Source organism: Brevibacterium sp. 239c (assembly GCF_900169365.1).
Lineage (GTDB): Bacteria > Actinomycetota > Actinomycetes > Actinomycetales > Brevibacteriaceae > Brevibacterium.
Window position 1 is genome coordinate 1 of record NZ_FXZH01000026.1, and the last position, 52,426, is coordinate 52,426.

The 52,426-nt window shown below is 62.2% G+C and carries 44 protein-coding genes and 1 rRNA gene; 34 read left to right on the top strand and 11 right to left on the bottom strand.

What is annotated here, in order from left to right:
* Positions 1 to 4 precede the first annotated feature (4 nt).
* Positions 5 to 123: ribosomal RNA gene (rrf, locus tag BSP239C_RS18130) — 5S ribosomal RNA — on the top strand.
* Positions 124 to 454: 331 nt separating this feature from the next.
* Positions 455 to 2,251 carry a BCCT family transporter gene (locus tag BSP239C_RS18135; RefSeq protein WP_101574754.1) on the top strand — a complete coding sequence of 599 codons (1,797 nt, stop codon included), beginning with the start codon at positions 455 to 457 and terminating at the stop codon, positions 2,249 to 2,251.
* 185 nt (positions 2,252 to 2,436) lie between these two features.
* Here the strand turns inward: BSP239C_RS18135 and BSP239C_RS18140 are convergent, their stop codons facing one another.
* From BSP239C_RS18140 to BSP239C_RS18155, 4 genes are all read right to left on the bottom strand, one after another.
* Positions 2,437 to 2,850 (bottom strand): PaaI family thioesterase, encoded by a 414-nt coding sequence (locus BSP239C_RS18140; RefSeq protein ID WP_219618927.1) that lies wholly within the window; start codon positions 2,848 to 2,850, stop codon positions 2,437 to 2,439.
* A 232-nt stretch (positions 2,851 to 3,082) separates the two neighbouring features.
* On the bottom strand, positions 3,083 to 4,645 hold the full coding sequence (locus tag BSP239C_RS18145) for a GMC family oxidoreductase (protein ID WP_101574756.1): 1,563 nt from the start codon (positions 4,643 to 4,645) through the stop codon (positions 3,083 to 3,085).
* Positions 4,646 to 4,658: 13 nt separating this feature from the next.
* Entirely contained in the window at positions 4,659 to 6,137 is a 1,479-nt protein-coding gene (locus BSP239C_RS18150; protein ID WP_101574757.1) for an aldehyde dehydrogenase family protein, read from the bottom strand.
* Between the two features lie 1,015 nt (positions 6,138 to 7,152).
* Complete coding sequence (locus BSP239C_RS18155; protein WP_101574758.1) at positions 7,153 to 7,932, bottom strand: hypothetical protein; 780 nt, start codon at positions 7,930 to 7,932, stop codon at positions 7,153 to 7,155.
* Between the two features lie 249 nt (positions 7,933 to 8,181).
* Here BSP239C_RS18155 and BSP239C_RS18160 point away from each other — a divergent pair, with 249 nt between their 5' ends.
* The 24 genes from BSP239C_RS18160 (at position 8,182) to BSP239C_RS18275 (ending at position 33,099) form a co-directional block, all read left to right on the top strand.
* Positions 8,182 to 9,198, top strand: coding sequence for a M48 family metallopeptidase (locus BSP239C_RS18160; protein ID WP_101574759.1), 1,017 nt, complete (start codon positions 8,182 to 8,184; stop codon positions 9,196 to 9,198).
* Positions 9,195 to 10,208: an HAD-IIA family hydrolase gene (locus tag BSP239C_RS18165; protein ID WP_101574760.1), complete on the top strand. Its 1,014-nt coding sequence runs from the start codon at positions 9,195 to 9,197 to the stop codon at positions 10,206 to 10,208. Before BSP239C_RS18160 ends, BSP239C_RS18165 begins: the two co-directional genes overlap by 4 nt.
* Positions 10,201 to 10,428: a hypothetical protein gene (locus tag BSP239C_RS18170; protein WP_101574761.1), complete on the top strand. Its 228-nt coding sequence runs from the start codon at positions 10,201 to 10,203 to the stop codon at positions 10,426 to 10,428. Before BSP239C_RS18165 ends, BSP239C_RS18170 begins: the two co-directional genes overlap by 8 nt.
* Positions 10,425 to 11,228 (top strand): TlyA family RNA methyltransferase, encoded by an 804-nt coding sequence (locus BSP239C_RS18175; protein ID WP_101574762.1) that lies wholly within the window; start codon positions 10,425 to 10,427, stop codon positions 11,226 to 11,228. The genes BSP239C_RS18170 and BSP239C_RS18175 overlap by 4 nt, the downstream gene beginning before the upstream one ends.
* Positions 11,225 to 12,166 (top strand): NAD kinase, encoded by a 942-nt coding sequence (locus tag BSP239C_RS18180; protein ID WP_180959096.1) that lies wholly within the window; start codon positions 11,225 to 11,227, stop codon positions 12,164 to 12,166. Before BSP239C_RS18175 ends, BSP239C_RS18180 begins: the two co-directional genes overlap by 4 nt.
* Positions 12,167 to 13,870 carry a DNA repair protein RecN gene (gene recN, locus BSP239C_RS18185; protein WP_101574763.1) on the top strand — a complete coding sequence of 568 codons (1,704 nt, stop codon included), beginning with the start codon at positions 12,167 to 12,169 and terminating at the stop codon, positions 13,868 to 13,870. It begins immediately after the preceding gene.
* A 15-nt stretch (positions 13,871 to 13,885) separates the two neighbouring features.
* A complete protein-coding gene (steA, locus tag BSP239C_RS18190; protein WP_101574764.1) occupies positions 13,886 to 15,124 on the top strand; it encodes a putative cytokinetic ring protein SteA in 1,239 nt (412 codons plus the stop codon).
* Complete coding sequence (locus tag BSP239C_RS18195) at positions 15,117 to 16,067, top strand: copper transporter (protein ID WP_101574765.1); 951 nt, start codon at positions 15,117 to 15,119, stop codon at positions 16,065 to 16,067. The genes steA and BSP239C_RS18195 overlap by 8 nt, the downstream gene beginning before the upstream one ends.
* A 1-nt stretch (position 16,068) precedes the next feature.
* On the top strand, positions 16,069 to 16,938 hold the full coding sequence (locus BSP239C_RS18200; protein WP_101574766.1) for a hypothetical protein: 870 nt from the start codon (positions 16,069 to 16,071) through the stop codon (positions 16,936 to 16,938).
* Positions 16,935 to 18,734: a murein biosynthesis integral membrane protein MurJ gene (murJ, locus tag BSP239C_RS18205; RefSeq protein WP_101574767.1), complete on the top strand. Its 1,800-nt coding sequence runs from the start codon at positions 16,935 to 16,937 to the stop codon at positions 18,732 to 18,734. Before BSP239C_RS18200 ends, murJ begins: the two co-directional genes overlap by 4 nt.
* Entirely contained in the window at positions 18,731 to 19,891 is a 1,161-nt protein-coding gene (locus BSP239C_RS18210) for a glycosyltransferase family 4 protein (protein WP_101574768.1), read from the top strand. Before murJ ends, BSP239C_RS18210 begins: the two co-directional genes overlap by 4 nt.
* 33 nt (positions 19,892 to 19,924) lie before the next feature.
* A complete protein-coding gene (locus BSP239C_RS18215; protein WP_101574769.1) occupies positions 19,925 to 21,061 on the top strand; it encodes a glycosyltransferase in 1,137 nt (378 codons plus the stop codon).
* Between the two features lie 8 nt (positions 21,062 to 21,069).
* Positions 21,070 to 22,752: a CTP synthase gene (locus BSP239C_RS18220; RefSeq protein ID WP_374701049.1), complete on the top strand. Its 1,683-nt coding sequence runs from the start codon at positions 21,070 to 21,072 to the stop codon at positions 22,750 to 22,752.
* Positions 22,753 to 22,763: 11 nt separating this feature from the next.
* Positions 22,764 to 23,480, top strand: a complete 717-nt coding sequence (locus tag BSP239C_RS18225; protein WP_257930277.1) for an NUDIX hydrolase — start codon at positions 22,764 to 22,766, stop codon at positions 23,478 to 23,480.
* 10 nt (positions 23,481 to 23,490) lie between these two features.
* Positions 23,491 to 24,438 (top strand): site-specific tyrosine recombinase XerD, encoded by a 948-nt coding sequence (gene xerD, locus BSP239C_RS18230; RefSeq protein WP_101574771.1) that lies wholly within the window; start codon positions 23,491 to 23,493, stop codon positions 24,436 to 24,438.
* Positions 24,439 to 24,477: 39 nt separating this feature from the next.
* The gene (locus BSP239C_RS18235; protein ID WP_101574772.1) at positions 24,478 to 25,347 is read left to right on the top strand and encodes a ParA family protein; all 870 of its coding nucleotides are present in this window, start codon (positions 24,478 to 24,480) and stop codon (positions 25,345 to 25,347) included.
* A 59-nt stretch (positions 25,348 to 25,406) separates the two neighbouring features.
* Positions 25,407 to 26,264 (top strand): ScpA family protein, encoded by an 858-nt coding sequence (locus tag BSP239C_RS18240; RefSeq protein WP_257930280.1) that lies wholly within the window; start codon positions 25,407 to 25,409, stop codon positions 26,262 to 26,264.
* The gene (gene scpB / locus BSP239C_RS18245; protein WP_101574773.1) at positions 26,261 to 26,893 is read left to right on the top strand and encodes an SMC-Scp complex subunit ScpB; all 633 of its coding nucleotides are present in this window, start codon (positions 26,261 to 26,263) and stop codon (positions 26,891 to 26,893) included. The genes BSP239C_RS18240 and scpB overlap by 4 nt, the downstream gene beginning before the upstream one ends.
* A 114-nt stretch (positions 26,894 to 27,007) precedes the next feature.
* On the top strand, positions 27,008 to 27,772 hold the full coding sequence (locus tag BSP239C_RS18250) for a pseudouridine synthase (protein ID WP_257930278.1): 765 nt from the start codon (positions 27,008 to 27,010) through the stop codon (positions 27,770 to 27,772).
* Positions 27,769 to 28,869, top strand: coding sequence for a prephenate dehydrogenase (locus BSP239C_RS18255; protein ID WP_101574774.1), 1,101 nt, complete (start codon positions 27,769 to 27,771; stop codon positions 28,867 to 28,869). The genes BSP239C_RS18250 and BSP239C_RS18255 overlap by 4 nt, the downstream gene beginning before the upstream one ends.
* Complete coding sequence (cmk, locus tag BSP239C_RS18260; RefSeq protein ID WP_101574775.1) at positions 28,866 to 29,525, top strand: (d)CMP kinase; 660 nt, start codon at positions 28,866 to 28,868, stop codon at positions 29,523 to 29,525. Before BSP239C_RS18255 ends, cmk begins: the two co-directional genes overlap by 4 nt.
* Positions 29,522 to 31,033 (top strand): ribosome biogenesis GTPase Der, encoded by a 1,512-nt coding sequence (der, locus tag BSP239C_RS18265; protein ID WP_101574776.1) that lies wholly within the window; start codon positions 29,522 to 29,524, stop codon positions 31,031 to 31,033. The genes cmk and der overlap by 4 nt, the downstream gene beginning before the upstream one ends.
* Positions 31,034 to 32,323: an AI-2E family transporter gene (locus tag BSP239C_RS18270; RefSeq protein WP_101574777.1), complete on the top strand. Its 1,290-nt coding sequence runs from the start codon at positions 31,034 to 31,036 to the stop codon at positions 32,321 to 32,323.
* A gap of 155 nt (positions 32,324 to 32,478) precedes the next feature.
* Positions 32,479 to 33,099: an L-threonylcarbamoyladenylate synthase gene (locus BSP239C_RS18275; RefSeq protein ID WP_101574778.1), complete on the top strand. Its 621-nt coding sequence runs from the start codon at positions 32,479 to 32,481 to the stop codon at positions 33,097 to 33,099.
* A gap of 216 nt (positions 33,100 to 33,315) precedes the next feature.
* Here the strand turns inward: BSP239C_RS18275 and BSP239C_RS18280 are convergent, their stop codons facing one another.
* The 5 genes from BSP239C_RS18280 to BSP239C_RS18300 all read right to left on the bottom strand — a co-directional run bounded on the left by BSP239C_RS18280 (position 33,316) and on the right by BSP239C_RS18300 (position 38,091).
* On the bottom strand, positions 33,316 to 34,020 hold the full coding sequence (locus BSP239C_RS18280; protein WP_101574779.1) for an ABC transporter ATP-binding protein: 705 nt from the start codon (positions 34,018 to 34,020) through the stop codon (positions 33,316 to 33,318).
* Positions 34,020 to 34,793: an ABC transporter ATP-binding protein gene (locus BSP239C_RS18285; RefSeq protein ID WP_101574780.1), complete on the bottom strand. Its 774-nt coding sequence runs from the start codon at positions 34,791 to 34,793 to the stop codon at positions 34,020 to 34,022. The genes BSP239C_RS18280 and BSP239C_RS18285 overlap by 1 nt, the downstream gene beginning before the upstream one ends.
* The gene (locus tag BSP239C_RS18290; RefSeq protein WP_101574781.1) at positions 34,790 to 35,905 is read right to left on the bottom strand and encodes a branched-chain amino acid ABC transporter permease; all 1,116 of its coding nucleotides are present in this window, start codon (positions 35,903 to 35,905) and stop codon (positions 34,790 to 34,792) included. Before BSP239C_RS18290 ends, BSP239C_RS18285 begins: the two co-directional genes overlap by 4 nt.
* Positions 35,902 to 36,768: a branched-chain amino acid ABC transporter permease gene (locus tag BSP239C_RS18295; protein WP_101574782.1), complete on the bottom strand. Its 867-nt coding sequence runs from the start codon at positions 36,766 to 36,768 to the stop codon at positions 35,902 to 35,904. Before BSP239C_RS18295 ends, BSP239C_RS18290 begins: the two co-directional genes overlap by 4 nt.
* A gap of 99 nt (positions 36,769 to 36,867) precedes the next feature.
* Positions 36,868 to 38,091: an ABC transporter substrate-binding protein gene (locus BSP239C_RS18300; protein WP_101574783.1), complete on the bottom strand. Its 1,224-nt coding sequence runs from the start codon at positions 38,089 to 38,091 to the stop codon at positions 36,868 to 36,870.
* Between the two features lie 485 nt (positions 38,092 to 38,576).
* Here BSP239C_RS18300 and BSP239C_RS18305 point away from each other — a divergent pair, with 485 nt between their 5' ends.
* Positions 38,577 to 39,320, top strand: a complete 744-nt coding sequence (locus BSP239C_RS18305; RefSeq protein WP_101574784.1) for an SDR family oxidoreductase — start codon at positions 38,577 to 38,579, stop codon at positions 39,318 to 39,320.
* Positions 39,321 to 39,395: 75 nt separating this feature from the next.
* Positions 39,396 to 40,595 (top strand): acetyl-CoA C-acyltransferase, encoded by a 1,200-nt coding sequence (locus tag BSP239C_RS18310; protein ID WP_101574785.1) that lies wholly within the window; start codon positions 39,396 to 39,398, stop codon positions 40,593 to 40,595.
* 40 nt (positions 40,596 to 40,635) lie between these two features.
* On the opposite strand, the gene BSP239C_RS18315 is transcribed toward BSP239C_RS18310, so the two are convergent.
* On the bottom strand, positions 40,636 to 43,302 hold the full coding sequence (locus BSP239C_RS18315; RefSeq protein WP_257930279.1) for an HNH endonuclease signature motif containing protein: 2,667 nt from the start codon (positions 43,300 to 43,302) through the stop codon (positions 40,636 to 40,638).
* 282 nt (positions 43,303 to 43,584) lie between these two features.
* Here BSP239C_RS18315 and BSP239C_RS18325 point away from each other — a divergent pair, with 282 nt between their 5' ends.
* From BSP239C_RS18325 to BSP239C_RS18340, 4 genes are all read left to right on the top strand, one after another.
* Positions 43,585 to 44,901, top strand: a complete 1,317-nt coding sequence (locus BSP239C_RS18325; protein ID WP_101574786.1) for an MATE family efflux transporter — start codon at positions 43,585 to 43,587, stop codon at positions 44,899 to 44,901.
* Positions 44,898 to 45,593, top strand: a complete 696-nt coding sequence (locus tag BSP239C_RS18330; protein WP_180959099.1) for an N-acetyltransferase — start codon at positions 44,898 to 44,900, stop codon at positions 45,591 to 45,593. Before BSP239C_RS18325 ends, BSP239C_RS18330 begins: the two co-directional genes overlap by 4 nt.
* A gap of 245 nt (positions 45,594 to 45,838) precedes the next feature.
* Positions 45,839 to 47,053, top strand: a complete 1,215-nt coding sequence (locus BSP239C_RS18335; protein ID WP_101574788.1) for an amidohydrolase family protein — start codon at positions 45,839 to 45,841, stop codon at positions 47,051 to 47,053.
* A 138-nt stretch (positions 47,054 to 47,191) separates the two neighbouring features.
* Positions 47,192 to 47,692: a DedA family protein gene (locus BSP239C_RS18340; RefSeq protein ID WP_101574789.1), complete on the top strand. Its 501-nt coding sequence runs from the start codon at positions 47,192 to 47,194 to the stop codon at positions 47,690 to 47,692.
* Positions 47,693 to 47,722: 30 nt separating this feature from the next.
* On the opposite strand, the gene BSP239C_RS18345 is transcribed toward BSP239C_RS18340, so the two are convergent.
* Positions 47,723 to 49,123: a sugar porter family MFS transporter gene (locus BSP239C_RS18345; protein ID WP_257930281.1), complete on the bottom strand. Its 1,401-nt coding sequence runs from the start codon at positions 49,121 to 49,123 to the stop codon at positions 47,723 to 47,725.
* A gap of 282 nt (positions 49,124 to 49,405) precedes the next feature.
* Between BSP239C_RS18345 and BSP239C_RS18350 the strand changes: the two genes are divergently transcribed.
* Positions 49,406 to 50,836, top strand: a complete 1,431-nt coding sequence (locus BSP239C_RS18350; protein ID WP_101574790.1) for a sodium:proton antiporter — start codon at positions 49,406 to 49,408, stop codon at positions 50,834 to 50,836.
* Positions 50,833 to 52,101, top strand: a complete 1,269-nt coding sequence (locus BSP239C_RS18355) for an MFS transporter (RefSeq protein ID WP_101574791.1) — start codon at positions 50,833 to 50,835, stop codon at positions 52,099 to 52,101. Before BSP239C_RS18350 ends, BSP239C_RS18355 begins: the two co-directional genes overlap by 4 nt.
* Positions 52,102 to 52,426: the final 325 nt, after the last annotated feature.

Consider the following 52,426-nt stretch of genomic DNA (forward strand, 5'->3'; position numbering starts at 1 on the left):
GTTTTGCGGTGGTGATAGTGGTGGGGAAACGCCCGGTTAACCGTTCCGATCCCGGTAGCTAAGCCCATTCGCGCTGATGGTACTGCAACTTGGTGGTTGTGGGAGAGTAAGTGACTGCCGCAATATTCTTAAGGGGAGGCCATCCTGTCGTTGACGGGGTGGCCTTCCTGCTTTGGTTGGGGGTTATTCCACTTTGGTGGGGTGGCCCCTTTCTTGTATTCATGGCCTTGTGTGTTTTCATGTGGGTGGGGTTGTGTTGGGGGTTGTCGCGTGTGTTGCGGGATGACCTCCTTTTCATATTCACGTTGATGTGGCGCAGATCTTCATTGCATCGGGCAAGTGGGTGGTGCGCAGCCCATCGAGCAACAATGCAGAACCTTTCCGACCGTGATCGCACCCACATCGTCACTGGTTGGGTAGTGTGGTGGTGACTTAACATAGGAAGGTACCGCTCATGCTCAACCGTCTGCACGATTCCCTCAGACTCCGGACGAACCCGGCGATCTTCTTTTCATCAGCCGCGGTCATTATCCTGTTCGTACTCGCGACCATCTTCTTCACCGACGCTCTCGACACTGGTGTCTCTGCAGCTTCGGACTGGTTGCTGACGAACCTCGGTTGGTTCTACATCCTCGGCGTCACCGTCTTCCTGGTCTTCCTCATCTACATTGCCGCATCGCGCTATGGCCGGGCCAAGCTCGGCCCAGACAACGAAGAACCGGAGCACTCGAACGGTGCCTGGTTCGCCATGTTGTTCGCCGCCGGCATCGGATCGATTCTCATGTTCTGGGGCGTCGCGGAGCCCGTCAGCCACTTCGGTGACCCGCCTCGAGGCTCCTTGGGAATTGAACCCGGCACCGTGGAAGCCGCCACGGACGCGATGAACTTCACCTACTACCACTTCACCCTGCACACCTGGACGATCTTCACCTTGCCGGCGCTGTGCTTTGCCTACTTCATCCATAAGAGGAACCTGCCACCACGCGTGAGCTCGATCTTCCAGCCGATTCTCGGGGAGAAGATCCACGGTCCCATCGGCAAGTTCATCGATGTCGTTGCCATCATCGGCACTGTCTTCGGCATTGCGGTATCCATCGGTCTCGGCACCCTGCAGATCAACGGCGGTCTGGCGGAGATCATCGGCATCCCGGAGAACGCACTCTGGCAGCTGATCATCATCGGTGTTGTCTGCGGTCTGGCGACTATTTCTGTATCCATGGGCCTGGACAAAGGCATCAAGGTCCTGTCGAACATCAACATTGTGATGGCTGTTCTGCTGCTGATCTTCATCATCGTTCTGGGACCGACGCTGTTCATGGCCCGCGGCATCTTCGAGTCGTTGGGCACCTACATCCAGACCCTTCCCGAGTTGGCGCTGTGGAATGATACGTTCGCCGATACCGGGTGGCAGAACACGTGGACGGTCTTCTACTGGGCTTGGACGATTACCTGGTCGCCCTTCGTCGGAATCTTCATCGCCCGCATCTCCCGCGGTCGCACGATCCGACAGTTCGTCATCGGTGTCCTCGCTGTTCCCTCGGCCTTCTCCATCCTCTGGTTCGGTGTCTTCGGCTACGCATCCTTCGACATCGAGTTCAACAAGGGTGGAGGCCTCGTCGATCGAGTCGTCGGCGAGGGGGACATCCCAGGAGCCCTCTTCGCGTTCCTCGAGCACTATCCGCTCTCAGGCCCTGTGTCCGTGATCGCCATCATCCTTGTGATCATCTTCTTCGTCACCTCGGTGGACTCTGCCGCGTTGGTGGTGGACACCATGAACAATGGCCACGAAGACTTCAACCCCTTGGGGCAGCGCATATTCTGGGCGGTCTCCGTCGCAGTCGTCACCGCCGCCCTGCTCGTCTTCTCAGGCTCGGGCGGGCTCGAAGCATTGCAGTCGACGATCATCCTCGTCGGATTGCCGTTCTTCATCATCGCGTACTTCCAGATCTACGCTCTCATGCGCGCGTTGCGCGAAGACGCAGGTGAACTTCCACGAGTGCGAATGCGCAAATGGAAGAAGGTTCTCCCACCCGAGGAAGTCGAGCGCAGAGCCGACGATGATGACGTCTTCGGTCACGAGTACGACGATGAGGAAGAGGTCGTCACCGCGCCCGAAGCGGTTGAGCCGGCACCCGAGTTCCGCGACCCCTACATCACCGATGAGAGCAAGCAGAAACGGCGTCATGGCACTCTCGCCAGCAGGACCGGCAGTGCCAAGAAGGAACCGCAGGCTCCGAGGTCATCCGAATGATGCGGTGATTCCCACCTAGGACAGGCGAATTGACTGGCCATACCCGCATGTCGGGTATGGTCAGTCCCTTATCAGGTCATCGGCCTGAGCTTCGCGGCCTGGGTTTCGCGGCCTGGGTTTCGTGGCCGATGGCCGGTTACCGTGAGCCAGCTGCCTTGCCGTGAGCCGGCAGGGCAGTCGGTCTCCTATTTCCGCATTGCTGAAATGGTGCCGGATCCGACTGAGCACACATATTCCTGCCCGTCTTTGATCGCACTGATTTCGACCTGGGTGACTGCCGATCGCGACGTGGCGGCTTGGACTGATGCTCGCGCGATGAGCTTCTCGCCTGCGGCTGGTCGCAGATAGGTCAGGTTGACCCCAGCCGTGAGTACTGCCGGGCCGAGCATCTGCCCACCGGCGAAGGTCAGGGCATTGTCGGCCAGATAGCATTGGACGCCGCCGTGGACGTAGCCATGCTGCTGAAGATGGTGCGGCGTCAGATCAAGTTCGAGGGTGACACCCTCGTCGTCGTATTGGCACAGCGTCGTGCCCATCATTGTGCTGAACGGCTGAGAAGCCAGAACGGACTGTGCATCCTCGAGTGAAGGGCTGGTCATCATCGACTCCGATTCATCTGTGGCTCATGTGAGGTCTTCGTCAGGTTACTATGTGGCAATTGCCGGGACTGCACATCGTCGCAGACACAGTCCCAGCCAGTACGCCATCAGCCCTGAGTCCTGAGACGTGAAGAGGAGGGCCCCGCTTGTCAGCGGAACCCTCCTCGATGGCCCTATCACCTTGCGTCAGAACACAGATCAGTGTCGACCGATCAGTGTCAGGTGACGGTGATCAGGATCCTGATTTGATCATTTCGGCGCACTTCTCGCCCATCATCATCACCGTGATGTTGGGGTTGACCGTCGTGATCTCCGGCATTGCGGAGGCATCGACGACGCGCAGTCGATTGACGCCCTTGACCCGCAGCTGGGGATCCAATGGAGACGACTGGTCATCGGCTGCACCCATCCGCGCCGTGCCCACCGGGTGGTAGACGGTGTTGTGGGTGCGGGTGATGTAGTCCTCGATCTGCTCATCGGTCTGGACATCCTTGCCGGGGAAGAGCTCCTCACCGGCCCACTCGGACATGGCGTCCTGTGACACGATGGCACGGGCCTTGCGGATGCCGGCGATCATGACACGCATATCGTGGCCCTCAGGGTCGGTGAAGTACCGAGGATCGACGTGGGGCTTGTCCCGGAAATCACGCGAACGCAGACGCACGGTGCCGCGTGAGCGGGCATGCGTGACGTTGGGTGTCAGACAGAAGGTGTTCTCCGATGTCGGGTAGCCCTGACGCAGTGTATGCATATCGAACGGTACGGAACCGTAGTGCATCATCAGGTCGGGGCGGTCCAAGCCGTCTTCGGTGGGGGTGAAGATTCCGGCCTCCCACCACTGGGTGGAGTCGTCGACCATCGGCTTCTTCGCATCCCAGGCGATGACGCCTTCGGGGTGGTCCTGCAGGTGTTCACCGACACCCGGCGAATCCACGCGAACATCGACACCCACCTCGGCGAGGTGGTCCTTGGGACCGATGCCCGAGAGCATCAGCAGCTGCGGGGTGTTGATCGCACCGGAGGAGACGATGACCTCGCGCTTGGCCTCAATGCGCTTGGTGTGGCCGAAGGCGTTGTTGACGACGTGGACGCCGGTGCAGTTCTCCTCATCATCGAACTCGAGGACCTTGGCCTGAGTGTCGGTGAGGATCGTGAGGTTCTCACGGTCGAGGATCGGGTGCAGGTAGGACACCGAGGAGGACGAACGGGTGCCGTCGGCCTTCCGGTTGACCTGGAAGAAGTTGGCACCGTTGATGACGGTTTCGCCTTCGTTGAACTGGACGCGGGGGATACCCTCCTGCTCACAGGCATCGAGCAGGGCAACACCGCAGGGGTCGTTCGGCGGCACATTCATCAGGTGCACGGGGCCGTCGTGACCGTGGTGGTCACCGGGAAGCTCGTTGTTCTCCAGCTTCTTGTACAGGCCGAAGGTGTCCTTCGAACCCCAACCGGTGGCGCCGAACTTGGTCTCCCAGTCATCGAGATCCTCACGCGGGGCCCAGAAGGCGATGCACGAGTTGTGCGAGGAGCAGCCGCCGAGGACCTTCGCCCTGGCATGCCTCATATGAGAGTTGCCGTGCTCCTGCTTCTCGATGGGGTAGTCCCAGTCGAAGCCTGATTCGAGCAGTTCCATCCACCGATTGAGGCTGAGGACGACGTCTTCGCCGACATCGGTCGGGCCCGCTTCCAGCAGTCCGACGCTGACCTCGGGATCCTCGCTGAGGCGCGCGGCCACTGCAGCGCCCGCGGAGCCTCCGCCCACGACGACATAGTCAAAGCTATGAGTAGTTTCCACGTTCTGACTCTCCTTATTTGCTGTGATCGGGGAACCAGCCGGTCACGGCAGGTTCGAGGTTCTGGTAGATGTGCTTGGCTTCCTGGTATTCGGCCAGACCTGTCGGTCCCAGCTCGCGTCCGGAGCCTGACTGCTTGTATCCGCCCCACTCGGCCTGTGGCAGGTAGGGGTGGAAGTCGTTGATCCAGATGGTTCCGTGGCGCAGACGCTGGGCGACCAGCTGAGTCTTGCCCGCATCCTGGCTCCAGACGGCGCCGGCGAGACCGTAGTAGGTGTCGTTGGCGATCTCAACGGCCTCGTCGACCGTGGAGAAGGTCTCGACGGTGACGACAGGGCCGAATGCTTCGTCGGAGACCACGGACATTCCACGCTTGACCTGATCGAGGATCGTGGGCAGGTAGTAGTAGCCCTTTTCCAGTTCGCCTTCGCCCCATGTGCCGCCGCAGCGCACGCGAGCACCTTCGGCGACGCCCTTGTCGACATAGGCGGTGACCTTGTCGCGGTGGGCTGCGGAGATGAGCGGTCCGGTTTCGGCGTTGTCATCGAAGGGTCCGCCGAGGCGGATCTGCTGAGCACGCTCGACGAGGCGGTCGACGAACTTCTCGGCGATCGACTCTTCGACGATCAGTCGGGCACCGGCGGAGCAGACCTGACCGGAGTGGACGAATGCGGCGTTGAGCGCATTGTCGACAGCGGCCTCGAAGTCGGCATCGGCGAAGACGACGTTCGGGTTCTTCCCGCCAAGTTCCAGGGCGATCTTCTTCACAGTTGCCGCCGCGTTGGCAGCCAGCAGACGTCCCGTGACCAGGCCGCCGGTGAAGGAGACCATGTCGATGTCCTCATGGGTCGACAGCGGTGCTCCAGCATCTGCACCGGCGCCGAGGATCAGGTTGCCCACACCGGCAGGCAGGCCCAGCTCTTCAAGCACCTGCATCGTCAGGATTGCCGTGTGAGGTGTGAGCTCGGCGGGCTTGAGGATGAACGTGTTGCCGGCTGCCAAGGCGGGTGCGATCTTCCATGCGGCCTGCAGCAGCGGGTAGTTCCACGGTGTGATGAGGGCGCAGACGCCGACTGGTTCGTGGACGATGCGGCTGGCGACGGTGTCGGTGCCGGCATCGACGACGCGGCCTGCGTCGTTGGCGGCAAGCTTGCCGAAGTAGTCGAAGCAGTTGGCGATGTCTTCCATGTCGATCTCGGACTCGACATAGCGTTTGCCTGTGTCGAGCGACTCGGCACGAGCGAACTCGGCATTGCGCTCACGCAGGACCGACGCGAATTTGAGGAGCATGTCGCCTCGTTCGCTGGCGGGCACGCTTGACCAGACGCCCGAGTCATAGGCCCGACGTGCGGCAGCGATCGCGAGCTCGGTGTCGGCTGGGCTGGCTTCGTCCACCTCGGCGACGAAGCTGCCGTCGGCAGGATTGTGGATCTCTCTGATCCCACCGTTCTGGGCCGAAACCCACTGTCCATCGATGAAAAGCGTGTTGGGCACGTTGTCTCCTGTTCCTTGATGGTGAAAGTCGCTGAAATTGAGTTTGAGGTTCTTAGGTGCACCACTGTGGGCGGGGAGTCAATGCTGTGCGCATGCCTCCTCTTTCCGCTGGTGGTGACGCTTCCGGAAGCCACGATATGCGAACAAGGGTGTCCTATGCTCAATCGAATGAATCGGATCACAGAATGGGGGCCTCATGGTACGCATATGCGGGGCTGCGCGGTGTTGGATTCCGGTATCTGTCTCCGCAATGGCGGTCCTGGAACTGTTGGCACCTTTGGTGCTGTGCCGAGCCGTCTTCTTCGGTTCTGGCTCAGAAGCCGCGGTGACAATGAGCACAATTGCAGGGAGGGCGATTGCGCAATTGAAAGAGCCGACAATCCCACTGCAATGGCTGAAGTTACGGCTGGGAACGCTGTGTGTGCGCAGGTAAATTGTAATTGCTGATGTAGTTGTGCGTGTCAATAATGCCATTGATGCGGGCGTGGACAAGGAATTGACTCTCATGCTCGAATCCTCCACGCCAGGCTTCATTAATCCCCTACTGACCGCGATGAGATGATCGTACGTCGCCGCAGACCACTGCTGGCGGGACGTTTCGCCGTGATTCTAACAGAGGCGTTGAGCGAGCCCTTGAACGATTGCTCGGCCCGGATTTCAAATAGGGGAGCGTTCCTTCTAACCATTCGACCAGTGGTCACATGACCGCTGGAGGTTACGGAAGACCCTCAAGCAATTCGGCCTTAACTGCCCGCCTGCGGAGAAAGAGAACTTACCGCGGCCGCTGCCGCTCTTCACCCACCGTCAATACGTGTCCCCACGCACAGGACTCAACCGTTTCGAGTGCACTAGAATGGTGCGGAATCATTGAAAAGACTTTATAGGGAGAATCGTGGCCCCAGGGGATTCGCGAGACAGCCAGCAGAACCGCCGCTCAGACGGCGGGCGCCGCTCAGATCGCGACAGCAATCACAATCGTCGACAGGACTCCACCCAGTCCCGGGACGAGCGCGGGTCACGTAACTCCGATCGTCGCGACGACCGCCGTGGCGGTTACCAGGGTAGTCGCGGTAACGATGGTGAGCGTCGTGGTGGTTATCAGGGTAACCGGAGCGAGGGCGGCGAACGTCGTAGCTTCGGGGGAGACCGTCGTGACGATCGTCGCGGTGGCTACCAAGGTAATCGCAGCAACGACGGTGAACGTCGCGATGACCGTCGTGGCGGGTACCAAGGTAACCGGAATAACGATGGTGAGCGTCGTGGTGGTTATCAGGGTAACCGGAGTGAAGGCGGCGAACGTCGTAGCTTCGGTGGAGACCGTCGTGATGATCGTCGCGGTGGCTACCAAGGTAGTCGCAGCAACGACGGTGAACGTCGTGGCGGGTACCAAGGTAACCGGAATAACGATGGTGAGCGTCGTGGTGGTTATCAGGGTAACCGGAGTGAAGGCGGCGAACGTCGTAGCTTCGGTGGAGACCGTCGTGACGATCGTCGCGGTGGATACCAAGGTAATCGCAGCAACGACGGCGAACGTCGCGATGATCGCCGTGGTGGTTACCAGGGCAATCGCGGTAACGATGGTGAGCGTCGTGGTGGTTACCAGGGTAACCGGAGCGAGGGCGGCGAACGTCGTAGCTTCGGTGGAGACCGTCGTGACGATCGCCGTGGCGGTTACCAGGGCAATCGCAGCAACGACGGTGAACGTCGCGGTGGCTATCAGGGCAACCGGAGCGAAGGCGGCGAACGCCGTAGCTTCGGGGGAGACCGTCGTGATGACCGTCGTGGTGGATACCAAGGCAACCGGCGCGATGATCGTGGAGGAAGCCGACGTCGTGACGACGGCGGGGGCGACCGCGGAGGCTTCGGTCGGAACAACAACGACCGCAGGGCCACACGATCAACGGATACCGGCGAATACGCACGCGAGCAGCGTGCCCGTCGGCCGCGCATCCAAGAACCGCCGATTCCCGAAGAGGTCACCGGTAAGGAACTCGACAAAGAGCTTCTTGGTCAGCTGCGTTCCCTTGATAAGGAGAACGCCGCAATGGTTGCCAAACACCTCGTCTCTGCAGGAGGGTTCCTGGACGTCGATCCGGAACGCGCCTACGAACACGCGAAGGCAGCCATGGCCCGTGCGGGTCGCGTCGGCCTGGTCCGAGAAGCCCTCGGCATTGCCGCATATCACGTGGAAAAGTACGACGAGGCAGTTCGCGAACTGCGCACTCACCGACGCATCTCCGGTTCCAACGAGAACATTGCGCTCATCGCCGATGCAGAACGCGGTCGTGAAAAGCCTCAGAAAGCCATCGAACTGTTCGAGTCGGCCGCCGAGCTCGAACTCGACAACGATGCTCGCACCGAACTCGTCATTGTTGCTGCCGGAGCCAAGTCGGACCTCGGTGATCTCAAGGGCGCACGTGCTCTGATCGAGGCAGAAGATTTCACCCAGAAGCCAAGCGGTGGACTAGTGCGACTCATGGCCGCATACTCCGACGTGCTGCGCCTGCACGGCGAAACCGAGATGGCCGATAAGTACGAAGAGCTATCACGTCGCACGGCCAAGGCCACGGGAACACTCTTCGGGGACGAGGAACCAGACCCCAACCTCGGCGTGGAAATCGAGACCGTCGAAGAGATCTCCGATGAGGAACTCATCGAGCCAGGCGATAAAGCTGCGGACGACGCAACACCTGAGTCAGACGCTGCAGCCGAAGGCCAGTCAGCTGACGAGTCAGCCGCTAAGGCAGCAGATGCCGAGGCCGTCGACGCCAGCACAGACAGCCCTGCTGCAGACGAATCCTCTGCAGACGACGCTGAAGCCGTTCAGGTTCCGGCGAAGTCGAAGACGCATGTCTCGGAGAAGGAACTGAAGAAGGTCAAGGTTTCCGAAGAGGAGATCGAAGCCGAACTCGACGAACTGCTGGAGGACGCTGAAGCGGGCGACGCTTCCAGCGCGGAGACTTCAGAAGCCCCAGAGGAATCAGACACGAGCCTCAACGCAGCTGATAACGCGGATCCAGAGGAGCCGGGCGTCTCGTACCGGCTGAGCGGTAATCAGTGACGCCAGTCGCGAACGCAACATCACCAGTCGGTCGACGTGCGCCCGAGGAATCGGGCGCACCGATCGACTGTGTGCTGTTCGACCTCGACGGCGTCGTCTACCACGGGCCTGACCCGATCTCCGGCGCAGTGGAGGGCATCAACTACCTTCACGAGCAGTCCATCCCCGTCAACTATGTGACGAACAACGCCACCCGCACCGCCGAGGTGGTGGCCGAACACATCTCCACGCTGGGAATCAGCACGACACCTACCGAGGTGACCACCTCAGCGCAGGTGCTGGCCGGTCAGCTGGCGGCAAAGTTCGGAACCGGTGCATCCATCTATTTGGTGGGCGCCACCGGCTTAGCCACAGCGCTGGAAGCCGAAGGTCTCAGCGTCACTCGCAGCATTGACGACGCCCCCGTCGCCATCGCCCAGGGCCTCGACCCGGACATCACCTACCAAACGATCGTGGCCGCCTGCGAAGCCATCACGGCAGGCATCGAATGGTGGGCGAGCAACCCCGACTACTCGATGGTCGGGACCCGGAGCCGAGTCCCCGGCAACGGCGCTTTCATCGACATGCTCTCCCAACTCACAGGTGCACAGCCGACCATCGTCGGCAAACCCTCTCCTCACATGATGGAGTTCGCCGCACACCGGATCGGTGCCACCCGCCCACTCATGGTCGGAGACCGCCTCGACACGGATATCGAGGGTGGCAACTCGGCCGGATTCGAAACCGCTCTCGTCCTCACCGGCGTCCACGACATCCATGACGCTCTGCGAGCACGTCCCGGTCTGCGCCCCACCTACATCCTGCCCAGCCTGCGCGGCCTTCCGAAGCTCATCAGGAACAGTGCGCACAGCTCGTCGGCGTGCCGAATCGTCGATGGCCAGCTGCGCCTGGACGAATCTGGCAAGGTCGGGTCCGCCGACGTCGAGGACGCTCTCCGATTAGCATGGGAGGCGATGGACCGCGGCGAGGACGTGGCTCCAGGGAATCTGCCACGGAGGATCCATGACTGAACCGATGCACGAACCACAGCAGGCTGAAGCGTCCAGCCAGGCTGCCGCACCCAGCAGACCTGCAGCGCCGGCACCGACACCGGCCTCAGTCAACGGTGATGTGCCGGTTGAAAACTGGCGTCGCGACCTGGAGCAGATCGGTGACGCCCCTAGCAGCGAACGCCACGGACTTCTGTCCACACTGCTCGACGACCTCGATGCACAGGTGAGTTCATTGTGAGCAGACTCGACCGCGCACTGGTCGAACGGGAGCTGATCGCCACACGGTCCCGTGCGGCACGAGAGATCGCTGCCGGACGCGTCAGCATCAACGGCAGAACAGCCGCGAAACCCTCACAGGACGTGACCGAGGCAGACGACATCACTGTCACGGAACCCGACCCTTGGGTGGCACGCAGCGCGCACAAACTCCTCGGCGCCCTCGACTCCTTCTCCATCGCTGACTTCTCAGGCAGGACCGCGCTCGATGCCGGAGCCTCCACCGGCGGGTTCACCCAAGTCCTCCTGCAACGAGGCGCCAAAGAGGTCTGGGCCGTCGACGTCGGCCACGAGCAATTCGATGCCGGACTCCGCCAGGACCCACGAGTCGAAGTCCGCGAGGGCCTCAACCTGCGTGAACTGGAGAGCTCGGACGTGCCGCAGGTCGAAGTGGTCGTCGCCGACGTTTCATTCATCTCCCTGCGCCTGCTGTTGGCACCTCTTCTGGCTGCCACACTGCCTGGCGGCGAACTGCTGCTCATGGTCAAACCCCAGTTCGAACTCGCCCGCGGGGCACTGGACAAACACGGCGTCGTGACCACCGTGAGCAAGCGGCGTCGAGCCCTTGACTCCGTCCTCGCCGGCATCGCCGAACATGACGCCCGCGTCGTCGATATCGCGGCCTCCGTGCTTCCCGGTCCCAGTGGAAACCGTGAGTACTTCCTGCGTGTTCGACCAGGCAAAACACGAACCGAGTCCGATAGGCTCAGCGAGGCGGACATCGCAACCCATCTGGACCAGATCATGAGAGGAGAGCCGTGAGCCGACACATCATGGTGCTGCTGCATCCCCAGCGCGAGGAATCAGCAGTGGCAGCAGTGAGCGTGTGGAAGGCGCTCCTCGACGACGGAATCATCCCAGTCGTCTTAGACGAAGAGGTCCTCGACTTCGCCGCACGCAGTTCCCACGCCGGCGTGCAGCAGGACCTCCTCAGCCGCTGCGAGGTCATCGATCCGGCCGAGCTCGCGATCTGGAAGACCAAATGTGAACTCGTCATCGTCCTCGGCGGCGACGGCACGATCCTGCGCGCGGCCGAACGTTTCCACGGTTCCGGTGTCCCGCTCATGGGCGTCAACTTAGGCCATGTGGGCTTCCTCGCCGAGAGCGAACGTGAAGATCTCGCCGAGGCGGTCCATCGGGCCTCCCAGCGTGACTATCTGGTCGAGGAACGTCTGGCCCTCGACGTCACCGTCTGGCACGAAGGGGAGGCGATCTACAACGCCTGGGCCCTCAACGAAGCCACCATCGAGAAGACGTCGAAGGCACGCATGATCGACGTCGTCCTCGGCGTCGACGCCCGACCCGTATCGTCTTTCGGCTGCGATGGAGTCATCCTGGCGACTCCGACCGGTTCGACCGCGTACGCATTCTCCGCCGGTGGTCCCATCGTCTGGCCCGAGGTCGAGGCACTGCTGCTGATCCCGATCTCAGCCCACGCTCTGTTCACCGAACCGCTCGTCGTCAACCCCGACTCCCGCCTCGGCGTCGAAATCTCTCCGAGCAATCCCGACTTCTCCGCAGTCCTGTGGTGCGATGGGCGCAGAGCCTTGGAACTGCCCGCCGGGGCACGGATCGAAGCCAAGCGTTCACAATCACCGATCAAACTGGCCCGACTTCACACCGGTCCCTTCACCGATCGATTGGTGGCGAAGTTCCGACTGCCCGTCTCCGGTTGGCGGGGACCGATCGAGGAGGCGTAGATGATTTCCGAACTCAGGATCTCCCACCTCGGCGTGATCGCCGAAGCAGAGGTCGAACTCTCCACCGGCTTCACCGTCGTGACCGGTGAGACCGGTGCCGGTAAGACGATGTTCGTGTCTGCCCTGAGCCTGCTCATGGGCCGCAAGGTGGGTGCAGGCGTGGTTCGCAAAGGTGCGGAGAAGGCCGAAGTCGAAGGCATCTTCTCCTCCGTCACCGACTCCGTGCGCTCCCGCATCGAAGAAGCCGGCGGCAGCGCCGAGGACGAAGCGATCATCTCCCGCACCGTGGCGCAGAAGGGCCGCGCCCGCGCCACCGCCGGGGGACGCACCGTCCCGATCTCCGTGCTGACCGAGATCTCCGATGAGCTCATCACCCTGCACGGACAGTCCGAACAGCTGCGACTCAAAGGCCCCGCCCAACAGCGGCAGCTCCTTGACGCAGCCGGAGGACCCGAACTCGAGGCCGTGGCCGAAAAATACCACGCAGCATTTGAGAACTGGCGCGAGACGCAGACTCGAGTGGCCCGGATCAAGGACAGCACCGCGGCCCGCCGGGAACGCATCCTGTGGCTCAACGGCTGCCTGGAGGCCATCGACAAGATCCGCCCGGTCCCAGGCGAAGACGAAGCCCTGACCGCCCAGGCTGCGAAACTCGGTGCTGCTGCCGAGATCACCCAGGCCGTCGGCAGCGCCCATGACCTGCTGCTGGGCAGCGAACTTGACGATGCCGGCGCCGCCGTCGACCACGTGCACCAGGCGATCAGTGCACTGACCGACGTGGAATCCGCGGATCCGGAGCTGGCCCGCATCAAGGCCGCCCTCAACGACGCGGTTCTGCGCCTCTCCGACTCCGCCGCAGAACTCAGTTCCTACCTGACCGGTTTCGACGAGCTGGGGGAGACCTCACTGGAAGAGACCGAAGCCAGAAGAGCCGAACTGGGATCACTGGCCGCCTACGGTCAGGACGTGGCCGAAGTTCTCGACTTCGAAACACGTTCAGCCCAGGAGCTGGCCGAACTCGAGGCCGATGACCGCGATCTTGGACAGCTTGACGCCGAACTCGACGAAGCCCGCAGCGCCATGGAAGCCGCAGGCCACGCACTGAGCGAGATCAGAACCGCGACCGCGGAGTCCTTCTCTCAGGCCGTGAGTGCAGAGCTGGCAGCCCTGTCGATGCCGAAGGCCAAGGTGACGTTCGAACTCACCGAACGGGAACCGGCATCCCATGGCTGCGATGATGTTCGCCTCACCTTCGCCCCACACGACTCTTCGGTCGGTGACGACATCGGCAAGGTCGCCAGCGGCGGTGAACTCTCCCGAGTGATGCTCGCCATCGAAGTCGTCCGCGCGGCAGAGGAAGCCATTCCCACTTACGTCTTCGACGAAGTCGACGCCGGGGTCGGTGGCAAGGCCGCCATCGAGATCGGCCGTCGCCTCGCGAAATTGGCTGAGAACGCCCAGGTCATCGTCGTCACCCACCTGCCCCAGGTTGCGGCCTGGGCCGACACTCACGTCACGATCGTCAAGGACGACGACGCCGAGACTGTGAAATCCGGGGTCCGAGAACTCAGCGAAGATGAACGTGTCATCGAACTCTCACGGATGCTCGCCGGAATGGAGGATTCCTCCTCGGCGAAGGCCCACGCAGCCGAACTCCTCGACTCAGCACGGCAGGTCAAGACCGGCTCGGCGGCGCTGACATGAGAGAATGGGCGAACCATGAAAGCGCGTAGAACCAGGGAGAAGCCCACAGTCCCGACCAGGTCTGGCCCGGCTCCTGCCAGACTCGACCGGCGGACGAAAGACCTCACCAAACGGTTGAGCGCAGGCGATATCGCGGTCATCAAACACGGCGATATCGACCGGATCTCTGCCGAGGCGCTTGTGGCCTGCAAACCCGCCGCAGTCATCAACGCGGACAAGTCGATCTCCGGCCGCTACCCCAACCTCGGGCCGGGAATCATCATCGACGCGGGCATCCCTCTCATCGACGCCACCGGCCCTGAGATCTTCGATCTAGTTGATGAGAACTCCGAGATCAGCATCGCCGATGGCACGGTGTTCCTGGATGAGAAGGAGATCGCCACCGGCATCGTCCAAACCGCGGAGACAATCGCGGAGGACATGCACGCAGCCGAAGCCGGAATGAATTCCGTGCTCGTGGACTTCGTCGACAACACGATCGAATACATCCGCAAGGACTCAGACTTACTCTCGGCCGAACTCGTCGTCCCCGATGTGGCCACGAAGTTCGACGGTCGACACGTCCTCATCGTCGTCCGCGGCTACCACTACAAAGAGGACCTCGCGATCCTCGGCTCCTATATCCGCGAATACCGCCCCCTGCTCGTCGGAGTCGACGGTGGAGCCGACGCCATCATCGAAGCCGGATACAAACCCGACATGATCGTCGGAGACATGGACTCCGTCTCCGACACCGCACTGACTTCCGGGGCCGAGATCGTTGTCCACGCCTACCGGGATGGAAACGCACCCGGCACCGAACGCGTCCATTCCCTGGGCGTCGACTGCGTCGCCTTCGCGGCATCAGGCACCAGCGAGGACATCGCCATGCTGCTCGCCGACGACAAGGGGGCAGACCTGATCGTGGCTGTGGGCACACACGACACCGTGATGGAGTTCCTCGACAAGGGCCGCAAGGGCATGGCCTCGACATTCATCACGCGACTGCGGGTGGGCTCGAAGCTCATCGACGCCAAAGGCGTCTCGCTGCTGTACCGACAGCGGATCTCCAACCTGCAGCTGAGCGTCCTCATCATCGCCGGCCTCGTCGCCCTCGGTGTGGCACTGTTCGCGACCGCTGCCGGCCAGACCCTGATCGGACTCATCGGAGCCCAGCTCGACGGAGTCTTCGGATGGATCGGCTCCCTTTTCGGCGGCGACCCTGCTGCATCTTCACAATCTGCCAGCATCATTCAAGGACTGACCAGTGATTGATTTTCGTTACCATCTTGTCTCTCTCGTCTCGGTGTTCCTGGCCCTGGCGGTGGGAATCGTCCTGGGTGCCGGACCGCTGAAGGAACCGATCGGTGAGTCCCTGCAGAGCCAAGTCGACGCACTGCGAGCAGACCGCGATGATCTGCGTGCGAAGATCGATGCGGCCAACGGCAATATCGACAAGCAGAACGACTTCGTGACCTCTGCCGCCCCCGAACTCATCGGCGACACACTCAAGGGCAAGGACGTCAGCATCATCGGCGCTCCGAAGGCCGACCCCGAGCAGGTCGAAGAGGTCACCAACCGGATCAAGGAAGCCGGTGGAAAGATCGGCGGCGATGTGTCCTTCGTGGACAACACTCTGTCACTGACCGACTCCGCTGATTTCCTCTCGACATTGCGCGACCTGGTGCCGGACCTGCCCAAGGACGATTCCACAGCGCTGCGATCTGCCCTTGTCATCGCATTGACCGGCAACGCCTCGATGTTGGAGAAGGGCAAGGATCGCGACGTCGCAGAGAAGAAGTCCTCGGCACTCTTCGACGCCTTTGTCGACGCGGGTCGGCTGCGCACCGACACCGACCACAAACCGACTCCGCTCTTCGTTGTCGTCGACGATGAGAACTCGAAGCTGGCAGACGAGACCGAGCCCAGCCCCGATGCCACCGACGACAAAGCCAACCGCACCCTCATCACCGACTTCATCAATTCGCTGACCTCGGACTCGAAGTCCGTGGTCGTGGCCGGTGACGCCGGTTCGGCCCAGAACGGTCTCGTATCCATCCTGCGCACCGAGAAATCTCGGGCCAGCACCGTGGACGGACTCGGACTGGGTGCAGGCGCGGTCATCACCGTCCGCGCCCTCGCCGCTGGTGTGGCCGGGACCCACGGCCACTACGGCTTCTCCAAAGATGCCGAACAGATCATGCCAGGGAAGGATTGAGATGATCCGCTCACTCGTCAGCTCCGCCGTCGCCGGCCTTCTCGGATACACGGCGACCAAAGCAATCCTGTCCTCGAGTCTGCGCACCCACGACAAGGTCGTGCGCACGAACCACGCCGGCAACGACGTCTCACTCGTCGAAGGACCAGCTGTGACTGCTGGATTGGTTGCAGGCAGCCTCCTCATCGAAGCCCCACGACAGCGCGCGGCCACCCTCCTGGTGACCTCCGTTGCAGGAGGTCTGGGCGCGGTCGATGACTTCCTCGAATCGGGGGACTCGAAAGGACTGCGGGGCCACCTCAGCGCCCTGGCGCATGGCCAGCTCACGACCGGCGGGATCAAGGTCATCGGAATCCCCGCGGCCTCGATCGCCGCGGCGACGATTCTGCGCACCGGAAGAAGCCGCCACGGGTGGCTCTCCTCGAACCGAGCATCCGCCGACCAGACCTGGTTCGGTTCGACGCTCGACGTCGTCGTCACCGGAGGAGTCATCGCCGGGACAGCGAACCTGTTCAATCTGCTCGATCTGCGGCCCGGCCGCGCCCTCAAAGCGGGCCTGCTGACGCTGGCCTTCATGCCCCACAAACACGGTCTGACCTGGGCACCCGGGGCGGCCATCGCCGGCAGCAGCGCGGCGGCATGGCCCGATGACCTCGACGGATCGGTGATGCTCGGCGACACCGGTGCCAACGCACTCGGTGCGGTACTGGGTACGATTCTGGTCGAGAATTCGACACCCACGCAGCGTGCGCTAGTTCTTTCCGGCCTGGTGGGTCTCACCCTGCTGAGTGAGAAGGTCTCCTTCACCTCGATCATCGAATCCACCCCTGGACTGCGGGAGATCGACGCCTTCGGTCGCGAGGTCGTGTGAGTAAGCTGGTTCGGGTCTTCGCCTCTGCGGCGCTGCTCGTCTCGGTCATCACCCTGTTCACCCGACTTGTCGGGTTCCTGCGCTGGCTGGTGTTCTCACCCGCGGTGGGCGCCGGGTCGGTCGGCAATGCCTACCAGACAGCGAACCTGGTCCCCAACATCCTCTTCGAAGTCGTCGCAGGTGGTGCACTGGCAGGGGCCGTCATCCCTCTGCTCGCGATTCCGCTGGCGCGAGCGGACAAAGAGACAGCAGGACGGATCGCCTCGGCGCTGCTGACCTGGGCGGTCTCCGTGACCCTGCCGCTGAGCATCATTCTTGCCGTATTCGCACACCCGATTGCAAGGTTGCTGACCGGCACCAACGTTGACGGGCCTGCACAACTTGAGGCCACTGCTGTCTTCTTGCTCATGTTCTCCCCACAGCTCGTTCTCTACGGCATCGGGGCGGTGCTCACCGGTGTGCTTCAGGCGCATCGAAAGTTCATTTGGCCGGCCTTCGCACCGTTACTGTCCAGCCTCGTCGTCATCGGCTCGTATATTGCGTACAGCAACGCCGGTGGAACCGATGGCTCCTGGCAGACGCATATCGGTTGGTTGGGCTGGGGCACGACCATCGGCGTCGCCGCTCTCGCACTGCCCCTGGCGCTGCCGATGCGCACCACAGGATTGCGCATCAGACCCACCTGGAGTTTCCCACCCGGAGTCGCTCGTCGGGCACTGCGGCTGGCCGGAGCAGGCATGGCGGCGCTGCTGGCACAGCAGGCCGCGATGCTTGTGACCATTCTCGTGTCGAACCATTCCGGCGGCACGGGCACTTTCGTTCTCTTCAGCTACATCAACGCCGTATATCTCCTGCCCTACGGCGTCCTTGCGGTGACAGTCGCCACGGTGATCTTCCCCGCCCTGTCGTCCTGGGCCGGTCGGTCGAAGGACCCCGATGCCAGCGCCACGGATCGCGATGCGGCCGGAGTCGGACTGCGACGTCTGACCTCGACGACGACCGCACTGATCATCAGCATCGGCCTGCTGGGCACAGTCATCCTCATCAGTGCGGCAGGGCCCCTGCAGACGTTCTTCACCGCGATCGATAAAGCAGGCGAACAAGGAGACGCGCCTTTCGACTCAATGAGTCTGGCGATCATGGTCATGGCCCTCGCCGTGCCTGGCTGGTGTTTCGTCGCTTGGGGCACCAGAGTGTTCTACGCGCTGGAGCATTCGCGTCATTCAGCGGTGGCGACGACGACTGGCTGGGTGCTGGTCATCGTCGGAATGCTGTTGGCGTTCCTGGTCACCAACGCCGAGGGCGATGACGGACTGACTCTTGTAGCAATCTGCGTCGGCTATGCCATCGGCATGAGCGTCGCCGGAGGCTTCCTGCTGCCCTCGATGAGGCGGGTGCTGGGTCCAACCGGGCTCCACAGAGTATTGCGCCGAGGACTTCTGTCATTGGTTGCTGCTGCCCTCGCCTCGGCAGTCGGTGCAGTGGTCTCCCATTGGCTGGCTGGGCCATTCGGCATCGATGCGCTGTCCTCTGTCGCCAACGGTGTGGTCTCCGCACTCATCGGCTGCGTGGTCTTCGCCGCGATCCTCGCCTTCGACAGGGGCTTCATCTCCGAGGTGCGGACGGTGCTCTCCAATCGCCGAGGTGGTCCTGACCTGGCAGAACAGACCGACCCCGCCGTACGGGCCGCCCAACCGACCTCCTCGACCGGGACCGAGTCTGGCGCAGCACCCGATCAAGGCACTGCACCCGAGCGTGAACCCGGCACTTCACCAGAGAATGAGGATGAGAGATGAGAATCGTCTACGTGCTCGGAACATCGACAGGGGGAGTCGGCACCCATGTGCGAGCACTGGCCCGGGACGTCGCCGCTGCCGGCCACGAGCTCGGGGTCATCGGGCCTGCCTCCACCGACGAGCATTTCGGTTTCTCCTCACTGCCTGGAGTCCGCTTCGCCGCACTCGACATGGGCACCGGCATCGGTGTCCGAGACGCGGCTCTGATCCTCCGACTGCGCGAACTCATCGCCGGCTTCGACGCCGACATCGTCCACGCCCACGGCTTCCGTGCCGGCTTCGTGGCCCTGCTGGCGACACGGAGTCTGCGGGCGCGACCGCAGTTCATCATCAGCCTGCACAATCGGGCCAGCGGTCGGAGCCTACGCGGACGAGTCGAAGCCGGCATCGAAACGCTGCTGGCCAAGGGTGCGGACCTGACACTGGGAGCGAGCACCGACCTCGTGGCCCGTGCCCAGGACCTCGGCGCCAGAGACGCCCGGTTCCTGCCCGCTGCCGCACCAGAAGTACACGAGATTCCCGCCGACGCGGCCGCTGCCACCCGTGCAGGCCTGGCTGAGGAGTTCGGTTTCGGACCCGAGGCCGTCCTCGTGCTCGCCGTCGGGCGTGTCGCACCGCAGAAGAACTATCCGCTGCTTGTCAGAGCGTTGGGCCACCTCGGCGAATCGTCGGGGGAGACCTCCAGGACCCCCGAGCTTGTGTTCCTCATTGCGGGAGCGGCCGACCAGAACGTCCTCGACGAGGTGCGCCGACAGTACGAGAACCTCGCGGCCACCTCGGCGGTACCTGCCTTGCATTTCCTCGGCCCCAGAGACGATATCGCCGAACTCAACGCGGCCGCGGATCTCTACGTCCTCACCAGTGTCTGGGAAGCCCGTGCCCTCGTGCTGCAGGAGGCACTGATCTGCGGACAGGCCATCATCGCCACCAGCACCGGTGGCACGACGGAGCTCGTCGGTGATGCGGGCATTCTCGTCGCTGACGATGACGATATGGGCCTGGCCGCAGCCATCGGCGAACTGGCTGCGGATCCCGCTCGCCGGGCCGAGCTGGCCGCGCGAGCTCGGGCCCGCGGAGCCCAACTTCCCGATGAGAGGGAAGTAGCCAAAGAACTGGTGGGCATATACACGGAACTCATGCCCTCCCAGGTAGGGTAGAAGCAGCGTCGATCTAATGAAAAGGATGAGGAAATGAGCGAATCCGGCGAGGTCCACCCACTCAGCGCAGACACGAGAATTCTGCATGTACTCGCCGAAACTACGGGTCCCGTCGTCGAAGTCGCGAAACTCGCAGTGCTCGGGCATCTGCGCGCCGGCTTCAAGGTTGCGGTCGCCGCCCACCGTTCGCTGCTGGGCACATTCGGAGTTCCCGAGGATCTGGCGGACAACTTCCGCGAGATCGAGCTGGCAGCACGACGACGCTTCACCTTGGCAGATCCCAATACCGCATTCACTCTGCACAAGTACTACCAGCACGTGGACATCGTCCACGCCCACGGCCTGCACGCCGCGACGCTCGCCGGCCTGGCCTTCACCGGCCTCCCCGCCCGACTGCACCCGAAGATCGTCGCCACGATCGAGTCCTTCGATGCGGCCGGCGTCATCGAGAAGACCGGCGCCGAGATCGTGGGCCGCACCGCGACCGCGATTCTGGGCACCACCGAACCGGTCGTCGACTATTTCGGGGGGAAGGTTCCCGTGGTCGAACGCGCCGAACTCGTCCACCCGGACATCGACATCGACCTCACCGTCAGGACACCGCGTGCACAGGTGCGCAAGGAACTGGGCGTCGAAGAGGGCACCTGGATGGTCGCCAGCCCCATCGCCCTGCGTGACCACACTGCTCTGGCCACGATCCTCGACGCTACCGACCAGATCAACACGAAACGACCCGGCCGACCAGTCGTCACGGTCCTCACCGGCACCGGCAAGGACCGGAGCACGATCGAGTCCGCCTTCGCCGACCGCCACGTCATCGTCGCCCCGGCCGGTGACCTCGTCGACGTGGCAGCCGCCGCGGACGTCGTCATCGCCAGTGAGACCATGACCGGGCTCAGCCACGAAGACCTGATGCAGCTGTCGAAGCCAGCGGTCTTCATCGGCAACCCACGACGCGCCGGCATCTGGGGTGCGGCGGCGAAGACCGTTGCCGCCGATGATACGGATGCACTTCTGAGTGAGATCAATCATCTTCTCGATGATCCAGCCGGACGCGGATCCCAGGCTGTTGCCGCCAAGAAGCGCGTCATTGACGTGAACAACGGGGCTGCGATCTCAGCGACCCTGCTTGATCTCTACGCCGAAGTCGCCGAATCGTCAGATTCGTGAGCCGGACTTTGATAGGATCAAATCCCGTGGTGAATCGAACTGGCCCAGGCGGCACAAATACGGCAAAGCACATCTTCGTCACGGGAGGCGTTGCCTCTTCGTTGGGCAAGGGACTGACGGCATCGAGCCTCGGTCACCTGCTCACTCAGCGCGGACTCTCAGTAGCAATGCAGAAACTGGATCCCTATCTCAATGTGGATCCGGGAACAATGAATCCCTTCCAGCACGGCGAGGTCTTCGTCACCGAAGACGGTGCTGAGACCGACCTCGACATCGGTCATTACGAGCGCTTCCTCGACGTCAATCTGGACGGTGCGGCAAATGTCACGACCGGACAGGTCTACTCCTCGGTCATCGCCAAGGAACGTCGCGGCGCCTACCTCGGCGACACCGTTCAGGTCATCCCGCACATCACCGACGAGATCAAGTCGCGGATGCGGGCTCAGGCCGAACGTCCCATCGATGAGCGTCCCGATGTCATCATCACCGAAATCGGCGGAACCGTCGGTGACATCGAATCCCAGCCGTTCCTCGAAGCCGCACGACAGGTGCGTCACGACATCGGCCGCGACAATGTGTTCTTCATCCACGTGTCTCTGGTTCCCTACCTCGGGCCCTCGGGCGAGCTGAAGACGAAGCCGACCCAGCACTCCGTGGCGGCACTGCGCTCGATCGGCATCCAGCCCGACGCGATCGTGCTGCGCTCCGACCGGGAGCTGCCGGATTCGATCCGCACGAAGATCGCTTCCTCGTGTGACGTGGAATCCGACGCTGTCGTATCCTGCGTCGACGCTCCCAGCATCTACGACATCCCGAAGGTCCTCCACGACGGAGGCCTCGACGTCTACGTGATCCGTCGCCTCAACCTTCCTTTCCGCGATGTCGACTGGACGAAGTGGGATTGGGTTCTCGAACGCGTCCACAACCCCGAGCACCATGTGCGCATCGGTATCGTCGGCAAATACATCGATCTGCCGGATGCGTACCTGTCGGTCACCGAGGCGCTGCGAGCCGGAGGCTTCGCCAATAACGCCAAGGTCAAGGTCGAGTGGATCCAGTCTGATGACTGCGACAGCGAGGCCGGTGCCCGTGAGCGTCTGTCCGGCCTCGACGCGATCTGCGTGCCCGGCGGCTTCGGCATCCGCGGTATCGACGGAAAACTCGGCGCACTCGAGTACGCTCGCACGACCGGCATCCCGACCCTGGGTCTGTGTCTGGGTCTGCAGTGCATGGTCATCGAGTATGCACGGAACGTCGCCGGCATCGATGACGCCTCATCGTCAGAGTTCGACCCCGACACACAGGTCCCCGTCATCGCGACGATGGCCGAGCAGCTCTCCATAGTCGAAGGCGAAGGCGATCTGGGCGGAACCATGCGCTTGGGCACCTACGAGGCGAAACTCGACGAAGGAAGTGTCGTCGCGGGAGTCTATGAGTCGACGCTCATCTCCGAACGTCACCGTCACCGCTACGAGGTCAACAACTCCTATCGTGACGATCTGGCCAAGGCCGGTCTGCGCTTCTCGGGCACCTCACCCAGCTGTGAGCTCGTAGAGTTCGTAGAGCTGCCGGAGTCCGTGCACCCCTACTATGTGGCGACTCAGGCTCACCCCGAGCTCAAGTCACGTCCGACCAATGCTCATCCGCTGTTCGCCGGACTCGTGGCAGCGGCACTGAAGGCTCAGAAGTAGTTAGGACTCACGTGAGCGATCTGCGCGACGAAGCCTATACGCCGAATATCACCGCATCCGACGTGGTCTACCACGGGGCAGTGTGGAACATTCGGCGTGAGACCTTCGATCTGCCTGAGGCAACCGGGTTGGTTCGCGACATGATGGCTCACACAGGTGCTGTGGCCATCGCGTGCGTGGATGAGCAGGAGCGGATCCTGCTCATCCAGCAGTACCGCCATCCCGTCCGGGCCAGGCTTTGGGAGGTCCCCGCGGGTCTCCTTGATGTGCCCGGTGAGGATCCCTTCGATGCCGCCCAGCGTGAGCTGGCTGAGGAAGCCGATCTCCGTGCGGCACGGTGGGAAGTCCTCACCGACTCCTGCCTGACCCCTGGCGGCAGCAGCGAATCCATCCGCCTGTACCTGGCCAGGGACTTCGAGCTCATCGCCGACGAGGACCGGCACGAACGCAGCGAAGAGGAAGCCGGCTTCAAATTCCGGTGGGCCAGCCTCGACGAGGCCATGGACGCGGTGTGCGCGGGCGAGATCACAAACTCGATCGCACAGCTGGCAGTCCTGCAGGTGGACCGCATCCTGCGTGCCGAAGCCGCCGGGGAACCCACCCGGACCCGCAGCGTCGATGCACCGCGCCGTCTCATCGACGGCCGTGCCGATGCAGCAGTCGCTGCGGGCACTGCCGAGGCAGACACGGCAGACACTGCCGGCGGCGCTGACCGACCGCGAGCCTGAGGGCTGACCCATGGCCCGGCACGGTGCCGAACTGCTCCCGGAACTGCCGCAGTCCCTGGCGCGTGCCTTCGAAAGATACCTGAACTCGCTGCGCTTCGAGCGTGGGCTGTCACGAAACTCCATCGACGCCTATGCCCGTGACCTCGCCAGGTACGGAACCTGGCTGAACGGGCAGGGGATCGGCCGCCTCGGTGAGGTCGAACGGAGCCATGTCGAGGCCTTCGCTCTCCACCTGCACGATGAGAACCTGGCGCCACGGACCCGTGCGCGGGCACTCGTCGCGGTGCGCCGGTTCCACGGATTCGCCCTCGGCGAGGGACTGGCATCCACGGACCCGGCCTCAGAGGTCAGCCCGCCTCAGGAAGGGCTGCGTCTGCCCAAAGCCCTGTCTCTGGACGATGTCGAGGCGATGCTGGCCACGACAGGCGGTGAAGAGCCCGCACAGATTCGGGCGGCTGCACTGCTGGAGCTGCTCTATGCGACGGGCGCACGGATCTCCGAGGCGGTAGGCGTCGACCTGGACGATCTGGATCTCGAGACCAGCCTCGTGCGCCTGTACGGCAAAGGCGGGAAGGAACGGATCGTGCCCTTCGGCTCCCACGCCTCGACAGCGCTGGGCGCCTGGGTGTCACGGACTCGACCGAGCATGGCTGCAAAGGCCAGAACATCGGCCCCGGCCGGTGCCCTGTTCCTCAACGCGCGGGGGACCCGCCTGTCGCGCCAGACCGCGTGGCAGATCGTCAAGGACGCCGGGGAACTCGCCGGCCTGGAGGCCGAGGTGTCTCCGCATACGTTCCGTCACTCCTTCGCGACACACCTGCTGGAGGGCGGGGCCGATATTCGCGTCGTCCAAGAACTGCTGGGCCACGCCTCAGTCACGACCACGCAGATCTATACGAAGGTGTCAGAGGAAACATTGCGGGAAGTGTACGCGACCTCGCACCCCCGGGCACGGTAGGGTTGGAGCAGAGAGCAACGAAAGGTGGCCATCCGAGTGATGAATACGCAACAGGCATTGGATATTCCCAAGTCGAAATCCACTGCACCTGAGCAGCAGGACTTCGACGAACCAGCACCGCTGGACACTCATGGGCCTGCCCGCATCATCGCGATGGTCAACCAGAAGGGCGGGGTCGGCAAAACGACCTCGTCGATCAACCTCGGCGCCTCGCTGGCCGCCTATGGACGCAAGATGCTCCTCGTGGACTTCGACCCGCAGGGCGCCTTGTCCGTCGGTCTGGGCGTCAACCCCTACGATCTCGAAATCAGCATCTACAACCTGCTGATGAATTCGCGGATGGATCCACACGAGGTCATCGTCGGCACCGACTTCGAGAACATCGACATCCTCCCGGCCAACATCGACCTCTCCGCTGCCGAAGTCCAGCTCGTGGGCGAGGTTGCCCGTGAGCAGATCCTGTCCCGCGTGCTGTCCAAGGTCGCCGACGAATACGACGTCATCCTCATCGACTGCCAGCCCTCGCTCGGCCTGCTCACCGTCAACGCTCTGACCGCGGCACACGGTGTCATCATTCCGCTCGAAACCGAGTTCTTCGCCCTCCGCGGTGTCGCACTGCTGGTGGAGACCATCGAGAAGATCCAGGACCGGCTCAATCCCTCCCTCGTCGTCGACGGGATCCTGGCCACGATGTTCGACTCGCGCACGCTCCACTCCAAAGAGGTCATGTCGCGTGTGACGGAGGCCTTCGACGACAAGGTCTTCGACACGGTCATCAACCGCACCGTGAAATTCCCGGACGCCTCGGTCGCTGCCGAACCGATCACGAGTTTCGCCCCCAAGCACGCTGGCTCGGAAGCCTACCGCCGCCTGGCCAGGGAGCTCATCGCCCGCGGAGGCGCGCCCTGAGCGAGACCGTCAGTGAAGGGTTCCAGGTTGAGCTGGAGAACTTCTCCGGTCCCTTCGACCTGCTCCTCGGCCTGATCTCCAAACGTCGTCTCGACGTCACGGAGATCGCCCTCGCCGAGGTGACCGATGAGTTCATCGCCTACACGACCGGCCTGAGCGAACGAGCCGGTGCCAAGGTCGGTTCAAGCCTCGCCGAGATCTCCCAGTTCCTCCTGGTCGCCGCCACCCTGCTGGACCTCAAGACGGCACGTCTGCTGCCCAATGAGGACGGCGAAGAGGAACTCGACCTCGAACTGCTCGAAGCCCGCGACCTTCTCTTCGCCCGACTCCTGCAGTACCGAGCCTACAAGTCCGTGAGCAGATTCTTCGCCGAGGCTATGGCCGCCGGATCGATCAGGGCCCCGCGCAGCGTCGGACTCGAACCGGAGTTCCAGGACGTTCTGCCACCCCTTGAGATCCACATCGGCCCAGGTGAGCTGGCCGGACTCTACGCGACCGTGCTCCAACGTGACCACACGCCCCCGAGCGTCGCGGTCGACCACATCCACCTGCCCCTCGTCAGCGTCTCCGAACAGCGCGGCCACATCCTCAGCCTGCTGCGTGCCGGAGATCTCGACTTCCAGAAACTGCTTGACACCGCCGACAACACGCTGGTCGTGGTGGCCCGATTCCTGGCGCTGCTGGAACTGTTCAAGGTCGGCCTCTGCGACTTCGCCCAGGAGGAGCCCTTGGGCCCGCTGCTCATCTCGCGCACCGAGTCCACCGATGACGGCGTGGATCTGCGCACCGAGGGGGAGTGGGACGGTGATGCCGAACTCGAGGAGCCGGACGGCGCGGCTGAGGTATTGAACGCCGATGTTGAGGCGCTGGGCGACGAGGCCGATAGCGTGCACGATGAGGAAGAGGGACCTGCATGATCGACGATGAAATCCTGGCCGGGATCGAAGCGGTCCTCATGATCAGTGACTCCGCCGTCTCGGCCAATGAGCTGGCCAGCGCCCTCGGACTCGATGAGGACACCGTCACCGATGCCATCGCCGAACTCAAGGCCGACTACGACGGTGGGGACGGCGGCAGGCAGCGCGGATTCGAGATCCGACTGGTCGCCGGGGGGTTTCGAATCTTCTCTCGCGGGGACTATCACGAGATCGTCAAGGACTTCCTGACCTCGGGGCAGAGCGCGAAACTGTCCCAGGCCGCGCTCGAGACCCTGGCCGTCATCGCATACCGGCAACCGATATCGCGGCCGCGCATCGCAGCCATCCGCGGGGTCAGCGTCGACGGTGTCATCCGGACTCTGCTCCTGCGCGGACTCATCGTCGAAGCGGGGAAGGAGGCGACCACCTCGGCGCTGCTCTACACCACCACCCACCAGTTCCTCGATGCGCTGGGAATGAACAGCATCGATGACCTGCCGGAGATCGCTCCGTACCTTCCCGAGGACTCAGATGTCGCCGAATTGGGAGCTGACAACTCCGAAGTTCTGGCCTCTGTCGAAGATGAGATGGGCGATCTCGACGACGAGATGTCACGAGTTGACGATTGATTTGAGAGAATGGAGTTTATGAGTCCATACCGTGATCCCCGAGCGCCAGGCGGGCGCAACAATCGTCCGACCCGAAAACAGCGTTCCAGCACCTCATCCAAGGGGGGCAAACACGTGCCGACCGGCACGGGCGATAAGTCAGATGCCCATGTCAGCGGGGGTGTGAGACTTCAAAAGATCCTCGCCGAGGCGGGCCTGGGCTCACGTCGTGCATGTGAGCAGCTGATCCTCGACGGACGGGTCGAAGTGGACGGTTCCATCGTGACCGAACTGGGCACCCGAATCGACACCGAAACCCAGGCCGTGCACGTGGACGCAGTGAGAATTTCGACACAGACCAAGAAGGTCTACCTCGTGTTGAACAAACCGGCCGGAGTCGTCTCCACGATGAGCGATCCGGATGGTCGACCCTGCCTGGCCGACTACGTGAAGAATCACGTCGAGCGTCTCTTCCACGTCGGACGACTCGACACCGAGACCGAGGGCCTCATCCTTCTGACCAATGACGGGGAGCTGAGCAACCGACTGGCTCACCCGCGCTACGAGATCCCGAAGACCTACCTTGCTCAGGTCAGGGGACAGCTGGCCAAGGACGTGAGCTCGCGCCTGAAGGCCGGCATCGACCTCGAGGACGGCTTCGTCAAGGTCGACGCATTCAAGCTCGTGGACTCGACGCCAGGCAAGTCCGTGGTGGAACTGACCCTGCACTCGGGGCGTAACCGGATTGTGCGCCGACTCCTCAAGGAGGTCGGCAATCCCGTCGAGCGTCTGGTGCGGACCAAGTTCGGTCCCATCACGTTGGACGAACAGCGACAGGGCAAGATCCGCCCCCTGCGTTCGGACGAGATCGGCGAGCTATTCGAGGCCGTCGGCTTGTGAGAATCCACATCATCGGCACCGGTTTGCTGGGCGCAAGCCTGGGACTGGCGCTGAGTGCACAGAAGTACCAGGTCAGCCTCGAGGACACCTCACCGACGGCGCAGCAGCTGGCAGCCGACCTGGGGGCAGGGACGGTCGCCTCCGAGGCCCCCGATGCCGAGGATCCGCAGATCGTCGTCATCGCCACCCCACCCGACGTTGCGGCCCACACCATCGCCACAGCGTTGGCGACCTACCCGAATGCCACCGTGACAGACGTGGCAAGCGTCAAGACCAGCCTGCTCGAGTCGGTGCGCGAACTTGTCGAACGCAGCGATCTCGACCGCTACATCGGGTGTCACCCGATGGCCGGTCGGGAGAAGTCGGGAGCGATTGCCGCCCGGTCGGACCTATTCACGGCCCGACCATGGGTGATCTGCTCGGATGAGGACACACCACAGGACCGCCTCGGCGAGATCGTGGCCATGGCGGAAGCCACCGGTTCCTCGGTCATCCACCTCGATCCACGCATCCACGATGCCGCGGTCGCGAAGGTTTCCCACGTGCCGCAGGTCATCGCCTCACTGGTCGCCTCCCAGCTGCGTCATGCGCCGCTGGAAGAGGTCGCACTGGCAGGGCAGGGGCTGCGTGACGTGACTCGGATCGCCGCTTCCGATCCACGGCTGTGGACGCAGATCCTGGCCGGGAATTCCGAGGAGATCCGCTCCGTACTGCTGGATCTGCGGACCGAGCTCGACGAAGTCATCACGGCTTTGGAACTGGGTCCGGGATCGACCGGTGCGTTGGCCAGGGCCATTGCGTTGGGCAACGAAGGGCACGAGCGGATCCCGGGTAAGCACGGACAGGCGCCGACCAAATATGCTGTAGTTACGATCCTGGTTCCCGACACCCCGGGAACCCTGGCCACACTGTTCAAGGACATCGGTGACCTGAACATCAACGTCGAGGACTTCCGGATGGACCACGCGCCGGGGCAGAAGCTCGGAATCGTCGATGTCTCCGTGGTGCCGGCCACCCAACAGGAACTTGAAATCGGTTTGTTGTCGAAGGGATGGCAGATTCCCGAATCCGCCATCGAGAAAGAGGGAATTGCATGAGCGTCGTCGCCATTGACGGACCAAGCGGGGTCGGCAAGTCGAGCACCGCGAAGGAAACGGCCCGCCGATTGGGCTACAGCTACCTCGATACGGGTGCCATGTATCGCGCGATGGCTTGGCTGTGCCTCAACCGGGGCGTGACCGACCCGGTCGACGTCCTCGAACAGGTGCGCGGGGTTGATCTGGAGATCTCCATCGATCCGGACGAATTCTTCGTCTCCGTCGACGGAATCGACGTCAGCGAGGAGATCCGTGACCCCGAGGTCTCGGAGAACGTGCAGACCGTGTCTGCCGTCGTCGACGCCCGCGAAGAGCTCATCGACATGCAGCGGACCATCATCGCAGGCGCACCCGAAGGCATCGTCGTCGAAGGCCGTGACATCACGACCGTCGTGGCGCCGGATGCCGAGGTTCGCATCCTCATGACCGCCCGTGACGAGGTCCGCGTGGCCCGTCGAGCCAAGGAGCTCCATGGCAACGCCGACGCCGAGGCTCTCGCCGCCACCCAATCCCAGGTCACCGGCCGTGACGCCAAGGACTCAGTGACAACGAGTTTCCTGGAAGCCTCCGAAGGCGTCTACACACTCGATACCAGCGACATCGATTTCGACCAGGTGGTCGAAACGGTGCTGCAGCTGGTGAAGGACTCACAATGACTGAATCAGAATTTCACGAGAACCCGGATGAGCATCTGGCCGAACGTCTCGAGAGCATCAGCGACGAAGAAGCCGAGAAGAGGGCGACAGCCCTCGAAGCCGGCCTCCAGAGCTATGACCTCGAAGACGAGGACCGGGCACTGCTCGACGCCTACGGCTTCGACGTCGAGGAAGAAGAAGCTCGGGGTGCTGACCCTGTCCTAGCTGTCGTCGGTCGACCCAATGTGGGCAAATCGACCCTGGTCAACAGGATCCTCGGCCGCCGCGAAGCCGTGGTCGAAGACGTTCCCGGAGTCACCCGTGACCGGGTGAGCTACCGGGCGGAATGGAACACCAAGGAATTCACCCTCGTCGACACCGGTGGATGGGACTCGGATTCCAAGGGCATGGCCTCTCGCATCGCGATCCAGTCTGAGATTGCGGTCGATATGGCCGACGCTGTGGTCCTCGTCGTGGATGCCACGACCGGACCGACCGCGACCGATGAACTGGTCGTGAAGATGCTGCGGAGGAAGAAGAAGCCCGTCATCCTCGCCGCGAACAAGGTCGATGACGAACGCGGCGAGCTCATGGCCGCCGAGCTCTGGGGCCTGGGCCTGGGACAGCCGTGGACGGTGTCCGGGCTGCACGGTCGCGGAGTTGCTGACCTCCTCGACGAGGTGCTCAACATCCTGCCCGAGGTCTCTGCCGTCGAAACCCGGGTCGAAGAGGGCGGACCACGCCGAATTGCCTTGGTGGGCCGCCCGAATGTCGGAAAGTCCTCCCTGCTCAACCAGCTGATGGGCTCCGACCGTGTGCTCGTGGACAATGTCGCAGGCACCACCCGCGACCCGGTCGACGAACTCATCGAGCTGGGTGACAAGCAGTGGCGTTTCGTCGACACAGCCGGCATCCGCCGTCGTGCACATCAGGCCAGTGGCGCTGATTTCTATGCGGCTCTGCGTACGCAGACAGCGTTGGAGCGCGCCGAGCTGGCTCTCGTCCTCCTCGAGGTTCAAGAACCGCTGAGTGAGCAGGACGTCCGTATCGTCACAACCGCCGCCGAGGCTGGTCGTGCCGTGGTGCTGGCGTTCAACAAATGGGATCTGCTTGACGACGAACGTCGCTACTACCTCGAACGCGAGATCGAAAAGGACCTGGCACACGTGGCCTGGGCCCCGCGAGTGAACATCTCCGCTAAAACGGGTCGCCATGCCGACAAGCTCGTACCCGCGATGGAGACGGCACTGGAGGGATGGGACACACGCATCCCCACAGGTCGACTCAACGCCTTCCTCGGCGAACTGGTCGCCGCGAATCCCCACCCCGTGCGTGGAGGCAAGCAGCCCAGGATCCTGTTCGGGACCCAGGCACAGTCTCGTCCACCGAAGTTCGTGCTCTTCACCTCCGGTTTCCTCGATCCGGGGTATCGTCGTTTCATCGTGAGGCGTCTGCGTGAGACGTTCGGGTTCAAGGGAACCCCCATCGAGGTGTCGATGCGCATCAGGGAGAAGCGGAAAGGGCGCTGAGTGAGCGTTGAGGGGCAGACCCACGAACAGCCGCAGGCGCTGACTTCGGAGCAGCGCCCCTGGCATGCGAGCCAGCCTGCCAGGGTACTCGTCATCGCACTGACGATTGCCGGTCTCGCATATGCCCTGATGTTCTTCAGAGGACTTCAGGACATCGTCGCTCCGGTGTTTCTGGCGCTCAACTTCTACATCGTCGTCTACCCGCTGCAGAGGTACCTGACCCGGCTGAAGGTACCGCGTGCAATCGGTGCCACCATCTCGGTCCTCATCGTGCTGGTGATGATCTTCGGCTTCTTCGGGCTCACAGCGTGGTCTGTCGCCGAACTCGTGATCCTCATCCCCAGCTACGGGGAACGGCTCGTTGCCACCTATCAGAGCGCCTTGGCGTTCCTGTCCGATATCGGTGTCACCTCCTCGGTGCTCGAAGCGCAGTTCAAGCAATTCAACGTCAAATCCCTCATCGACGCCGTCTACCCGCTGTTGACCAACGTCTCAATGGTTGCGGGCCTGCTCACCACTGTGGTGATGGCGGTGTTCTTCGTGGCCATGGATTCCATGGGCATCGACAAACGTATGCTGATGCTCCTCGACGCCAAGCCCTCGCTCTCGGCCTCACTCGGCGGCTTCGCCCGCGGCGTCCGACGTTACTGGATCGTGGCGACGGTCTTCGGTCTCATCGTTGCTCTTCTCGACGTCATCGCTTTGGCGATCATCGATGTGCCGCTGATCTGGGTGTGGGGTGTGCTCGCGTTCCTGACGAACTACATTCCGAACATCGGTTTCGTCATCGGCCTCATTCCTCCAGCACTGCTCGCGCTCGTCGATGGCGGCTGGCAGGCGGGCTTGTGGGTCGTGATCGCCTACAGCGTGCTCAACTTCGTCATCCAATCGATCATCCAACCGAAGTTCACGGGGGAGTCGGTCGGAGTCACCCCACTGGTGTCTTTCCTGTCGCTGCTGTTCTGGGTGTGGGTGCTCGGATGGCTCGGTGCACTCCTCGCACTGCCTGCGACACTTCTGTTGAAGGCGCTGCTCATCGACGCGGATCCGAAGGCGAAATGGGTGAACATTCTGCTCGCTTCGGACCCGGGAACCGCGAACACATCGACGAAGGTCCCTCCGGTGTCACCAGCGTCCGAAACATTGGGCGACACCCTTGGATCGCCTTTGGAGAAGTCTGATTCGGAGGGTTCGGCGGACTCGGCGGGTGAAGGTTCGGCGGCTGAGGATGAAGCCTCGACGACGACCCCGGTCGAAGGCGAGCAGGACACGTCCAAGCCCACGAGCTGACTCGAAGTGTCGGCAGGCGAAGTCGCCGGCAGACGCTACCGTGCCTCCGACTGTTCTAGGTCTCAGGTACAGGGACCAGATACAGGGACGAAGAATTGTTCGATCGATTACGTCATGACTCTCGCCTCGTATGCTGTGAGTGGTTAGCATGAGGTATGGCGACCTTACTGAATATTCATCCTGAGAACCCACAGAACCGAATGATCGACAAGGCCGTGGAGATTCTGTGGAACGGCGGACTCATCGCCTACCCCACAGACTCGGGCTACGCATTGGGCTGCGCTTTGGACAATAAGTCCGGAATCGAACGGATCACCCGAATCAGACAACTGGACGCGAAGCATCACTTCACACTGATGTGCCGAGACTTCGCACAGTTGGGGCAGTTCGTCATCGTCGACAACTCGGACTTCAGGGTCATCAAGTCAATGACTCCGGGACCCTACACGTTCATCATGAAGGCGACGAAGGAAGTTCCACGTCGCATGATGCACGCCAAGAAACTCTCGGTTGGCGCACGCATTCCGCAGAATGTGACAGCTCTGGCTCTCGTCGAAGCAATGGGCGAACCCATCCTGTCATCGACCCTGCTGCTTCCCGGCGCCGAGGACCCGCTGACCCAGGCAGACGACGTCGTCGATCAGATCGGCCACGAACTGGATGTCGTCATCGAATCCGGAGTTCCGGGAAACGTCCCGACCTCCGTCATCGACTTCACCGGACGGGAACCAGTCGTGGCACGAGTCGGGGCGGGAGACGTCTCACGGTTCGAATGAGCCGCAGCGTTCCTTCAACCCAAGCCGGCGTTCGGTTCGACCTGTGCTGCCCCGAACTGAGCCGCAGCGTTCCTTCAACCTAAGCCAGCGGCGATTCGACCTGTGTTGCTCCGTCACGTTCGCGGAGCATCACAGGTCGAAGTCGCCAGCGAGCTGATTGCGTAGGGAGCCGTGTGCGGGCTGTTTGCGGACGCGGGCTGTTCGCGCACGCCGCGCTCACAACCCCAGGTAGGCCGCCTGCACTTGCGGATTGTCGAGCAGCTTCTCGGCATCATCGGCAAGCACGACCCGTCCTTCTGCCAGCACATATCCACGGTGAGCGATCGCCAGTGACGCCTTCGCATTCTGCTCACTGAGCAGCACGCCGATTCCGTTCCTGTTGATCTGTGCGATCGACTCGAGCACCTGCTCGACAACCAGGGGAGCCAGTCCCATGGACGGTTCGTCCAAGATCAGCAGACTGGGGTCTGACATCAGCGCACGACCGATCGCCACCATCTGCTGTTGTCCACCGGACAGGGATCCTGCCGGTTGGGCTGACTTCTCCTTCAGGATAGGAAACAGCTCGAGTACTTCGCTCAGGATCTCCTCGGTGCGGGTGCGGTCCCTGTGCGGGTACGTGCCTAACCGGAGGTTCTTCTCCACCGACATCTTCCCGAACAGGTGTCGCCCCTCGGGACAATGTGCGATGCCGCGTTTGACGATGGTGTTCGGGCGCGTTCGTTGGATCGTCTGCCCGTTGTATTCGATCGTTCCCGAACGAGTGCGCAGAAGTCCGCTGATGGTCTTGAACAAGGTGGTCTTTCCCGAACCGTTGGCACCCAAGATCACCGTCAACTCACCGGGCTGGGCAGTGATGCTCACCCCGTGCAGCACGTTGGTTGCGTCATACCCGACGCTCATGTTCTCCAGCGAGAGCATCAGTTCTCCTCATTCTGGGTCGATCCCAAGTAGGCGCGAATCACGTCCGGATTGCTCTGGATCTCCGAGGGGGAGCCGATCGCCAGCTTCTGACCGTGATCGAGAACGAGGATCGTGTCCGCAAGCCCCATAATCATCGACATCTTGTGTTCGACCAGCAGCACCGACACCCCGCGACCGGGCAGGGAGCGAATGAGATTGCCGAAGTCCGTCGTCTCCTCCTCGGGGATGCCTCCAGCCGGTTCATCGAGGAGTATCAGTTCGGGCTCGGTTGCCAAGGCCATGGCGACAGCTGTGCGCTTCTGCACTTCCTGCGGGACATTAGACGCCAGATCGTGGCGGAATTCGGAAACACCGCAGAATTCGAGTGCCTCGAGAGCTTTGTCATGGTTGAGTGCGGATTCGCGGCGATGTCGCGGAGTATGGAAGATCGCGTCGAAGACATTGGACTTGGAACGGACGATGCGACCAGCTAGGACGTTTTCCAACAGTGTGGAGTCGTCGAAGAGGTGCGTCGTCTGGAATGTTCGTGCGATTCCTCCGCTGACCGAGTTGTGCGGTGACGAGTGGGTGATATCGCGACCGTTGAAGGATACGCTCCCAGCGGTGGGGCGGTAGAACCCGTGGATGAGGTTGAACAGCGTTGACTTGCCGGCCCCATTCGGGCCGATCACGGCAGTGATCTGTCCTTCCTGCACATCAAGATCGACGTTCTTCACGGCATCGAGTCCGCCGAAGCGTTTTCCGAGGCCTCTGATTTCGAGCAGCGTCACTTCTTCTCCTCCTCGGTCGTGGTGATGGTGTCTGCAGCAGTTCCCCGGCGACCAGCAGCGTCGGTGCCGGTCGAACCCCTAGCAGGAGTGGATCCGTTTGCCTGGTCAGAGTCGTTCGCTCCAGCAGAACCATCCTTGCGGGCAGATCCGATTCGTCGCTTTCGCGCTCGCTTGTCGATGAACCCTCCCAGATACCCCACGATTCCACGGGGCGCGAAGATCACAAGAGCGATGATGATGGGGCCGAGCACGATGAACCGGTAAGCCTGGAAGTCTTGGAAGAGTTCGAACAGGAAGGTCACGATCATGGTGCCCACGAGCGGTCCAGCGACGGTGCCCATTCCTCCGACCAGGATGAACATCAGGAACTCGAAGGTCTTGTCTACGGTTGCAGCGTCCGGGCCGATGAAGCCGACGACGGAGGCGTAGAGGCCACCGCCGATGCCGCCGAAGAAGGCCGATGCGGCGAAGGCGAGTTGTTTGCTCAGCCCCACATTGACGCCGATCGCATCGGCAAGGTCTTCGCTGGTTCGGATCGTCAGCAGCGTGCGCCCCACACTCGAGCGACGGATCGCGTAGGTGATGTAGACACTTGCCAGCAGGATGATGAAGACGAGATAGAACATCGCCGTCGGATTGCTGAAATCTACGATGTCCCCAGCCTCGGGGAATTTCACATTGTTGACGCCGGAATGGGCGTGCGTCACCGACTCCCAGCGACTGATGGTCAGGTAGATGATGAAGCCGATGGCCATCGTGAAGATGGCGAAGTACTCGTCTTTCGTTCGCAGGGCGATCAGACCGGATAGGTACCCGATGGCAGAGGTGCCGACCACGCCGACGACGAAGGCCTGCCAGAACGGCCAATCGAAATCGGTTGTCAGCAAACCGACTGCATATGCACCGATACCGAAGAAGCCGCCCTGGGCCAGCGACAGCTGTCCCGTGAAGCCGAGGATGATGTTCATTCCGTAGACGGCGATCGCCGAACACAGGCCGATGGTGATCACGCGCATGATGTAATTCTCATCGCCGAAAGCCACCGGAGTCAGGGCGATGATGAGAAGCACGGCTAGGGTTCCGAGGATGCGGGGATTCTTCAGCGCATTCATCGCTGCACCGCCTTTGCGAACAGGCCCGTGGGTTTGATCGCAAGCACCCCCACCAGAACGACGAAGGCCACTGCTTCGCCGACAGCCGAAGAGATGTACGTCGAGGTCATCGTCTCCGCTATCGCAAGAGCGAAGCTGCCGACGATGGCACCTGGCAATGATCCGAGCCCGCCGAGGATGATGATCGCGAACACCTTGAGGTTGAGCGAGTCACCCATCGTGGGGGAGAGGAGGTTGATGGGAGACACGAGGCCGGCCGCGATGGTGACCAGAAGCGCGGACAGACCCAATGTCAGCATTGAGACCATGGCGGGGTTGATTCCGACCAGAGCCGCGCCGGTTCTGTCCTGCTCGATGGCTTCAATCGTCTGACCATGGATGGAGCGTTTGATGAACCAAGTCAGCAGAGAGAGCACGACGATCGCAGTCACGATGATCACGATGCGCTGTGCGGAGATCTCGGCGCCCAGAATATGCAGGCTTCCGGAGAGCGGTGTCTCCATTCGTCGAAAGTCGGCGCCCCAGATCGCCTGTGCTACGGCCTGGAAGAAGAACATGGCGCCGATGGCCGCAATCATGTGATGGGTGTGCGGAGAGTTGCGCAGAGGGTGGAAGACCAAGCGTTCGAGCAGCACGCCGAGGACGAACAGGACGAGTGCTGCAATGCCGATGGCGGCCACATAGGGCACACCTACCGTGGTCAGAAAGAAGTACGTGACATAGGCGCCGAGCATGTACAGCGAACCGTGCGCGAGGTTGGGTATGCGCAGGACGCCGAAGACTAAGGTGAGACCGATCGCGGCAAGGCAGTACACACCGCCGAGCGCAACGCCGTTGAAGAGCTGTTGGATGAAAAGGGTCATGAAGCGAATCCTCACAGGACGTCAGACGGCGCCACAGCGGGGTATGAAGCTCATACCCCGCTGCGGGAATCGCCGACAATGGTGACTAGACGGTGGTGACTACTTGGTGTCGGATACCTGGTCGACGGGAACCTTCATGTACTTCTCGTCCTTGTTCAGATAAGTGATATCCAGGTCGGGGTTGACCAGATGGCCCTGATCCGAGATTTCGGTTGGGAAGCCGTTGACCTTGTACTTGTCATCGACCTTGCTGAGGGCGTCGGGCACTGCAGCCCGGATCTTTTCCGGATCGCTGGTTGTGCCTGCGACTTCCATAGCCTTGGCGATGATGGCGATGCTCTGATAGTTCAGCGCAGTCTCACTGGTCGCCACCTTCTTGTCACCGGCAACTTCCGCGAAATGCTTCAGGAAGTCTTTTGTACCCGGATCCTTGTATTCTTTGACGGGAAGCACCCCGACGGAGTTCGTCAGGTTCTTGAGCTTAGTCACGGTTGCCATCTCGTCGAGCTTCGCCTGGTCCATCACGAGGAAGCTGCCCTTGAAGCCCTGCTTCTTCGCCTCTTCCATGATCAGCGCGGTCGGCTGCGAGGGACCACCGACGAAGATGCTGTCCGGTTTTTCGGACAGGGCCTTCGAGACTGGGCCTGCGAAGTCAGACACGGTGGCGTAGTCAATGCTGTTGTCAGCCCCGATCTTGCCGTTCGCCTTCTTCCACTCGTCCGTGATCGCCTTCGTCCACTGCTGACCGTATTCGCTCTGGGTGCCGAGGAAAGCCAGCTTCTTCCCGCCGTGCTTCATTCCCTGTTCGGTGAACGGCTTGGCATACGACTCGAAGTTCGGCGGAATCATCATCGTCAGCGGATTGTCGGACTGCACGATTGCAGGATCCGAGGTGTACGCGGAGATCATGAACTTCGATCGCCCATCGTTGATCTGCTGGATCGCTTTGATTGCGCCGGCATTGGGGGAGACGACGACTGGGGCTTTGTCCTGATCTGCCAGTCGCTGTGCGTTGCTGGCCGCTGTGGACGGCGCATACTTGTCGTCGAGTGACTTGAGCTCGATGGTGACCTTCTTCCCATCGACTTCGAGCCCGTCCTTGTTGAGATCGTCGACAGCCATCTGAAGGCCCGTCTGAACGTTCTCTCCGTAGGCAGCGCCGCCGCCGCTCAGGGGGCCTGTATAGCCGATGACGACCGACTCATCACCGCCGGAGTCGCCGCTTCCACCGCCCCCACCGCACGCGCCGAGTGCCAGTGCAAATGTGCCGATGACGGCCGCAGCAAGCACAGGACGGCTCGCCCTTCTCGGGATTGAGGTCATCTTTTCTCCTTTGAAAAGTGAGACGGAGCGACAGTGCTCCTCAAAATTGTCGGGATGCCTGAACGGAAGCCCGGAGCCTATCTGAACGATTATTCGATTGAGGCTTAGAATGGAACCTATACATCATCAAATGTGATGTCAATCGCTTTATAGAAATCTCTGATTCTGCTCTCGGCGTTACCGCGCTGCAATCTGGTCCGCTTGCGCGGGTGCTTCTGCAGTGGTCTTTGTCGGAGTCGCCGGAGCTCGGACGGTCGCCGGACGCAGGTCAGTCGCCGGACGCAGGTCGGTCAGGGAGCGAACGGAAGGCGGTAGGAAGCAGAGCCGTAGCAGGGCGGAGGCCGAGCGCGAGCCGAGATCCCTCTATTTTTGAGCAAACAATCGTTCAGTAACTTTTGTGGTCTATTGTGGAAGCTGCGAGAGGGAGATCCAGGTCACTCTCGCCGCAAGCTAACCACGAACCATCATTTCGGAGGAAAATCGTCATGACTCGGACAGCAATCGTCACTGGCGGCGGCCGCGGCATCGGAGCCGCTATCGCCCAGCGCCTGGCATCGGACGGAATGAACGTCGCGATCCTCGACATGGGCCCTACTGAAGACTCGGTCAAGGCTGTCGAATCCGCAGGTATGAAGGGGCTGGGAGTAGATACCGATGTCTCTGACGAAGCCTCCGTCGAATCCGCTGTGAAGACTGTTGCAGAGACTCTCGGTGCACCAACCGTTCTCGTCAACAACGCCGGCATTCTTCGGGATAATCTGCTCTTCAAGATGACCCACGAGGAATTCCAGAAGGTCCTCTCCGTTCACCTCGGCGGGGCGTTCCTGATGACCAAGGCCGTCCAGTCATACATGGTCGAAGCGAAATTCGGGCGCATCGTGTCGATGTCGTCGACATCCGCACTGGGCAACCGCGGTCAGACGAACTACTCTGCAGCCAAAGCAGGGATCCAGGGGATGACTAAGACGTGGTCGATTGAGCTCGGCAAGTTCGGAGTCACCGCCAATGCGATTGCCCCCGGTCTCATCGAAACTGACATGACCAAAGCCACCGCAGAGCGCATGGGCGTGAACTATGAGGACTTCATCGCAGCAGGAGTCGGACAGATTCCTGTGGCGCGCACAGGCAAGCCCGAAGACATTGCTCACACAGCATCATTCCTCGCCTCCGAGGGTGCCGGCTTCGTTTCCGGACAGGTCATCTATGTGGCCGGAGGCCCGAAGGACTGACCCGGAGCGAAATCTGGTCCCACCACCATCGCGGCGAACTCAGGTCCGACGCACCTCACTGAAGAAAGGCTCGCCATGCGCGAAGCAGTCATCGTCTCCACCGCCAGAACTCCGATCGGAAAGGCGTACAAAGGGGCGTTCAACAACACTCAGGCCCAGGAATTGGCGGGCCATGCCATTTCCCACGCAGTCTCACGCGCGGGGCTGGAAGGAGGCGAGGTCGAAGACGTCGTCTTCGGTGCCGCACTCCAGCAGGGCAGCCAGTCCACCAACGTCGCTCGGCAGGCGGCACTGCGAGCAGGTCTCCCCACAACTGTCCCCGGTATGACGATCGATCGTCAGTGCTCCTCGGGGCTGATGGGAATCGCGACCGCAGCGAAGCAGATCCTCTTTGACGGTCAGGAAATCGCAGTCGGCGGCGGCGTTGAGTCGGTATCGCTGGTGCAGAACGACAAGATGAACATGTACCGGGCGCAGGACCCATGGCTGGTCGAGCATGTTCCCGGAATCTACTACCCGATGCTCGCCACCGCCGAGGTGGTCGCTGAGCGGTATGGCATCAGTCGTGAAGCGCAGGACGAATATTCGCTGTCCTCGCAGCAGAGGACCGCAGCCGCTCAGGAGGCCGGCCGCTTCGACGATGAGATCGTGTCGCTGCCGACGACGAAGATCGTCGTCGACAAAGAGACGAAGGAAACCTCGACTCAGCAGGTGACCCTCGAGCGTGACGAGGGCAACCGCCCCTCAACGACGTTGGAGAGCCTGGCGGGGTTGAACCCTGTGCTCAAGCCCGGCGATGCGTCGAAGGTTCCGAGCATCACTGCGGGCAATGCCTCGCAGCTGTCCGACGGTGCTTCTGCATCGGTGCTGATGTCGAGTGATGAGGCGAGCCGCCGAGGTTTGGAGCCGCTGGGCATCTACCGAGGTATGGCAGTGGCCGGCTGTGATCCCGACGAAATGGGGATCGGGCCCGTCTTCGCTATTCCCAAGCTGCTCAAGGCGCAGGGGCTCTCGATTGATGACATCGGACTGTGGGAACTCAACGAAGCCTTCGCGGTGCAGGCACTTTACTGCCGTGAACGTCTGGGGATTGATCCTGAGAAGTACAACGTCGACGGTGGCGGTATCTCTGTCGGTCACCCGTACGGTATGACCGGTGCCCGTCTTGTCGGTCACGCGCTCATTGAAGGTCGTCGTCGGGGAGTCAAGTATGTCGTCGTCACGATGTGCATCGGCGGAGGTCAGGGCGCTGCAGGTCTCTTCGAAGTCTGCTGAGCCAACGTAGCCGGCTGAAGCAACATCATCTGGCGAGCCGTCAGAAGGGCGGTTGCTCACCTGTGTCCCAGAACCACTGCTTTGTGTTCTGATCGGGCTGGCTGGAGAAGGGGTCGACGTATTCGGCCCAGCAAGGGGACTGGCCTTCCCCTGCAGGATCAGTCGTCGACTGCGCAGTTTGTGACTGCGTGGTCGGCGGCTTTTCTTCTGCCGTCGCGGACTTCTTCTGTCGGTCGTCTTGCCCCGGGGAAGTCTTGGCATCAGACGGGGCAGCTCTCCTCGAGGAAGCAGCTTTCGTCGGGGTGTCAGCCGGTGGTTGGGTGGCTCCTGGCGGTGGTACATCTGTCGAGCACGCAGCCGGCGGTGGGGCGGTCGTTTGAGGTGGGGGTGTCGCGAAGTACTTGACGAAGAGCTTGGCGTGCTCGACATTGATCGGATTGTCGGGCGGTATGACCTCGGTGGTGATTCCGTGTCTGAAGATGTATTCGAGCCGCCCATGTTCGGTCATTCTGACTGAGAACTTCCGGTCCGTCTTCGCCTGGTGGTGGAGTTTGCAGAGGTTGTGCAGGTTCCCGAATCGGGTGTGGCCACCGGTCTTTGGGCTGGCGTGGTCAAAGGGAATGATGTGGTCGACTTCTGTGAGCTCGGCACGTTGGGTGCATCCGGGCATCGTGCAGTTCATCCACTGGGCTGCCAGGGGCTGGCGGATGCTGTTGGGGATCGTGTAGCTGGTTGCCTTTGCGTCGAGTGGCGTGCCGGTCGCCGGATCGGTGAGGATACGTGTCCATGTCGATGCATACGCGGCGAGCCTGCGCGCCATGTCAGCTGGAAGTGGAGAACCGTCAGGAAGCATCCCGGCCAAATCGCACACATCTGCCTCTTCAGTGTCTACGGGTGGGGATTCGCTGTTGCTTTCCGTCTCCGGTGTGGGAGAAGCTGCTGCGCTTGCATCGTCACCGGAGGCGCCGAGGACTTCGCTGAGCAGCGTGAGCATAGGGACGGTGATCGTCGTCCGAGCCTGATGGGAGAGCCAGTATTCGTGGGTGGGTAGGTCGAGGAGAACCTCGTAGCTGACGGCACATGATGATCCGTCATACGGGGGTGAGGAATCAGCGTCGAACGGTGCCTGCGGATCGGCTCCTGGTGGCCAGAAAGCTTTACCGGGTGCCGGTCGACTGTTGTTCATGGCTTCGAAGAAGCGCGGGTCGCGCAGCCAGTAGTCGGACCCGGCCTGTCCCTGACTGGCAGTATGTTCCTGGCTGTCGCCGTCGGCCGGTGCTGACGTCTCGTCGCTCATCTGTCCGAAGGTTCGTTCGATGTAAGCGAGCATCGATTCCTCGGGCGACATAGGGACACCGTCAGGTCCTGCGAACAGGCCATCGATCGGAAAATCCGTGCTTGATGTGTCCCCGGTCGTGGTGTTGTTACTGGTGATGCGAAGTTTCAGCTGGGGTCGGGTGCGAGTGAGTATGTCGAACATCAGCGCATCGATGCCGCGATCATCGTCGAACTTCTCTTCCGGGTTCAGCTGGTCGTCGAATGCTTCGATGTTTCCCTTGTAGACGGCTCGAGCGAATGCTTCGACCCTCCTGTAGCAGGCGTGGAGTTCTGGAGCTGGCCCGGTGAGAGTGAGATAGGCGGTCCCGTCATCGCCCGTGCTGATGTCGACCCGGCGGCGGACCGCAACCTTCTCAATGGTTTCCTGCGCTGGTTGAGTCGCCGCGATCTTCAGTGAGAGGGAGCGCTTGAACGTTTCGATTGTGATGTCTGCTCGCCTGTCGGCGAGGTAGTCATCAATGCTCGGCAGGTACCGGAACGCGACGTCTCTGCAACGACGGGTCACGAAGGCAACATGTTCGATGGTGAAATCACCATCGATGCAACGCTGGTGGAACTTCGGAAGTCCGTGCACCAAAGTCATCGCAGAGGTGATGTGCTTATAGGCTCCCGACGTGGTGGCGCCGAGGAGTGTCGAATACTCGCAGATGTCTTCAGCCCAGGCGTATTGATGCGTCCAGCCATTGAACGTCGACGAGGGTTTGAATGCCGGGAAGTCTGGAAGCGGCTCCGGATACTCTCGAGCATCCCGCTGCTCACGACGCATTCTGCGGCCAGCTCCGCGGTCCTTCTTTCGGCTCGGGGCCGACGAGGCGCCCGGGGCTGACGAGGTGCCCGAGGCCGACGAGGTGCCCGAGGCCGACGAGGTGCCCGAGGCCGACGATGTGCTCGAAGCTGACGGAGTAGAGACAGTGGGAGATTGTTCGCCTACGGACGCAGCAGTCCCGCGATTCGCAGTCTCGCCGTCACTAGCTTCGTCACCTGCATTGTCGTTACTGTCAGCGCCGTTGTTACCATCAGCCCTGTCCTCGCTTGCTGTGCTGGCTGCGTCGGCGCTTGCCGTGGCACTCGTTGTAGAACCGTTGCGGGTGCGTTTACGGCAGCGACGAAGAACGGTCTCCGCAAGAGACGCGAAGTCGTAGGGAATCGTCAGGTCGGGGCCGGCAAGTCCGAGGTAGTGCGCAACCTCGCGGACGAAGATGCCGCTGGTGGCATCCAGCGCCGCAAACTGCGCCTGGTCGCTGCAGGCGTAGACGGCCGAAAGGTCCCTGAACGGGGAGTCCTCGTCGATATCGAGGCAACGGCCACTGGAGGCTGACGAACTGGTGTCGACCGAACGCGCACCGGAGTCCGAACTGTCGTCGTTCATGTGCTTCATTGCGTTGCCCCCTCTCCACTGCTCTGTGAAGTGCGTCTGATGGCATTGGCACCTATCTGCAGTATATCTGGTAATAGAACCGATAGATAGAGAGATTCGAATAAATAAAGAAAGAAAATAGAAGTTACGCTCGAAACTCACTATCGAGTGACCTCTATAGCATCACGAAAAGGTGCTTGTCGATCACTATCATCATCTAGATGTGCTTGTTGTTATATGCTCTCATTCGGCACTGACATGGAGGGCAGAGCCCCGATTCGTTAGACTCGGTCTGTGGCAGCGATCGACAAAGACATTCTCCGACTGGCACTTCCGGCCCTCGGAGCGCTGATCGCCGAACCCATCTTCCTGCTCTCTGACACGGCCATGGTCGGCCACCTCGGCGCCGGTGCTCTGGGATCGTTGGCGATTGCGTCGACGATCCTGCAGACCGTCCTCGGACTGATGATCTTCCTCGCCTACGCCACGACGCCTCGGGTCGCCAGGCGAATGGGTGCTGGGGATCGCCCCGGTGCCATCAATGCGGGCTTCGACGGTATCTGGCTCGCACTGTGCACCTCGGTGGTGCTCTTGGTCATCGGATTGCCCCTGCTCAAACCACTGATCGCCGCGTTCGAGCCCGGCTCCGAGATCGCCGAGGGCGCACACTCCTACCTCGCCATCTCCTGGTGGGGACTGCCCTTCATGCTCGTCGTCATCGCCGCCACCGGGCTGCTGCGCGGGCTCCAGGACACGCGCACACCACTCATGGTGGCGGCGGCCGGATGCATCGCAAACATCGGGTTGAACGCGCTCTTCATCTACGGCCTCGACATGGGCGTCGCGGGCTCCGCGCTGGGCACCGTGATCGCCCAAGCCGGCATGTGCTCCGTCTACGTGGTGATTTCGATCAGAGCGGCACGACGATTCCACGCCACGCTCCGGCCCGACTGGTCCGGGGTGCTGTCCTCGGCGAAGACCTCCGGGTGGCTGTTGGTGCGCAATGCGTCCCTGCGCGCAGCACTGATCATCCTCATCTTCCTTGCCACGGCCATGGGAACGACCGAGCTCGCCGCAATCCAAGTCGCCCAGAGCCTCTTCTTCGCCCTCGCGCTCGCCCTCGACTCACTGGCCATCGCCGGCCAGGCCCTGATCGGACTGCAGCTGGGCGCACGGAAGGTCGACGCGGTGGCCGCGATCAATCGCAGGCTGTGTCTGTGGGGCGTCGTCTTCGGCATCGTCGTCGGACTCATCCTCTTCGCAGGTGCCGGAATCATTCCCAGCGGCTTCTCTTCGGACCCGGCTGTCGTCGCACTGATGACGAGCCTGCTTCCCGTGCTCGCCCTGAGCATGCCCATCGCCGGCTATGTCTTCGTCCTCGATGGTGTCCTCATGGGAGCCGAGGACGCCAGATATCTCGCTCTGGCACAATTGGTTGCAGTGGCCGGATATGCGATTCTGCTGATTCCGATCGTCCTCTACTGGCCCGGTGCTCTGGGACTGTGGGCTGCGTTCTGCATTGGCTTCGTCGGCCTCCGTGCGCTGACTTTGGGATGGCGCGTGCGCAACCGCAGGTGGATCGCTCGGGCGGTCGAGAAAGGAACCTCATGAACGAACGTCAGAATCAGGAGCCCGCCGAGGTGGGCCGCCGGTCCGCACTCAAATCGAGGATCCGTCCGTTGAGCGCGCAGACCCCGGACGAGGTGTTTCTGCCCTTCCTCGACCTGTGCTTCAACTGGTCGATGGACAAACCGCGGATTGAGGTCGACGAGCTCCGCGAGCGTGACGATGCAGCCTTCTACTTCAAGGACTGGGGACGCGACGGTGACATCGCGGTCGCGGCCTATGCGAAGGCCCCGAACGGAAGAGAATCCTCCGAAGACTCCGCTGCCGGAGAATCCGCCCCAGAGATCGTCGGTCTCGCGTGGCTGCGGCTGGCCGCATTCGATGCCGTGATCGAGAAATCGAACGAGGCCACCAGCACCACCACCGGCACCACCGGCACCACCGCCGGCACCACCGGCGGCACCACCGCCGAGGTGGGGTCGCGGTTCACCGGATACGGCTGGGTGGCCGCGGACATTCCCGAACTGTCGATGGCGGTCCTGCCCGAGCACCAGTCCCAGGGCATCGGCGGCATGCTCCTCGAAGTCGTGTGCACATTGGCGAAGATGAGCGGATTCCCTGCCGTCAGCCTGTCGGCCGAAGACGGAAACGGCGCGGCTCGCCTCTACCACGACCACGGATTCGTCACTGTTGGACGCAATGGGGATGCAGACATCCTCGTACGTCAGCTCAAGTAACCGAGCCAGGGCCGGACAACCTCGGCGAGGCTACAGCCGGACAACCTCGGCGAGGCCGAAGTGTCGAGGAGGACGTCCTACAGGTGTGCGTCTCGGACCGTGAACATCTTCACTATGGTGTATGCACTTCACTATTCTTAAGCCGGAGCATGACGAGACGCAGATGTCCGTGATAGAGCTGAACCACGGGCATGAAGCACGTCGCCCGCACGATTTTCAATGATGAAATGATGAGGAGAACGCCAATGGTCACAGTCTTCAAGAACGCCAAGGTCTTCGACGGAACCAGGTTCCTCGCCGGGCTGCGAGATGTCGTCGTCGACGGGGGAGTGATCTCTGCGATCACCGAGGGCGGTCAGGGCTCACATGATGCCGGTGACAGCTATGTCGATTGCGCCGGCCAGACGATCATCCCCGGCGTCATCGACGCCCACGTGCATCTGATGAGCACAGGCGCCAACAACTCTTCGTCGTTCCATGATCCGTTCTCGCTGCAGTTCTACAACTCCGTTCAGAATATGGAGAAGACGCTCAAGGGTGGGGTGACGACCGTGCGCGATGCCGGTGGCACCGACCTCGGCGCGAAGGTTGCTATCGAGTCGGGCGTCGTCCGTGGGCCTCGCCTGTCGATCGCGATCAACATCATGTCCCAGACGGGTGGGCATGGCGACTTCCACTTGGTCTCCGGCGCCGATTCTCCGTTCCTCGCCCCACACCCGGGCCGGCCCTCAGGCGTGGCCGATGGGCTCGAAGGCGTGCAGCGCAAGACTCGCGAGCTCCTACGGGCCGGCGCCGATCACATCAAGATCTGTTCGACCGGTGGTGTGCTCTCACCGCGAGATGATCCTCGACACTCCCAGTTCACCGAGGCAGAGATCGCCGTCATCGTCGCCGAGGCGGCCGCCCAAGGTGCGCACGTCATGTCCCATGCCCAGGGCGCACCAGGAATCAAGAACGCCGTCCGCGCAGGAGTGCGCTCCATCGAACACGGCATCTACCTCGACGACGAAGCCATCGACCTGATGCTCGAGGCCGGCACCTTCCTGGTCCCGACCCTGCAGGCTCCGCAGGCAGTGATCAAGGTTGCCGAGGCTGGTTCGGCCCTGCCCCAGTCCGTGGTCGACAAGGCCCACTCGGTCATCGAGGCTCACTATGAGTCGATCGCGAAGGCCCATGAGGCGGGGGTCAAGATCGTGATGGGCACCGATGCTGGTGTCGGCCCGCATGGTGAGAACCTGGAAGAGATCAGTCTCCTCGCGGGAGTCGGCCTCTCCACGACTGAAGCACTCGCAGCCGGAACGTCCGTCGCAGCAGAACTCCTGGGCCACGACAACGTCGGCCGGATCGATGTGGGGGCGCTCGCCGACCTCGTGGTCATCGACGGAGACCTCAGCACCCAGGACGTTAAGGGGATCGAGTCCCGAGTGAGCTCGGTGCACCTGGGCGGCGAGCTCGTCTGAGGCGAGACTTCCGGCGGCTGTGTACCGGGAGGCGAGAGGACGCCAGGTGAGGGCAGACTAACCTCACCTGGCGTACAATCGTGGCGTGAGCAATCGAAACCATCCGTGCAGCGCCAAAGGCCGGGACGACGAGTCACGATGAACCCTCTGAATTGGTCATTTCCCATCGTCGTCACCTGGCTCATCCTGTTCGGCATCATCCTGGCCCGCGCAGGCGGAACGTTCCTGCTGGGACGATTGGCGCGCAGAGGCATCCGAAAGATCGAACGCATCGATAGGATCATGTCCGGCCCGAAATATCGGAAAGCTGAGGCCGCGATCGAGCGTTATGGCGCACCGGTGATCGCCCTGAGCTTCCTCATGATCGGGGTGCAGACCGTGCTCAATCTGGCTGCCGGAACCAGCGGCATGAGCTACCGTCGCTATCTGCCCGCGCTCGTCGTCGGCGGTTCGCTGTGGGCACTGATCTATTCGACGGTCGGACTCATCGGCTTCAAGGCCTTGGCCACCGCCTACCAGGCTGAGCCTGGACTGACGGTCGGATTGGGTGCCTGCTTCGTGCTGGCCATTGCCGGCCTGCTCATCGGGCTGAAGAAGAAGGACGCGCAGACCGAGTCCGCCGCCGATAGCCCGGCGTGACCAGGCCACCCCGGCACAGCCTCGGCGGATTCAGTCGCGCGGATGTACGGTGAGCTCCTCCGTCATGTCCTCCAGCTCGATTCCCTTCGTCTCGGGCACCTTCCACCAGACGAAGAAGAACGAGAGCATCGCGAAGAACGCGTAGAAGCCGTAAGCCAAGGTCAGGCTGATATCGGCGAAGATCGGGAATGTCGTAGAGATCGCGAAGTTCGCGATCCACTGGGCTGCGGCAGCCACAGCCAGGGCACCGGCACGGATCCGGTTGGGGAACATCTCGCCCAGCAGCACCCACACCAGAGGGCCCCAGGTGGCACCGAATCCGACAACGAAGACATTCGCTGAGATCAGCGCGATGATCGACCACGGAGCACCCAACTGAGCACTGGTGGTGCCATCGGCCGCGGTGGCGAGTTCGGCGAACGAGAACGACACCGCCATCGTGGCCAAAGAGATTCCCATCAGGAACGAACCGACCAGCAGCATTTTGCGACGCCCGACCTTGTCGACGAGCAGAATCGCCACGATCGTCACGACGATGTTCGTCACCGAGGTGATGACGGAGGTCAAAAGGGCACTGGACTCATCGAATCCGACCGACTTCCACAGCGTCGTCGAGTAGTAGAAGATGACGTTGATGCCGACGAACTGCTGGAAGACGGACAACAGGATTCCGATCCAGACGATCGGCTTGAGGCCGAACCATTTGCCGATGAGGTCTTTGAAGGACTCTTTGTCTTCGCGTCGGATCGAGTCGCGGATCCGTTCGATAAGAGAATCGGTGTCGGTGACTCCGGTGAAGACACGCAGAACTCGTGCGGCCTCATCTTCTTTGCCACGGGCCACCAGGAACCGTGGGGACTCCGGAAGGCCGAGAGCCATGAGCCCGTAGACCAGAGCCGGCAGCGCCTCGACCATGAACATCCAGCGCCAGGTCTCGATTCCGAACCACAGAGGATCGGCGGCTCCGCCGGACAGCGAGGCCAGGAGCGCGTTCGACAGGAGGGCCGCGAAGATACCGGTCACGATCGCCAGCTGCTGCAGCGAACCGAGGCGACCGCGCACCCGGGCGGGGGACACCTCGGCGATATAGGCAGGAGCGATGACGGATGCGGCACCCACGCCGAGCCCGCCGACCATACGCCAGATGATGAGATCCGTGACCCCGAAGGCCAGTCCCGAGCCGATGGCGGAGGCGAAGAACAGGGCCGCGGCGACGACCATGACCGGGAGTCTGCCGTAGCGATTGGCCAGAGAGCCCGCGAACCACGCACCAAGTGCGCAGGCCAACAGCGCCGAGGAGACCGCGAAGCCCTTCAGCCCGGCACTGAGGGCGAACTCCTCGGCCAGGGCGTCGACGGCGCCGTTGATGACAGCCGTGTCGAAGCCGAAGAGGAACCCGCCCAGCGCAGCCGCCAGCGAGATTCCGACGATCCGGGAGTTCACCCGTTCTCGACCGTGCAGTCTGACTTCTGCGGACGATTCGTTCTGAGACAAGCGGGTCTCCTCCTGAGGATGACATTCGGCGCACGGGGCGAATGCGATGTCGATGAGCTGCACCCCCACGCTATGCCACCGACAAGCTGTTGAGCACGCGACTGTCCGAGACGTGGGTCACTGCGGGGATTGGATCCGATTGTCAGTAGAGTGGTGCCACGTCAACGTCGACGAGCTCGGTGGAACTCGTCATCACCAATATGAGAAAGGGACCGCCGGATGGCTGTTGCCTGGTGGAGTATTCTCCCGTTCGTTCTGCTGTTGGGTTGCATCGCGGTCCTGCCGCTCATCCCGGCCACTGAGAAGATCTGGGACCGCAACCTCGTCAAGCTCATTGTGGCGTTGGTCCTCGGTGTTCCCATCGCCGTGTGGTTCGTCATCGGCGGAGCCGGTTTCACCGTCTCCGAAGCCTTGGTGGAGTACTTCCAATTCATCGTCTTGGTCGGCAGCCTGTTCGTGGCCTCGGGAGGAATCTTCCTCGTCGGCGACATCAAGGCCACGCCGAAGAACAATACGATCTTCTTGGCGATCGGCGGAGTGCTGGCATCGTTCATCGGCACTACTGGTGCGGCCATGCTCCTCATCCGGCCGATCCTCAACACCAACCAGGACCGCAGACACCGGACCCACACTGTCGTCTACACGATCTTCATCGTGGCCAACTGCGGCGGACTCCTGACCCCGCTGGGGGACCCGCCCCTCTTCCTCGGGATGCTGCGCGGGGTTCCGTTCGAATGGACCTTCGGACTGTGGCCCTATTGGCTGTTCGTCAATGCGCTGCTCCTGATCAGCTTCTACGCCCTGGATCGCAAAATGTATGCGAAGGAGCCCGCCGAGGGGCTGGCGAAGGATGCGGAGTACGCCACCAAACTGGGGCTGCGCGGGGCGAGCGGACTCGCCTTCCTCGCCGTCATCATCATCGCCGTCGCGTTCATCCCCTCGATCGACATGCATGCGGTCGAATCCGGACATGCAAGCGTGTCCCAGTACGTTCCCTGGCGTGAGCTCGTCATGCTCGCAGCGGCCATCGCATCATTCCTCTTCGGAGACCGCGGTGCCCGCTTCAACCTCAACAAATTCACGTGGGCTCCGATTCTGGAAGTCGGAGCACTGTTCATCGGCATCTTCCTCACGATGATGCCCGCACTGGCCTATCTTGGCCAGATCGCACATCGGATCCCGCTCAATGAGATCTCCCTGTTCGTATTCACCGGTGGTCTGTCCTCGGTGCTCGACAATGCTCCGACCTATGTGACTTTCTTCGAAATGGCCTCTCAAGTGCCGGGAGAGCCACGGGTGGCCGGCGTCGCCGAGACTCTCCTGATCGCGGTGTCCCTGGGTGCAGTCATGGGCGGAGCTCTGACCTATATCGGCAACGGCCCGAACTTCATGGTGAAATCCGTCGCGGATTCGGCCAACGTGGAGATGCCGAGCTTCGGCGGCTATGTCGGGTGGTCGATGGTCCACCTGGCCCCGATCCTGGCTGCGATGGTGCTGCTGTTCATGACCGACGGTGTGTGGTGGAAGCTGCTCGGCGTTCTGGTGACCCTGCTCGTGCTCGGGCGGGCCAGTCTGAATGTGCGGGAAGGCAGACTTGAGTCGAAGAAAGGAGCGAGCTCGAACGACCGGGCCAGTGAGCCCGGCGAATGAGCCATCGGCCCAACTCCGGTGTACGCCCGCTTGCCGGCGTCGGACTCTACTTCGGCTGCAACGGCCTAGTGTTCGCGGCGCTGCTGCCGTGGTATCCGCTGCTGGTCGAGCGGCTGGGACTGAACTCCTGGGAGTTCGGGCTCGTCGTCGCATCGTTCGCCCTCGGTGCGATCGTCTCCTCTGTTGCACCAGCACACCTGATCTCACGGTTCGGAGCCAATACCGTCGTCATCGGGGGTACCGTCCTGTTGGGGCTGTCTGCTGCGGCCACCGCGTGGTCCGTCAACGGTCTGATGATGGCCGTGTGCCTCTTCTTCGTCGGCTTCTTCGATGCGATCGTGGATGTGGCCCAGAACGTCGTCGGCATCGGGGTGCAGGAGAGCCAGTCGCGCGTCATCCTCTCATCCATGCATGCGCTGTGGAGTCTGGGCGGACTCGTCAGTGGCGCGGCCGCCACGGTTGCCGCGGCAAATGGCATGGATATGAGGGCGTACCTGGGACTGATCATGGTGGTGTCCATCATCGTGATCATGCTCGCACGTCGGCTGGTCGGAGACGCCGACGCTCGCAGTCATCCAGAGAACTCCGGTGGAGCTGACGACACCGGTGCTGATCACGGCGCCGAGGCTGGTGTTGTTGAGGGTGCCGAGGCAAGTGCTGACGCAAGTGAGACAGCAGGTGCCAAGCGACCCAGTTCAAAGCGTGCCATCCTGCTTATGGCCCTGCCGTTGGCCGTCGTGGCAATCTGTGGGACGGCGGTCGAAGATATCGCGAACAACTGGTCCGCGATCGCCGCGGTGGAATTCGGCGGTGTACCCGTAGCCACTGCCGGGATCGCATTCAGCGTGGTCATCGGCAGCCAATGCCTTGGTCGCTTCAGCGGCGACCTCCTCGTCCAGCGTTTCGGTTCCGGTCGGATAGCTCGCCTCGGGGGAGGTCTCATCGCGGTTGGTGGGATTGGTGTCGTCGCCGCCACCGAGCCGGTTCTGCTGTTGGCAGGTCTTGCCTTGATGGGATACGGCTCAGCGACGCTTGTCCCGGGCGCGCTCGGGGCAGCAGCTCACATTCCGGGTGTGGGGCGGGCCGGCGGCGTGACCCTGGTCAACTGGATCATGAGGGTCGGCTATCTGGGGACCAGCCCGTTGGTCGGAATCATCGCCAGCATCGGCAGTCTGCGCTGGGGGCTGTCACTGCTGATCGTCATCGGTGCAGTCACAATGATCTTCGCCGGCCGGCTCGGAACTGTGCCGAGGCGATCGGACTGAGAGTCGCGTGTCGCGTTACAGGTCAGAACGTGTGCACGATGTCGTGAGACATACCCCTGAAAGTGTGCACGATGTCGTGAGACATGAGTGAGTCAGAAATGAGAAATGTGCCGCGACATCGAGTGAACGATGTCGCGACACATTCCCCCGCAAGCGGGAGGGACCCCCTCATGGTCGGGCTAGCGGTGTCTGGTTGCACGACATCGTTCACTCCTGTCTCACGACATCGATCACTGACTGTGTCACGACATCATGCACACCCTGTGTCGCGACATCCTTCACCACCTGTCTCACGACATCGTTCACACATGAAGGACACAAACAG

What these genes read in the sequence shown, in the direction of transcription:
- BSP239C_RS18310 (WP_101574785.1), top strand. Translation starts at nt 39,396, where the DNA reads ATGCGCGAAGCAGTCATCGTCTCCACCGCCAGAACTCCGATCGGAAAG.
- xerD (WP_101574771.1), top strand. Translation starts at nt 23,491, where the DNA reads ATGGCCCGGCACGGTGCCGAACTGCTCCCGGAACTGCCGCAGTCCCTG.
- BSP239C_RS18305 (WP_101574784.1), top strand. Translation starts at nt 38,577, where the DNA reads ATGACTCGGACAGCAATCGTCACTGGCGGCGGCCGCGGCATCGGAGCC.
- recN (WP_101574763.1), top strand. Translation starts at nt 12,167, where the DNA reads ATGATTTCCGAACTCAGGATCTCCCACCTCGGCGTGATCGCCGAAGCA.
- BSP239C_RS18315 (WP_257930279.1), bottom strand. Translation starts at nt 43,302, where the DNA reads ATGAACGACGACAGTTCGGACTCCGGTGCGCGTTCGGTCGACACCAGT.
- scpB (WP_101574773.1), top strand. Translation starts at nt 26,261, where the DNA reads ATGATCGACGATGAAATCCTGGCCGGGATCGAAGCGGTCCTCATGATC.
- steA (WP_101574764.1), top strand. Translation starts at nt 13,886, where the DNA reads ATGAAAGCGCGTAGAACCAGGGAGAAGCCCACAGTCCCGACCAGGTCT.
- BSP239C_RS18160 (WP_101574759.1), top strand. Translation starts at nt 8,182, where the DNA reads ATGGTTGCCAAACACCTCGTCTCTGCAGGAGGGTTCCTGGACGTCGAT.
- BSP239C_RS18295 (WP_101574782.1), bottom strand. Translation starts at nt 36,768, where the DNA reads ATGACCCTTTTCATCCAACAGCTCTTCAACGGCGTTGCGCTCGGCGGT.
- BSP239C_RS18350 (WP_101574790.1), top strand. Translation starts at nt 49,406, where the DNA reads ATGGCTGTTGCCTGGTGGAGTATTCTCCCGTTCGTTCTGCTGTTGGGT.
- BSP239C_RS18140 (WP_219618927.1), bottom strand. Translation starts at nt 2,850, where the DNA reads ATGACCAGCCCTTCACTCGAGGATGCACAGTCCGTTCTGGCTTCTCAG.
- BSP239C_RS18280 (WP_101574779.1), bottom strand. Translation starts at nt 34,020, where the DNA reads ATGCTCTCGCTGGAGAACATGAGCGTCGGGTATGACGCAACCAACGTG.
- BSP239C_RS18215 (WP_101574769.1), top strand. Translation starts at nt 19,925, where the DNA reads ATGAGCGAATCCGGCGAGGTCCACCCACTCAGCGCAGACACGAGAATT.
- BSP239C_RS18235 (WP_101574772.1), top strand. Translation starts at nt 24,478, where the DNA reads ATGAATACGCAACAGGCATTGGATATTCCCAAGTCGAAATCCACTGCA.
- BSP239C_RS18335 (WP_101574788.1), top strand. Translation starts at nt 45,839, where the DNA reads ATGGTCACAGTCTTCAAGAACGCCAAGGTCTTCGACGGAACCAGGTTC.
- BSP239C_RS18340 (WP_101574789.1), top strand. Translation starts at nt 47,192, where the DNA reads ATGAACCCTCTGAATTGGTCATTTCCCATCGTCGTCACCTGGCTCATC.
- BSP239C_RS18275 (WP_101574778.1), top strand. Translation starts at nt 32,479, where the DNA reads ATGGCGACCTTACTGAATATTCATCCTGAGAACCCACAGAACCGAATG.
- der (WP_101574776.1), top strand. Translation starts at nt 29,522, where the DNA reads ATGACTGAATCAGAATTTCACGAGAACCCGGATGAGCATCTGGCCGAA.
- BSP239C_RS18200 (WP_101574766.1), top strand. Translation starts at nt 16,069, where the DNA reads ATGATCCGCTCACTCGTCAGCTCCGCCGTCGCCGGCCTTCTCGGATAC.
- BSP239C_RS18355 (WP_101574791.1), top strand. Translation starts at nt 50,833, where the DNA reads ATGAGCCATCGGCCCAACTCCGGTGTACGCCCGCTTGCCGGCGTCGGA.
- BSP239C_RS18330 (WP_180959099.1), top strand. Translation starts at nt 44,898, where the DNA reads ATGAACGAACGTCAGAATCAGGAGCCCGCCGAGGTGGGCCGCCGGTCC.
- BSP239C_RS18135 (WP_101574754.1), top strand. Translation starts at nt 455, where the DNA reads ATGCTCAACCGTCTGCACGATTCCCTCAGACTCCGGACGAACCCGGCG.
- BSP239C_RS18170 (WP_101574761.1), top strand. Translation starts at nt 10,201, where the DNA reads ATGACTGAACCGATGCACGAACCACAGCAGGCTGAAGCGTCCAGCCAG.
- BSP239C_RS18210 (WP_101574768.1), top strand. Translation starts at nt 18,731, where the DNA reads ATGAGAATCGTCTACGTGCTCGGAACATCGACAGGGGGAGTCGGCACC.
- BSP239C_RS18290 (WP_101574781.1), bottom strand. Translation starts at nt 35,905, where the DNA reads ATGAATGCGCTGAAGAATCCCCGCATCCTCGGAACCCTAGCCGTGCTT.
- cmk (WP_101574775.1), top strand. Translation starts at nt 28,866, where the DNA reads ATGAGCGTCGTCGCCATTGACGGACCAAGCGGGGTCGGCAAGTCGAGC.
- BSP239C_RS18300 (WP_101574783.1), bottom strand. Translation starts at nt 38,091, where the DNA reads ATGACCTCAATCCCGAGAAGGGCGAGCCGTCCTGTGCTTGCTGCGGCC.